The 56,267-nt window shown below is 69.4% G+C and carries 54 protein-coding genes and 1 tRNA gene (2 of these 55 cut by a window edge); 32 read left to right on the top strand and 23 right to left on the bottom strand.

The features are described 5' to 3' along the window. Both BHQ18_RS05790 and BHQ18_RS05785 read right to left on the bottom strand, forming a co-directional pair. Nucleotides 1-1,336, bottom strand: the 5' portion of a protein-coding gene (locus tag BHQ18_RS05790; protein ID WP_069412609.1) for an NCS2 family permease. 77 nt of this gene lie to the left of the window's left edge; only the first 1,336 of its 1,413 coding nucleotides appear in the window; it begins with the start codon at nucleotides 1,334-1,336; its stop codon lies beyond the left edge, outside the window. Between the two features lie 10 nt (nucleotides 1,337-1,346). Then, complete coding sequence (locus tag BHQ18_RS05785; RefSeq protein ID WP_069412727.1) at nucleotides 1,347-1,730, bottom strand: MarR family winged helix-turn-helix transcriptional regulator; 384 nt, start codon at nucleotides 1,728-1,730, stop codon at nucleotides 1,347-1,349. A gap of 99 nt (nucleotides 1,731-1,829) precedes the next feature. Between BHQ18_RS05785 and BHQ18_RS05780 the strand changes: the two genes are divergently transcribed. Then, on the top strand, nucleotides 1,830-2,453 hold the full coding sequence (locus tag BHQ18_RS05780; RefSeq protein WP_069412608.1) for a TIGR03086 family metal-binding protein: 624 nt from the start codon (nucleotides 1,830-1,832) through the stop codon (nucleotides 2,451-2,453). On the opposite strand, the gene BHQ18_RS05775 is transcribed toward BHQ18_RS05780, so the two are convergent. From BHQ18_RS05775 to BHQ18_RS05765, 3 genes are all read right to left on the bottom strand, one after another. After that, a complete protein-coding gene (locus tag BHQ18_RS05775) occupies nucleotides 2,443-2,808 on the bottom strand; it encodes an NYN domain-containing protein (RefSeq protein ID WP_069412607.1) in 366 nt (121 codons plus the stop codon). The two genes, BHQ18_RS05780 and BHQ18_RS05775, sit on opposite strands and share 11 nt — an antisense overlap. A gap of 119 nt (nucleotides 2,809-2,927) precedes the next feature. Beyond that, on the bottom strand, nucleotides 2,928-3,338 hold the full coding sequence (locus BHQ18_RS05770; protein WP_069412606.1) for an STAS domain-containing protein: 411 nt from the start codon (nucleotides 3,336-3,338) through the stop codon (nucleotides 2,928-2,930). A 123-nt stretch (nucleotides 3,339-3,461) separates the two neighbouring features. Next, the gene (locus BHQ18_RS05765) at nucleotides 3,462-4,724 is read right to left on the bottom strand and encodes a DNA polymerase domain-containing protein (RefSeq protein WP_069412605.1); all 1,263 of its coding nucleotides are present in this window, start codon (nucleotides 4,722-4,724) and stop codon (nucleotides 3,462-3,464) included. A 56-nt stretch (nucleotides 4,725-4,780) separates the two neighbouring features. On the opposite strand from BHQ18_RS05765, the gene fadD2 reads away from it, so the two are divergent. Beyond that, entirely contained in the window at nucleotides 4,781-6,460 is a 1,680-nt protein-coding gene (fadD2, locus tag BHQ18_RS05760) for a long-chain-fatty-acid--CoA ligase FadD2 (RefSeq protein WP_069412726.1), read from the top strand. A 12-nt stretch (nucleotides 6,461-6,472) separates the two neighbouring features. On the opposite strand, the gene BHQ18_RS05755 is transcribed toward fadD2, so the two are convergent. The 5 genes from BHQ18_RS05755 to BHQ18_RS05735 form a co-directional block, all read right to left on the bottom strand. Then, nucleotides 6,473-6,784 carry a hypothetical protein gene (locus tag BHQ18_RS05755; protein ID WP_069412604.1) on the bottom strand — a complete coding sequence of 104 codons (312 nt, stop codon included), beginning with the start codon at nucleotides 6,782-6,784 and terminating at the stop codon, nucleotides 6,473-6,475. A gap of 40 nt (nucleotides 6,785-6,824) precedes the next feature. After that, nucleotides 6,825-7,100 carry a hypothetical protein gene (locus BHQ18_RS05750; protein ID WP_069412603.1) on the bottom strand — a complete coding sequence of 92 codons (276 nt, stop codon included), beginning with the start codon at nucleotides 7,098-7,100 and terminating at the stop codon, nucleotides 6,825-6,827. A 76-nt stretch (nucleotides 7,101-7,176) separates the two neighbouring features. Next, a complete protein-coding gene (locus tag BHQ18_RS05745) occupies nucleotides 7,177-9,378 on the bottom strand; it encodes an acyl-CoA dehydrogenase family protein (protein ID WP_069412602.1) in 2,202 nt (733 codons plus the stop codon). Nucleotides 9,379-9,387: 9 nt separating this feature from the next. After that, nucleotides 9,388-10,371: an NAD(P)-dependent oxidoreductase gene (locus BHQ18_RS05740; protein ID WP_069412725.1), complete on the bottom strand. Its 984-nt coding sequence runs from the start codon at nucleotides 10,369-10,371 to the stop codon at nucleotides 9,388-9,390. Next, nucleotides 10,368-11,510 (bottom strand): alpha/beta hydrolase, encoded by a 1,143-nt coding sequence (locus BHQ18_RS05735; RefSeq protein WP_069412601.1) that lies wholly within the window; start codon nucleotides 11,508-11,510, stop codon nucleotides 10,368-10,370. The genes BHQ18_RS05740 and BHQ18_RS05735 overlap by 4 nt, the downstream gene beginning before the upstream one ends. Before the next feature lie 180 nt (nucleotides 11,511-11,690). Here BHQ18_RS05735 and BHQ18_RS05730 point away from each other — a divergent pair, with 180 nt between their 5' ends. Further along, nucleotides 11,691-12,266, top strand: coding sequence for a VOC family protein (locus tag BHQ18_RS05730; RefSeq protein ID WP_069412600.1), 576 nt, complete (start codon nucleotides 11,691-11,693; stop codon nucleotides 12,264-12,266). On the opposite strand, the gene BHQ18_RS05725 is transcribed toward BHQ18_RS05730, so the two are convergent. Next, entirely contained in the window at nucleotides 12,263-12,865 is a 603-nt protein-coding gene (locus tag BHQ18_RS05725; RefSeq protein WP_069412599.1) for a TetR/AcrR family transcriptional regulator, read from the bottom strand. The two genes, BHQ18_RS05730 and BHQ18_RS05725, sit on opposite strands and share 4 nt — an antisense overlap. 101 nt (nucleotides 12,866-12,966) lie before the next feature. On the opposite strand from BHQ18_RS05725, the gene BHQ18_RS05720 reads away from it, so the two are divergent. From BHQ18_RS05720 to eccE, 13 genes are all read left to right on the top strand, one after another. Further along, nucleotides 12,967-13,851, top strand: coding sequence for an oxygenase MpaB family protein (locus tag BHQ18_RS05720; protein WP_234794083.1), 885 nt, complete (start codon nucleotides 12,967-12,969; stop codon nucleotides 13,849-13,851). Between the two features lie 35 nt (nucleotides 13,852-13,886). Then, nucleotides 13,887-14,771, top strand: coding sequence for an SAM-dependent methyltransferase (locus BHQ18_RS05715; RefSeq protein WP_069412597.1), 885 nt, complete (start codon nucleotides 13,887-13,889; stop codon nucleotides 14,769-14,771). Between the two features lie 107 nt (nucleotides 14,772-14,878). After that, the gene (gene eccA / locus BHQ18_RS05710) at nucleotides 14,879-16,708 is read left to right on the top strand and encodes a type VII secretion AAA-ATPase EccA (protein WP_308204726.1); all 1,830 of its coding nucleotides are present in this window, start codon (nucleotides 14,879-14,881) and stop codon (nucleotides 16,706-16,708) included. Next, entirely contained in the window at nucleotides 16,705-18,267 is a 1,563-nt protein-coding gene (gene eccB / locus BHQ18_RS05705) for a type VII secretion protein EccB (RefSeq protein WP_069412595.1), read from the top strand. The genes eccA and eccB overlap by 4 nt, the downstream gene beginning before the upstream one ends. Further along, complete coding sequence (gene eccCa, locus BHQ18_RS05700) at nucleotides 18,267-22,238, top strand: type VII secretion protein EccCa (RefSeq protein ID WP_069412594.1); 3,972 nt, start codon at nucleotides 18,267-18,269, stop codon at nucleotides 22,236-22,238. The genes eccB and eccCa overlap by 1 nt, the downstream gene beginning before the upstream one ends. Further along, on the top strand, nucleotides 22,238-22,546 hold the full coding sequence (locus BHQ18_RS05695; protein WP_069412593.1) for a PE family protein: 309 nt from the start codon (nucleotides 22,238-22,240) through the stop codon (nucleotides 22,544-22,546). Before eccCa ends, BHQ18_RS05695 begins: the two co-directional genes overlap by 1 nt. 2 nt (nucleotides 22,547-22,548) lie before the next feature. Continuing rightward, nucleotides 22,549-24,099 (top strand): PPE family protein, encoded by a 1,551-nt coding sequence (locus tag BHQ18_RS05690; RefSeq protein ID WP_069412592.1) that lies wholly within the window; start codon nucleotides 22,549-22,551, stop codon nucleotides 24,097-24,099. A 59-nt stretch (nucleotides 24,100-24,158) separates the two neighbouring features. Next, nucleotides 24,159-24,452: a type VII secretion protein EsxS gene (locus tag BHQ18_RS05685; protein WP_069412591.1), complete on the top strand. Its 294-nt coding sequence runs from the start codon at nucleotides 24,159-24,161 to the stop codon at nucleotides 24,450-24,452. A gap of 27 nt (nucleotides 24,453-24,479) precedes the next feature. Next, nucleotides 24,480-24,770 carry a WXG100 family type VII secretion target gene (locus BHQ18_RS05680; protein ID WP_069412590.1) on the top strand — a complete coding sequence of 97 codons (291 nt, stop codon included), beginning with the start codon at nucleotides 24,480-24,482 and terminating at the stop codon, nucleotides 24,768-24,770. Between the two features lie 6 nt (nucleotides 24,771-24,776). Continuing rightward, nucleotides 24,777-25,643 (top strand): ESX secretion-associated protein EspG, encoded by an 867-nt coding sequence (locus BHQ18_RS05675; RefSeq protein WP_069412589.1) that lies wholly within the window; start codon nucleotides 24,777-24,779, stop codon nucleotides 25,641-25,643. Beyond that, complete coding sequence (gene eccD, locus BHQ18_RS05670; RefSeq protein ID WP_276045927.1) at nucleotides 25,625-27,058, top strand: type VII secretion integral membrane protein EccD; 1,434 nt, start codon at nucleotides 25,625-25,627, stop codon at nucleotides 27,056-27,058. Before BHQ18_RS05675 ends, eccD begins: the two co-directional genes overlap by 19 nt. Before the next feature lie 10 nt (nucleotides 27,059-27,068). After that, complete coding sequence (gene mycP / locus BHQ18_RS05665; RefSeq protein WP_084293911.1) at nucleotides 27,069-28,469, top strand: type VII secretion-associated serine protease mycosin; 1,401 nt, start codon at nucleotides 27,069-27,071, stop codon at nucleotides 28,467-28,469. Further along, the gene (gene eccE, locus BHQ18_RS05660) at nucleotides 28,466-29,383 is read left to right on the top strand and encodes a type VII secretion protein EccE (protein ID WP_069412588.1); all 918 of its coding nucleotides are present in this window, start codon (nucleotides 28,466-28,468) and stop codon (nucleotides 29,381-29,383) included. The genes mycP and eccE overlap by 4 nt, the downstream gene beginning before the upstream one ends. Here eccE and BHQ18_RS05655 read toward each other — a convergent pair. Then, nucleotides 29,370-30,557, bottom strand: a complete 1,188-nt coding sequence (locus BHQ18_RS05655) for an alpha/beta hydrolase family protein (protein WP_069412587.1) — start codon at nucleotides 30,555-30,557, stop codon at nucleotides 29,370-29,372. The genes eccE and BHQ18_RS05655 overlap by 14 nt on opposite strands. A gap of 54 nt (nucleotides 30,558-30,611) precedes the next feature. Between BHQ18_RS05655 and BHQ18_RS05650 the strand changes: the two genes are divergently transcribed. Next, nucleotides 30,612-31,373, top strand: coding sequence for a trans-aconitate 2-methyltransferase (locus tag BHQ18_RS05650; RefSeq protein ID WP_069412586.1), 762 nt, complete (start codon nucleotides 30,612-30,614; stop codon nucleotides 31,371-31,373). On the opposite strand, the gene stf0 is transcribed toward BHQ18_RS05650, so the two are convergent. Then, complete coding sequence (gene stf0 / locus BHQ18_RS05645; protein ID WP_069412585.1) at nucleotides 31,374-32,177, bottom strand: trehalose 2-sulfotransferase; 804 nt, start codon at nucleotides 32,175-32,177, stop codon at nucleotides 31,374-31,376. It abuts the gene before it with no gap. 65 nt (nucleotides 32,178-32,242) lie between these two features. Beyond that, nucleotides 32,243-33,607 (bottom strand): sulfatase family protein, encoded by a 1,365-nt coding sequence (locus tag BHQ18_RS05640; protein WP_069412584.1) that lies wholly within the window; start codon nucleotides 33,605-33,607, stop codon nucleotides 32,243-32,245. Between the two features lie 152 nt (nucleotides 33,608-33,759). On the opposite strand from BHQ18_RS05640, the gene BHQ18_RS05635 reads away from it, so the two are divergent. Further along, a complete protein-coding gene (locus BHQ18_RS05635; protein WP_411550514.1) occupies nucleotides 33,760-35,682 on the top strand; it encodes an HNH endonuclease signature motif containing protein in 1,923 nt (640 codons plus the stop codon). Between the two features lie 111 nt (nucleotides 35,683-35,793). Here BHQ18_RS05635 and BHQ18_RS05630 read toward each other — a convergent pair whose 3' ends face one another. Beyond that, nucleotides 35,794-36,276 (bottom strand): hypothetical protein, encoded by a 483-nt coding sequence (locus BHQ18_RS05630; protein WP_069412583.1) that lies wholly within the window; start codon nucleotides 36,274-36,276, stop codon nucleotides 35,794-35,796. 48 nt (nucleotides 36,277-36,324) lie between these two features. On the opposite strand from BHQ18_RS05630, the gene BHQ18_RS05625 reads away from it, so the two are divergent. Further along, nucleotides 36,325-36,996: a phosphatase PAP2 family protein gene (locus tag BHQ18_RS05625; protein ID WP_069412582.1), complete on the top strand. Its 672-nt coding sequence runs from the start codon at nucleotides 36,325-36,327 to the stop codon at nucleotides 36,994-36,996. Here the strand turns inward: BHQ18_RS05625 and BHQ18_RS05620 are convergent. Next, entirely contained in the window at nucleotides 36,950-38,440 is a 1,491-nt protein-coding gene (locus tag BHQ18_RS05620) for a bifunctional phosphatase PAP2/diacylglycerol kinase family protein (protein ID WP_069412581.1), read from the bottom strand. The genes BHQ18_RS05625 and BHQ18_RS05620 overlap by 47 nt on opposite strands. A 59-nt stretch (nucleotides 38,441-38,499) precedes the next feature. Between BHQ18_RS05620 and BHQ18_RS05615 the strand changes: the two genes are divergently transcribed. Genes BHQ18_RS05615 through BHQ18_RS05605 form a run of 3 tightly spaced genes read left to right on the top strand, consistent with a single transcriptional unit; the run spans nucleotide 38,500 to nucleotide 40,580 of the window. Further along, complete coding sequence (locus BHQ18_RS05615; RefSeq protein ID WP_069412722.1) at nucleotides 38,500-39,099, top strand: winged helix-turn-helix domain-containing protein; 600 nt, start codon at nucleotides 38,500-38,502, stop codon at nucleotides 39,097-39,099. Continuing rightward, on the top strand, nucleotides 39,090-39,917 hold the full coding sequence (locus tag BHQ18_RS05610) for an SRPBCC family protein (protein WP_069412580.1): 828 nt from the start codon (nucleotides 39,090-39,092) through the stop codon (nucleotides 39,915-39,917). The genes BHQ18_RS05615 and BHQ18_RS05610 overlap by 10 nt, the downstream gene beginning before the upstream one ends. Before the next feature lie 9 nt (nucleotides 39,918-39,926). After that, a complete protein-coding gene (locus BHQ18_RS05605; protein ID WP_069412579.1) occupies nucleotides 39,927-40,580 on the top strand; it encodes a L,D-transpeptidase family protein in 654 nt (217 codons plus the stop codon). A gap of 1 nt (nucleotide 40,581) precedes the next feature. Here BHQ18_RS05605 and BHQ18_RS05600 read toward each other — a convergent pair whose 3' ends face one another. Then, nucleotides 40,582-41,040: a nuclear transport factor 2 family protein gene (locus BHQ18_RS05600; RefSeq protein ID WP_069412578.1), complete on the bottom strand. Its 459-nt coding sequence runs from the start codon at nucleotides 41,038-41,040 to the stop codon at nucleotides 40,582-40,584. Nucleotides 41,041-41,146: 106 nt separating this feature from the next. Here BHQ18_RS05600 and BHQ18_RS05595 point away from each other — a divergent pair, with 106 nt between their 5' ends. Next, on the top strand, nucleotides 41,147-41,848 hold the full coding sequence (locus BHQ18_RS05595) for a DUF3159 domain-containing protein (RefSeq protein ID WP_069412721.1): 702 nt from the start codon (nucleotides 41,147-41,149) through the stop codon (nucleotides 41,846-41,848). Here the strand turns inward: BHQ18_RS05595 and BHQ18_RS05590 are convergent. Next, nucleotides 41,832-43,337: an FAD-dependent oxidoreductase gene (locus BHQ18_RS05590; RefSeq protein WP_069412577.1), complete on the bottom strand. Its 1,506-nt coding sequence runs from the start codon at nucleotides 43,335-43,337 to the stop codon at nucleotides 41,832-41,834. The genes BHQ18_RS05595 and BHQ18_RS05590 overlap by 17 nt on opposite strands. A 113-nt stretch (nucleotides 43,338-43,450) precedes the next feature. On the opposite strand from BHQ18_RS05590, the gene BHQ18_RS05585 reads away from it, so the two are divergent. Together BHQ18_RS05585 and BHQ18_RS05580 are read left to right on the top strand one after the other, a co-directional pair. Next, nucleotides 43,451-45,130, top strand: coding sequence for an Hsp70 family protein (locus BHQ18_RS05585; RefSeq protein ID WP_069412576.1), 1,680 nt, complete (start codon nucleotides 43,451-43,453; stop codon nucleotides 45,128-45,130). 66 nt (nucleotides 45,131-45,196) lie between these two features. After that, nucleotides 45,197-45,640 (top strand): cupin domain-containing protein, encoded by a 444-nt coding sequence (locus tag BHQ18_RS05580; RefSeq protein WP_069412575.1) that lies wholly within the window; start codon nucleotides 45,197-45,199, stop codon nucleotides 45,638-45,640. Here BHQ18_RS05580 and BHQ18_RS05575 read toward each other — a convergent pair. Further along, nucleotides 45,637-46,797, bottom strand: a complete 1,161-nt coding sequence (locus BHQ18_RS05575; protein ID WP_069412574.1) for a DUF7159 family protein — start codon at nucleotides 46,795-46,797, stop codon at nucleotides 45,637-45,639. The two genes, BHQ18_RS05580 and BHQ18_RS05575, sit on opposite strands and share 4 nt — an antisense overlap. 154 nt (nucleotides 46,798-46,951) lie before the next feature. Here BHQ18_RS05575 and BHQ18_RS30440 point away from each other — a divergent pair, with 154 nt between their 5' ends. Both BHQ18_RS30440 and BHQ18_RS30435 read left to right on the top strand, forming a co-directional pair. Next, a complete protein-coding gene (locus tag BHQ18_RS30440; RefSeq protein ID WP_234794081.1) occupies nucleotides 46,952-47,566 on the top strand; it encodes a glycosyl hydrolase in 615 nt (204 codons plus the stop codon). After that, a complete protein-coding gene (locus BHQ18_RS30435) occupies nucleotides 47,500-48,006 on the top strand; it encodes a glycoside hydrolase family 26 protein (RefSeq protein WP_234794094.1) in 507 nt (168 codons plus the stop codon). Before BHQ18_RS30440 ends, BHQ18_RS30435 begins: the two co-directional genes overlap by 67 nt. Here the strand turns inward: BHQ18_RS30435 and BHQ18_RS05565 are convergent. Then, the gene (locus BHQ18_RS05565; protein WP_234794080.1) at nucleotides 47,887-48,651 is read right to left on the bottom strand and encodes an SDR family NAD(P)-dependent oxidoreductase; all 765 of its coding nucleotides are present in this window, start codon (nucleotides 48,649-48,651) and stop codon (nucleotides 47,887-47,889) included. The two genes, BHQ18_RS30435 and BHQ18_RS05565, sit on opposite strands and share 120 nt — an antisense overlap. Before the next feature lie 90 nt (nucleotides 48,652-48,741). Between BHQ18_RS05565 and BHQ18_RS05560 the strand changes: the two genes are divergently transcribed. Continuing rightward, a complete protein-coding gene (locus BHQ18_RS05560; RefSeq protein ID WP_109789197.1) occupies nucleotides 48,742-49,398 on the top strand; it encodes a VldE C-terminal domain-containing protein in 657 nt (218 codons plus the stop codon). A 43-nt stretch (nucleotides 49,399-49,441) separates the two neighbouring features. Here BHQ18_RS05560 and BHQ18_RS05555 read toward each other — a convergent pair whose 3' ends face one another. The 3 genes from BHQ18_RS05555 to BHQ18_RS05545 all read right to left on the bottom strand — a co-directional run bounded on the left by BHQ18_RS05555 (nucleotide 49,442) and on the right by BHQ18_RS05545 (nucleotide 52,623). After that, the gene (locus BHQ18_RS05555) at nucleotides 49,442-51,709 is read right to left on the bottom strand and encodes an alpha/beta hydrolase family protein (RefSeq protein ID WP_131815653.1); all 2,268 of its coding nucleotides are present in this window, start codon (nucleotides 51,707-51,709) and stop codon (nucleotides 49,442-49,444) included. Between the two features lie 343 nt (nucleotides 51,710-52,052). Next, nucleotides 52,053-52,376 (bottom strand): hypothetical protein, encoded by a 324-nt coding sequence (locus BHQ18_RS05550; RefSeq protein ID WP_069412570.1) that lies wholly within the window; start codon nucleotides 52,374-52,376, stop codon nucleotides 52,053-52,055. 173 nt (nucleotides 52,377-52,549) lie between these two features. Then, a tRNA-Gly gene (locus BHQ18_RS05545) sits at nucleotides 52,550-52,623 on the bottom strand. Nucleotides 52,624-53,190: 567 nt separating this feature from the next. Here BHQ18_RS05545 and BHQ18_RS05540 point away from each other — a divergent pair. From BHQ18_RS05540 to BHQ18_RS05525, 4 genes are all read left to right on the top strand, one after another. Then, nucleotides 53,191-53,523 carry a hypothetical protein gene (locus tag BHQ18_RS05540; RefSeq protein WP_069412569.1) on the top strand — a complete coding sequence of 111 codons (333 nt, stop codon included), beginning with the start codon at nucleotides 53,191-53,193 and terminating at the stop codon, nucleotides 53,521-53,523. A 103-nt stretch (nucleotides 53,524-53,626) separates the two neighbouring features. Continuing rightward, on the top strand, nucleotides 53,627-54,196 hold the full coding sequence (dcd, locus tag BHQ18_RS05535) for a dCTP deaminase (RefSeq protein WP_069412568.1): 570 nt from the start codon (nucleotides 53,627-53,629) through the stop codon (nucleotides 54,194-54,196). A 202-nt stretch (nucleotides 54,197-54,398) separates the two neighbouring features. Then, complete coding sequence (locus tag BHQ18_RS05530) at nucleotides 54,399-55,997, top strand: DUF7159 family protein (protein WP_069412567.1); 1,599 nt, start codon at nucleotides 54,399-54,401, stop codon at nucleotides 55,995-55,997. Nucleotides 55,998-56,056: 59 nt separating this feature from the next. Next, a protein-coding gene (locus tag BHQ18_RS05525) for a cytochrome P450 (protein ID WP_069412719.1) crosses the window boundary here: on the top strand, nucleotides 56,057-56,267 show its 5' end (the start). Its footprint extends 1,097 nt past the window's final position; the window shows 211 of its 1,308 coding nt (coding positions 1-211); the start codon lies at nucleotides 56,057-56,059; its stop codon lies beyond the right edge, outside the window.

Raw genomic sequence — 56,267 nt, 5'->3', positions numbered from 1 at the left:
GGCTGATCTCGCGGGCTTTTCCTGCTGCCGAGCGCAGCACCACCCACGCGATGAAGCCGACGCCGATGCCGTTGGCGATCGAGTAGGAGAACGGCATCACCGCGACGGTCAGGACGACCGGCAGCGCGACCGAGAAGTCGGTGATGTCGATGTGGCGCAGGTGCGACACCATCATGGCGCCGACGACCACCAGGGCGGCGGCGGCCACCTCGGTCGGCACGATCGACGCCAGCGGCGAGATGAACATCGCCGCCAGGAACAGCGCGCCGGTCACCATGTTCGCCAGCCCGGTGCGGGCGCCCTCGCCGATGCCGGCGCCGGATTCGATGAACACGGTGTTCGACGACGCCGAGGACGCACCGCCGACGACCGCGCCCGCGCCCTCGACGATCAGCGCGGATTTCAGCCGCGGGAACGTGCCCTTCTCGTCGGACAGGCCGGCTTCGCGCGACAGCCCGGTGAACGTGCCCATCGCGTCGAAGAAGTTCGCGAACACCAGCGTGAACACGAACATCACCGCGGCGATCATCCCGATGCGGCCGAAACTGTCCATGCTGAACGCGCCGACGAGCGACAGGTCGGGCAGCGCGAACGGCGAACCGGTCAGCGTCGGCACCGACAGGCTCCAGCCGCCGGGTTTGTCGACGGCCGAACCGAGATGCCAGACGGCTTCGATGACCACCGCGACGACGGTGCCCGCGACCAGTCCGATCAGGATGCCGCCGCGCACCTTGCGGGCCACCAGGATGGCGGTCAGCAGCAGCGTGAACGCGAACACCACGGTCGGCACGGTGCTGATCGACCCGCCGCCGTCCCCGCCGAGCCCGACCGGTGGTGACGGTCGCCCGGTGGAGCCGATGAACCCGGCGTCGACCAGCCCGATGAACAGGATGAACAGCCCGATGCCCGAGGTGATCGCGAGTTTGAGCTGCATCGGTACCGCGTCGAACACCAGCCGGCGCAGACCGGTCGCGGCCAGGATCACGATGATCAGCCCGTTGATCACCACCAGGCCCATCGCCTCGGCCCATGTCAGATCCCCGACCAGGGTGGTGGCGACGAACGAGTTGATGCCGAGGCCGGCGGCGAACGCGAACGGCAACCGCGCGATCAACCCGAACAGGATCGTCATGACGCCGGCCGCCAGCGACGTGACCGCCGACACCTGGGCGAACTCCAGCCGTCCGCCGGAGACGTCCTCGGAGCTCGACAGGATGATCGGGTTCAGCACGATGATGTAGGCCATCGCGATGAACGTGACCAGGCCGCCGCGCAACTCGGCGGCGACTGTCGTTCCCCGCGCGGAGATCTCGAAGAAGCGGTCGAGGCGATTCATTCCTCAGACCTTATGGGGTGTCCTTGACACGCGTCATCTCGTGGAGTGCCCGAAAGAACACGTCCCGGTCGGCGGGGTCGAGCACCGACAGCCACCGCTCTTCACTGCGCTGGATCTCGGCCTGCGCCGTGTCCTTGAGCTCTCGGCCGGCGTCGGTGATCGCCAAAAGGCGCGCGCGGCGGTCGGCCGGGTCGGGGTGGCGCTCGATGAAGCCGGCCGCCTGGAGTTCGTCAAGCGTCGCGATGATGCGGGTCTTGTCGGCGCCGATGGCCTCGGCGAGCGCGGCCTGCGTGCGCACCGGCGACTCGTCGAGCGCGGTCAGCACGCTGTAGCCCCACATCGAGACCCCGTGCGCCTGCAGCACCGACCGCTCCGCCGCGATCAGGCGGCGCATCAGCGGAGCGAGCAGCGCAGCGAGGTCGGGGCGCTTCTGCGGTGGCACAGGGTGATGTTAAGCGTTGACAAATAATAAGCTTCTGCACATCATACGTACATGCATACTGATTCCGACATCCGCCCCCTGCACCGACAAGCCGTCACCGCCACCGTCGACGTCATCGCCACGGTCACCGCCCGCGACCTCGGCCGCCCCACCCCGTGTGCCGGGTGGGATCTGGCCGACCTGATCACGCACATGACGGTGCAGCACCGCGGCTTCGCCGCGTCCGCGCGCGGTGATGGGAAATCCTTGTCCATCTGGGACCCGGCGACGGTCACCGACGCCGTGCGCGCCGATCCCGGTGGTGCGTACGCGGCCGCAGCCGCCGATGTCCTCGACGCGTTCAGCGCGCCCGGGGTACTGGAGGCGACCTTCACGATGCCTGAATTCGGGCCCGGCGCAACGGTTCCCGGCACCCTGGCGATCGGATTCCACTTCGTCGACTACGTCGTGCACGGTTGGGATGTGGCGCGCAGCCTGGAGCGGCCCTTCGCGCCGGCGGGCGATGTCCTCGCGGCGGTGCTGCCGCTCGCGCTGGGGGTCCCCGACGGCGAGATCCGCGATGCGCCGAACTCACCGTTCGCGCACGCACTGGTTCAGCGCGACGGGGCGGGGGAGCTGGACCGGCTGTTGCGCCACCTCGGGCGCTCACCGGACTGGCGGCCGGTCAGTCGATGAGGTCGCGCAGCCGCTCGGCGGGGTGGACGGTGGCGCCGGCGGCGCGCACCCGCTTGGACAGGACGCGGTCCGATGTCACGACGGTGATGTCGGCGGGCCGGTCGTCGTTCTGCACCAGGCGCACGATCTCGTCGTCGGCGGAATTGGGTGCGGCCCGGGGCGCATGGGTCACATCGACGGTGGCGGACACGATCGGCGGCTCGGGTGGGCGTTCGAACACGACGGTGACCGAATCACCGTCGGGTCGCCAGCGTTCGAGCCGTTCGACGAGGATGGTCATGGCCCGGTGTCGGTCCCGCCACCAACCGTCGGGGCGGGAGCCGATCACGTTCATCGCGTCGACGATCCACCGCACGGTGTCGGTCGACGGGAGAGGTCAGTGAACGGCGTGGTCGACCCGCCTGGCCGTCGTGTGCCGACGGCCGAGCAGGTAACCGAGCCAACGAATATCGAGTAGCACGCTTTCGCCTTCCGCTATGCGGTCTTCTTGGTCAACAGCGGCAGCAGCCGGCGGCGCTGGTCGATGCTGTCAGCGAACTGGTTGAGCGCCTCGGGTACCGATTCGGCGACCGGGAAACCCACCCCGGAGGCCCGCAGCACCCGCGTCACCGCGTCGCTGGCGATCACCGACCACTCCACACCGGCGTGGAAGCAGCACTCGTCGACATCGAAGAGCATCGAAATGAGCTGTCCTGTAGCGGAATTGACGCCACTCAGGTCGAGAACATAGGACTTCTCGGCGAGCACGAACCGGCGTGCCAACGCGGATACCCGTTCAATGTTGGTGTCGTCGATGCTTCCATCGACAGTAACGACCGTCGCCAACTGGCGGCACACCGCATGAATCTGGGCGCCCGCGCAGTCGAATGTCGGATTGCCGTACATCACTGCCTCCCCTCGAAGCACCTCTTCAACGTGACTCCCAAGTTAGGGGGCCAAGTTAAGGCAACGGGGAGCAGCGGCTAATACTTTGTTAAGAAGCCCGAATACCGCGGTGCAGCAAATTCGTCAGCCGCCGCGCGAGCCCTGGGGCCCGGAATAGTTGGTCCACGGGCTGTAGTCGGCCAGCAACTCCTCCTGCGGCGGCCGCTGATCTTCGGGCACATGCTGCAGGTTGATCCGGATGCGGTACCAGATCGAACTGGGTCCGCGCATACCGTCGACGAGAACGTCTGCGGGAGCCAGTAATTCAGCTACCGACGGGTAACGTCGGCGCCATTCGTCGAGCGCGGCCAGCGCTTCGTCCTTGGTTTTGGTGCGGGCGATCTCGATGAGCGGCATGCTCGACGCGCGGCGGCCGTCCTTGCTGCGTTTGGTGCCGCGCGGCGCCTTCTCCGCCGGCCCGAGCCGGTCGGCCAGGTCGAGCAGCGCGTCGAGCGAACCCGCCGCGTCGTCGATGCCCTCCCAGGGGTCGCCGACTTCGGCGAACCGGTCCGGCACGGTGGCCACAGTGAACGCCTCCGGTCGGCAGCCGGGCACCTCGTCCCAGCGCAGCGGCGTCGACACCCGGGCGTCGGGGGTGGCGCGCACCGAGTACGCCGAGGCCACGGTCCGGTCGAACGCGTTCTGGTTGAAGTCGACGAACACCCCTTCGCGTTCCTCCTTCCACCAGCGCGCGGTCGCGATCTCGGGTGCCCGGCGCTCCACCTCGCGGGCCACCGCCTGGGCGGCGAGGCGGACGAACTTGAACGGCCAGCGCCGCTCGATGCGCGCGTAGATGTGGAAACCGCGCGAACCCGAGGTCTTGGGCCACGCGGTCAGCCCGTGCTCCTCGAGCACCTCCCGCGACAGCATCGCCACATCGAGGATCTGCGGCCAGGTGACGCCGGGCATCGGGTCCAGGTCGACCCGCAGCTCGTCGGGGTGGGCCAGGTCGTCGGCGCGCACCGGGTGCGGGTTCAGGTCGACGCAGCCGCTGTTGACCGCCCACACCAGACCGGCCGCGTCGTGCAGCACGGCCTCGGCCGCCGACGTCCCCGACGCGTACTTCAGCTCGGCGACGCTCACGAAGTCCGGCCGGTTCTTCGGGGCCCGCTTCTGGAACACCGCCTCCTCGCTGATGCCCTTGACGAACCGTTTGAGGATCATCGGACGGTCGCGCACCCCGCGCAGTGCGCCGTCGGCGACGCTGAGGTAGTAGTGCATGAGGTCGGACTTGGTGATCGCCTGCGAGGTCTCGGTCGCCGGGAAAACGACCTTGTCCGGACTGGTGATCGGCACCGACTGACCGTCGACCTCCAAGTGCTGCGCGTGCCGGCCGGAAGGCGCCATACCGTCATGCTAGTTTCCCGGCCGCGGTGCGACCGCGGTCACATATTGTGGGGTTCATGAAGCTCACCGACCTCCCGCTGCCGCTCGCCAAGGCGCAACAACTCCTCGAACGCGGATCGGCCGAGCTGCACTACGCGGCGAAGATGTTCGGCGCCGGCGCGTTGCGGATCGAGCCGCCGCAGAACGTCGCGGCCATGTTCGCCGACATCCGGCGCTGGGGGGAGTTCGGGATGATCCCCGCGCTCAACGCGCGTCGTCACCCGAACCGCACGGCGATCATCGACGACTTCGGCGAGATGACGTTCGGCGAACTCGACGAGGCCGCCCACGAGGTGGCCAACGGGCTGATCGAGAAGGGCATCAAGGGCGGCGACGGCGTGGCGATCCTCGCGCGCAACCACCGCTGGTTCCTGGTGGCGTTCTACGGCGCGGCCCGCACCGGCGCCCGCATCATCCTGCTTAACAGCGAGTTCTCCGGCCCACAGATCAAGGAGGTGTCCGAACGCGAGGGTGCCAAGCTGATCATCTACGACGACGAGTACCACCAGGCGGTCGCCAAGGCCGAACCACCGCTGGGCAAGCTGCGCGGGCTCGGGGTCAACCCCGACAAGGACGAACCGTCGGGCAGCACCGACGAGACGCTCGAGGACTTCGTCGCCCGCAGTTCCGGCAGGCGCGCGCCCAAGGCGACCAAACACTCGTCGGTGATCATCCTGACCAGCGGTACCACCGGAACTCCCAAGGGCGCCAACAGAAGTACGCCGCCGACACTGGCGCCGATCGGCGGGGTGCTCTCGCACGTGCCGTTCAAGGGCGGCGAGGTGACATCGCTGCCGGCGCCGATGTTCCACGCGTTGGGCTTCCTGCACGCGACGATCGCGATGATGCTCGGCAACACGCTGGTGCTGCGGCGCAAGTTCAAACCCGCCACCGTGTTCGCCGACATCGAGAAACACAAGGTGACGGGCATCGTGGTGGTGCCGGTGATGCTGTCGCGGATGCTCGACGCCTACGACGGGATGGACACCAAACCGGACACCTCCTCGCTGCGCATCGTGTTCGTCTCGGGCAGCCAGCTGGGCGCCGAACTGGCCACCCGGGCGCTTCAGACCCTGGGCCCGGTGGTCTACAACCTGTACGGGTCCACCGAGATCGCGTTCGCCACGATCGCGCGGCCCGAGGACCTCAAGAAGAACCCGGCCACCGTCGGACCCGTCGTCAAGGGCGTGAAGGTCAAGATCCTCGACGACAACGGCAACGAGCTGCCCCAGGGTGAGGTGGGCCGGATCTTCGTCGGCAACTTCTTCCCGTTCGAGGGCTACACCGGCGGCGGGCACAAACAGATCGTCGACGGGCTGATGTCTTCGGGCGACGTCGGCTACTTCGACGAGGACGGCCTGCTCTACGTCAGCGGCCGCGACGACGAGATGATCGTCTCCGGCGGCGAGAACGTGTTCCCCGCCGAGGTCGAGGATCTGATCAGCGGCCACCCCGACGTCGTCGAGGCCACCGCGCTCGGCGTCGAGGACAAGGAGTGGGGGCACCGGCTGCGGGCGTTCGTGGTCAAGGCCGACGGCGCCTCGATCGGCGAGGACGACATCAAGGGGTACGTCCGCGACCACCTGGCCCGCTACAAGGTGCCGCGCGAGGTGATCTTCATCGACGAGCTGCCGCGCAACCCGACCGGCAAGATCCTCAAGCGCGAACTGCGGGAGATGGAGCTGGACGAGAAATAGCCCCCGCCGGCCTCACTCCGCCATCGCGGCCGCGCCGGGGATCGACAGGCACACCAGCATCAGCGTGAGCAGGAACCAGCCCGCGCCCTGCCACTGCACCCAGGTGCCCTTGGCCTTCCACACCTGGTAGGTCTTCCCGAATGCGCCCAGCCCGCCGAGGAACAGCGCCGCGGGCACGGCCGACGCCGCCACGACCGAGGTCTTGGCGGTCAGCGCGTAGACGACGAACACCACCGCTGCGATCGCGACGACGACACCGACATAGCTCGCGGCGGCGCGGAACGCCGCGGGTCGGTCCCAGCGCTTCTCGACATCGTCGGTCATACGTACCGGGTTGCCACCGCAGGTGGCCCGCTAAACGCTCTCACCAGGGCCCGTTGACGTACCACGACAGGCAGCCGGGGATGTTGCGGCAGGCGATGATCGCGGTCTGGTCCGGAGCGCTGCCGCGGACCCGCGGCGGCCGGGGCCCGAAGTTGCACGACGTCGCCCACGGGTTGCCGACGACGATGCCGTTGTAGCAGGGCTGCGCCTGCGGCGTCACCGGCGCACCGGTGAGAAGCGTCGGGGCGGTCAGGATCCCCACCGCCGCGGCGGAGCCGACGGCAACCCGGATGACACGGTTCTTGAGGCTGCTCATACCTACCACCAAACGCCTTGACGCAACCGAATAATTCCAGGTTACGCCGGGTGGCAACCGCTTTTCGCGGATCGGTTTACGGGTCGCGCGGCAGCCCGAGCAGCCGTTCGGCGATGATGTTGAGCTGCACCTCGGTGGTGCCGCCGTAGATCGTGGTGGCCCGGCTGCCCAGCAGGTACTCCGACCACTGGCCCGGCGGCTGCGCGTTGTCGGCGACCGCGGCGGCGGTGCCGAACGAGTTCACCGCGAACTCGGCGTAGCCCTGCCCGGTCTTCATCGACAGCAGCTTGCTGATCGCGGCGGCGGGCATCGGGTCGCCGCCGGCGAGGGTCAGCAGCGTCGAGCGCATGTTGAGCACCTTGGCGGCGTGCCCCTCGGCGATCAGCCTGCCCGCGTGGTTCTGCTCGATCTGGTCGAACTGGCCGTCGCGGATGAACTCGACGAAACCGTTCAGGTTGGCCAGGAACGGCGGCTCGCTGCTGCCGATCGACACCCGCTCGTTGGTCAGCGTGTTGCGGCTGACCTCCCAGCCGCGGTTCACCTCGCCGAGCACCATCTCGTCGGGCACGAACACGTCGTCGATGAACACGGTGTTGAACATCGCGTTGCCGGTCAGCTCGCGCAGCGGTTTGACCTCCACGCCGTCGCTGGCCATGTCCAGCAGGAAGTACGTGATGCCATTGTGTTTCGGCGCGCTGGGATCGGTCCGGGCCAGCAGCGCGCCCCACTGCGAGAACTGGGCGCCGGTGGTCCAGATCTTCTGGCCGGTGATGCGCCACCCGCCGTCGACCTTGGTGGCCTTGGTGGTCAGGCTGGCCAGGTCCGAACCCGCCCCCGGCTCGGAAAACAGCTGGCACCAGATCATTTCGCCGCGGAACGTCGGCGGCAGGAAGCGCTGCTTCTGCTCGTCGGTGCCGAACGCGACGATCGACGGGATGATCCACGCCGCGATGCCCATCTGCGGGCGCTTGACGCGGCCGGTCTCGAACTCCTGGGCGATGATGATCTGCTCGACGGGCCCGGCGGCGCGGCCCCACGGCTTGGGCAGGTGCGGTTGCACCCACCCGCCCTCGGCGATCGCGGTGGTGCGCTCCTGACTCGGAATCGCCTTCAGCGCAGCCACTTCGGTGCGGATCTCGTCGCGCAGCTTCTCGGTGTCGGGATCGAGGTCGATGGTGAGCTTGCGCATCCCGGTGCTGGTCGCGACGTCGACGACCTGCTGCGGGTAGTCGGCGTGCCTGCCGAAGCCGGCGGCCAGCACCAGCGCGCGCCGGTAGTAGACGTTGGTGTCGTGCTCCCAGGTGAAGCCGATACCGCCGTGCACCTGGATGCAGTCCTGGGTGCCGTGCTGCGCGGCCTCGGGGGCCAGTGTCGCGGCGACCGCTGCGGCGAATTCGTATGCGCTGTCGTCGTTGTCGGCTCCCGAGGCGAGCGCGTCGTCGATGGCGCGGGCGGCGTCCCATACCGCCGCGGTGGCCCGCTCGGTCTCGGCGATCATGCCCGCGCACTTGTGCTTGATGGCCTGGAACTGGCCGATCGGCCTGCCGAACTGCTCGCGGATCTTGGCGTACTCGGCGGCGGTGTCGGTGGCCCACCGCGCGACGCCGATGCACTCGGCGGACAGCAGCGTCGAGATCAGCGCGCGCGCGAGCGGGCGGCTCACGCCCAGCACCCGGTCGTCGCCGACCTCGACGGCGTTGGCGCGCACGTGAGCGATCGGGCGGGCCGGGTCCAGGCTGGTGACCGGTTCGATCTCGAGTTGTTCGGCGTCGAAGACCACCCACTCCTCGCCGCTCTCGATCGCGACCGGCAGCACCAGCAGCGCCGCCTGCGCGGCAGCCGGCACGGCCTGGGCTTCACCGCGGATGACCAGTCCGCCGCCTTCGCCGTGCCGGGTCGCGGTCAGCCCCGACTCGATGGCGTAGGCCGCGATCTTCTCGCCGGAAGCCAGGTCCTCGAGCACCTTGGCGTTCGGGTCGTGCGCGGCGATCAGCGCGCTGGCGATCGCCGACGGGACGAACGGGCCGGGCACGGCGCCGTAGCCGAACTCGGCGAGCACGATCGCGAGTTCGAGGATGCCGAAGCCCTGCCCGCCGACGCTCTCGGCCAGGTGCACGCCCTGCAACCCCTGGTCGGCCGCGCCGCGCCAGTACGGCGGCGGGTTGCCGACGGGAGTCTCCAGCGCTTCGTGCAGCACCTCCGACGGCGCCACCCGCGCGACGAAGGACCGCACCGAATCGGCCAGGTCGTTGTGCTCAGGGGTGATTGCGATGGGCATTCGTGCACCTCACTGTGACGGAGTCTCCCTATTAACCGGTCGGTTGGGGGACACGATACCGTTCACGACGTTTTGCAACGCACGGCCGTCCCGCAGCCGGCGGCAGTTGTCGAGCGCACGGTCCAGATACCGCCGCATGGTGTCCGCGGTGTACCAGGTGACGTGCGGGGTGAGCACGACGTTGTCGAGCCGCAGCAGCGGGTTGTCGGGCTCGACCGGTTCGGTGGCGAACACGTCCAGACCCGCGGCGGCCAGCCGCCCGGCGCGCAGCGCATCGGTCAGCGCGGCCTCGTCGACGATCGCGCCCCGGCTGGTGTTCACCAGCACCGCGTCGTGACGCATCCGCGCCAGCGCCGCCCGGTCGATCATCCCGCGGGTGTGCTCGGTCAGCGGCAGGTGCAGCGAGACGATGTCGCTGCCCGCCAGCAGGTCCGGCAGCGGACGCCAGCCGGGATGGCCGTCGTCGCGGGTGCTGGTGTGCAGCACCCGCGCGCCCATCGCGCTGACGTAGCGCTCCACGGTCCTGGCGATGTTGCCGTAGCCGACCAGGCCGACCGTGCAGCCGCCGATGTCGCGCACGGTCTCGCCGAGGGTGGGGTCCGACGGCCAGCCGCGCCCGGCGCGGGTGGCGCTGTCGAGTTCGGGCAGCCGGCGCAGCGCGGCCAGCATCAACAGCACGGTGCCTTCGGCGACCGACGGGGCGTTGGCCCCGGGCATGTTCGCCACCGCGATGCCCAGCCCGGTCGCGGCTTCGACGTCGATCGTGTTGACCCCGGCACCCATCTTGTGCACCAGCACGCAGCGCCCGGCCGCGGCCAGGTCGGCGCCCGACAGCGGTCTGAGCACATGCCAGATCACCTGTGCCTCGGGCAGCTCCCGACCGAACGTGTCGTCGTCGTCTTCCGCGCAGTACCGAACGTCGAGCCAATCTGACTCTGGCGCAACGACATCGGTCGCCTTCGGTCCGGGCAGGTAGTGGGCGAGGACTCTTATCGGCACCGCTTGGTGATCCACTTGGCGATGGTATCGGCCTGCTCGCTGCGGGCGCCAGGCGTGGTGAAGTAGTGGTCGGTATCGATCGAGGTCTGCGTCTTCTCGGTGCTGGCGAGCGCGTCGAAGATCCGCTGCGCGTCCGACGGGAACACCCCGGTGTCCTGCTCGGCGTTGATCACCAGCGCAGGGCAGGTGATGCGGTTCAGGTGCGGTTCGGCGCGGGTCTGGGCGTGGCGCAGGCTCCACATCCCCATCCAGTTGCGCAGCGTGGTGGCCGCGGCGATTCCGCGCGCGGACCGGTTGGCCTGCACCGGAACCCCGGCATAGCACATGTTCGCGGGCCGTTTGGTGGGCTCCAGCGCGGCGTCGACCATCCGCGGGTCGGCCCACGTGCGCAGCACCGTGAACGGTCGGTCGGAGAAGCCCGCGGCGCGGACCCGGTCGAGTTCGGTCTCCGCCCAGTCGGTGATCGCGTGGTTGCGGGCCACCTGGGCGGCGCGGTAGCGCTCCACGAAGTCCGCGGAGTAGGGCGGGCCGTTGTGGCCGGCGAACAGATCGAGGTCGGGATCGGTTGCGACGGCGTCGGTCTCGTCGACGACGGCGGCGTCCATCCACGCGGTCAGCACATCGGGGCGGCCCGGGTGCGCGGCGGTGGCGACGTAGCCGTCGGCCGGCGGCAGGTCGTTGAGGCCGGCGGCCGGGCGCATGCCGGGCAGCGGAGTGACGTGCGGGTCGACGGCCTGGGCCTGATAGGCCGCCATCAACGATCCGCCACCGGAGTTGCCCAGCAGCACAACGGTTTCGATGTGCTGCACCTCGCGCAACCAGCGCACGCCAACACCGATGTCGACCAGTGCGTGGTCGAGCAGGAAGCTGCTCTCGAAGCCGCGGTAGCGAGTGTTCCAGCCGAGGAAGCCGATGCCGCGGGTGGCCATGTAGTCGGCGAGATAGTGCTCGGAGAAGTCGATCTGGTAGTGCGTGGCGATCATCGCCACCTTCGGCTTGCGGCCGACCCCGCGGTGGTAGAGCCCCTGGCACGGATGCCCGCCCGCACCGGCGCGCCTGGCGGTCGGCGAGTCCGCCCCGACGAACTCGCGCATCACCCCCGGTGTGCCCGACGAGGAGGAAGTTCTGGTCATGGGGGTGCCTGCTGGTCGACGGATTTATCCGAAACCTGCGCCGCTGCAGTGACTTTGACCAGCAGCGCGCGCGATGCGATCGTCATGGCAGTGCGAGGTCCGTTCCTCATTGCTCGAGAACTGGACCTGATGTTAGATTCAGTTGGCGTTCTTGGCCAGAGAATCGCCTAGGAGGCGCCGATGATCAGGCCCGACAACCCGAATTCCGAATTCGCACTCGGCGGAATCAACCATGTGGCGCTGGTGTGCTCGGACATGGCGCGGACCGTGGACTTCTACAGCAACATCCTCGGCATGCCGCTGATCAAATCGCTCGACCTGCCGGGCGGCATGGGGCAGCACTTCTTCTTCGACGCCGGAAACGGCGACTGTGTCGCGTTCTTCTGGTTCGCCGACGCCCCCGACCGGGTGCCCGGCATCTCCTCGCCGGAGGCCATACCCGGTATCGGTGACATCGTCAGCGCGGTGAGCACCATGAACCACCTGGCGTTCCATGTCCCCGCCGAGAAGTTCAACGAGTACCGCCAGCGGCTCAAGGACAAGGGTGTGCGCGTCGGCCCGGTGCTCAACCACGACGAGAGCCCCGCGCAGGTGTCCTCGACGCTGCATCCCGGCGTCTACGTGCGCTCGTTCTACTTCCTCGACCCCGACGGCATCACACTCGAATTCGCCTGCTGGACGAAGGAATTCACCGACAGTGACACCCGGACGGAGCCGAAGACCGCGGCCGACCGCAGGCCGCGGGTGACCGCCTAGTCCGCGAGCGCGTCGAGCATGGCCGTCAACCGGTCGACCAGCTGGTTGTCGTCGAACGCGAGCTGACCCGACAGCCACGCGGTCAGGGTCTGGGTGACACCGCCGACCACGAAGTGCGCCAGCGCCCTGGTGGCGTCGTTGGGTTCGGCGCCCAGGGCGCCGGCGTGCGCGAACGTCAACCCGACCATCAGCGAGAACGACTCGGCGCGTTTGCGCAGCACCACCGAGTTCGACAGGTGCGAGCTGAACACCAGCCGACCCACCCGCCGGTCGGCGGCGATGGTGCGCACGATGTTGGCCATCGCCGCGCGTGAACCCTCGCGCGGCGGTGCGGCGGCGACCGCGGCCTGCGTCGTGGTCGCGATGTCGGCGATCACCCAGTCGTACACCTGGCCGACGAAGTCGTCCTTGTCGGTGAAGCTCTCGTAGAAGTAGCGCACGCCCAACCCGGCCTCGGCGCAGATCGCGCGCACGGTCAGCTCGGCGGGGTCCTGGGCGCGGGCGCCGAGCAGGTCCAGACCGGCCTCCAGCAGCCGGCGCTTGCGTTGGGCCAGGCGGTCGGCCGCGTCGACACCGCGGTAGGGACGGACCTGTGCCATAGCGCCATCTTGACATCCGGGCCGGATCTTGACACCCGTCCACCGCGCGGAGCAGAATCAGGAAACAAGTGTTCTCACATTTGCGTGAAGGGGTGCCCATGATGGAACCGGTCGACCATGTCGGACGGGCGGTCAACGACGCGGTACTGCCCGACCGGCCGCTGAAGCGCAACGTGCCCGCCGGCGACGCCATGCTCGGCATCGGCCTGCTGTCGGGGCCCGCCAACGTGATCATGGAGCTGGCCCGGCCCGGCGTCGGCTACGGCGTCAAGGACAGCCGGGTCGAGTCCGGCCGCGCCGACCGCCACCCGATCAAGCGCGCCCGCACCACTTTCACCTACCTGGCCGTCGCGCTGGCCGGCAGCGAGGAGCAGAAGGCGACCTACCGGCGGGCGGTCAACCGCTCGCACGCGCAGGTGCACTCCCGGCCGGGCGACCCCGTGGAGTACAACGCGTTCGACAAGGAACTGCAGATGTGGGTGGCGGCGTGCCTGTACAAAGGCTTCGTCGACGTCTACCGGATCTTCGTCGGCGAGATGGACGACGAGTCGGCCGACCGGCACTTCGCCGAGGGCGCGGCGCTCGGCACGACGCTGCAGGTGCCCGCCGAGATGTGGCCCGCTGACCGCAAGGCGTTCGACGAGTACTGGCAGCAGTCGCTGGACAAGGTGCACATCGACGACGCGGTGCGCGAGTACCTGTGGCCGATCGCGGCCGGCCGCATCGGCAACCTCAAACCGCCGGCCTGGCTGCAGAAGCGCACCGACGCGGTGAACCTGTTCATCACCACCGGGTTCCTGCCGCAGCGGTTCCGCGACGAGATGGGCCTGCCCTGGGACGCGGACAAACAGCGCCGGTTCAACCGGATCATGTGGAACGTGGGCCGGGTCTACAACCGGATGCCGCGGTTCGTCCGGCAGTTCCCGTACAACGTGCTGCTCAAGGACCTCGACTGGCGCGTGCGCACCGGTCGCCCCCTTGTCTGAGCACCCGGCACAGGGACGCGGCGTACAAACGACGCATGCGTACCGATGACGACACCTGGGACATCACCACCAGCGTCGGCGCCACCGCCCTGTTCGTGGCGGCGGCCCGCGCGCTGGAGGCGCAGAAGCCCGACCCGGTAGCGGTGGACCCGCTGGCCGAGGTCTTCTGCCGCGCCGCCGGCGGCGAGTGGGCGGATTTGCTGGACGGTCGCGCGCCCGAGCACCCGCTGCGGTCGGAGTTCGGCGTCGATTTCGTCAACTTCCAGGCTGTGCGCACCCGGTATTTCGACGACTACTTCCGGGCCGCGTCGGCCGCCGGCGTGCGCCAGATCGTCCTGCTGGCCGCCGGCCTGGACTCGCGCGGATACCGGCTCGACTGGCCCGCCGGCACCGTGCTGTACGAGCTGGACCAGCCGCGGGTACTCGACTTCAAACGGCAGGCGCTGGCGGGCCGCCCGACGACCGCCGATCGCCGCGAGGTGGCCGTCGATCTGCGCGACGATTGGCCGAAGGCGTTGCGCGACAGCGGGTTCGACGCGACGGAGCCGTCGGCCTGGATCGCCGAGGGGCTGCTGATCTATCTGCCCGCCGCCGCGCAGCGGCAACTGTTCGCGGGCATCGACGCGCTGGCCGCGCCGGGCAGTCACGTCGCGGTCGAGGAGGCCGCGCCGATGGACGCCGCGACGTTCGCGGCCAAGCGGGCCGAGGAGCGGTCGGCCGGGGAGGACGGCTTCTTCACCCTGGTCTACAACGAGCAGCACGAGCCCGCCGCACAGTGGTTCGGTGCGCGCGGCTGGCACGCAGAGGCCACTGCGTTGCAGGACTGGCTACGCGGTAACGGCCGCCCGGTACCCGAGGCGGGGTCCGAGGCAGCGCTGATGACAGGAACAATTAGCCTGGTCAGCGCTATCAAAAGGTGAGGCGTATCACTCGTCGTTGATCCTCAGGTACGTCTGTACAGTTAGCTTAGTCAATGCTAACTTCGGGCGGAAAGTTAGCCTGCGAAACGACGGGGAGATCACGGCGCGTGCCGCTACCAACAGAATTTGCTGCGACTCCACGCGTCGACCACGACGTGGTGAGTCGGTTCGCCACGTGCTGCCGGGCCCTGGGCCTGTCCGTACATGACCGCAGGCGCCCGCCGGATCCGGCCGCGGCGCGTTCGGGCTTCGCCGAACTGACCCGGATCGCGCGCGAACAGTGCGACGCGTGGACCGGCCTGGCCGCCGCGGGCGACACCAGCCCCCGTGTACTCGAAGCCGTCTGGCAAACCGTTGCGACCGCCGGTGTGCTGCAACGCCACGTGCAACTGAACGACGGTGATCTGGCCTTCACCTACGACACCGGTCTCTACCTGCGGTTCGCCGCCTCCACCGCCGACGACTTCTGCCTGGCCTACGCGGTAACCCGCTGTGACGCAGGTGATTTCGCCGGGGCGGACCACCTGGTCGAACCGTTGATGACGCGTCGGCCACAGTGGCTGCAGGCCCGCTGGGTGCGCGCGGCCATCTACTACCGCACCGAACGCTGGTCCGACGTGGTGCGCCTGCTGACCCCGGTCGTCACCGACGACACGCTCGACGAAACCACCGCGCACGCGGTGCGGGTGGCGCTGGGCACCTCGCTGGCCCGCCTGGGCATGTTCGCCCCCGCCCTGTCGTACCTCGAGGAGCCGGCAGGCCCGATCGACGTCGCGACCGTCGACGGCACCCTGGTCAAGGCGCTGTCGCTGCGCGCCCAGGGCGAGGACCTCGACGCCGCCGACGTGCTGGCCGAGCTGTACGCGGCCAACCCGGAGAACAAAGAGGTCGAGCTCGCGCTTTCGGACAGCTCCTACGGGATCATCCCCACCAGCGCCGCGCGCATCGAGGGCCGCACCGACCCGTGGGATCCGGCCACCGAACCGACCGAGGCCGACTTCGTCGACCCGGGCGCCAAAGAGCGCAAGGCGCACCTGCTGGTCGAGGCGGAGGCCGAACTCGCCGAGTTCATCGGCCTCGAAGAGGTCAAGTACCAGGTGGCCCGGCTGAAGAGCTCGGTGGCGATGGCGCTGCGCCGCCAGGAACGCGGGCTGACCGTCGCGCAGCGCACCAACCACCTGGTGTTCGCGGGCCCGCCCGGTACCGGTAAGACCACGATCGCGCGCGTCGTCGCCAAGATCTACTGCGGCCTGGGCATCCTGCGCAAGGAGACGGTCCGCGAGGTGCACCGCGCCGACCTGATCGGCCAGCACATCGGTGAGACCGAGGCCAAGACCAACGCGATCATCGACAGCGCGCTCGACGGCGTGCTGTTCCTCGACGAGGCCTACGCGCTGGTGTCCACCGGCGCCAAGAACGACTTCGGGCTGGTCGCCATCGACACGCTGCTGGCGCGGATGGAGAACGACCGCGAGCGCCTCGTGGTGATCATCGCCGGCTACCGCAAGGACCTCGACGCGTTCCTCGACACCAACGAGGGCCTGCGCTCGCGGTTCACCCGCAGCATCGACTTCCCGTCCTACACCCCGCACGAACTCGTCGAGATCGCGGTGCGGATGGCCGAAAAGCGCGACAGCGTCTTCGAACCGGCCGCGCTGGCGCACATGGAGGCGCTGTTCGGCCAGCTCGCCGCGGCCACCACCGCCGACGCCGCCGGGGTGCAGCGGCGCAACCTCGACATCGCCGGTAACGGCCGTTTCGTCCGTAACCTCGTCGAGCGCTCCGAGGAGGAGCGCGAGTACCGCCTCGACCACGCCCCACAACTGGGCCAGGACCACGATTTCACCGATGAAGAGCTGATGACCATCACCGACGAGGACGTCACCAAGTCCGCCATCCCGCTGCTGCGCGGGCTCGGCCTGACGGTGTCCGAATGACCAGCCAGGACGAGAACGACCGCCGCGCGTTCACCTCCCGCACCCCGACCAACCACAACCCCGACCGGGTCGTGTACCGCCGCGGGTTCGTCACCCGCCACCAGGTGTCGGGGTGGCGGTTCGTCATGCGCCGCATCGCCTCCGGGGTCGCGCTGCACGACACCCGGATGCTGGTCGACCCGCTGCGCACCCAGACCCGCTCCGTGCTCGTCGGCGCGCTGGTGCTGATCACCGGGCTGGCCGCGTGCTTCGTGTTCTCGCTGATCCGCCCGGGCGGGGTCGCGGGCAACGACGCGATCCTGGCCGACCGCACCACCTCCGCGCTGTACGTCCGCCTCGGCGACGCCGTGCACCCGGTGCTGAACCTGACCTCGGCGCGGTTGATCGCGGGCCGCCCCGACAACCCCACCCAGGTCAAGACCAGTGAGATCGACCAGTTCCCGCGCGGGAACCTGGTCGGGATCCCCGGTGCGCCGGAACGCATGGTGCAGAACACGACTCGCGACGCCGAGTGGACCGTGTGCGACGGCGTGTCCGGCCCCGCGTCGGGGGTGACGCTGATCGCCGGTTCGGTCACTGACGGCGGCGAGCGCGCGAAACCGTTGGCCGACAACGGCGCCGTGCTCGTCAGCAACCCGAGCGGACCCAACGCCGGCACCTGGCTGCTGTGGGACGGCAGGCGCAGCCCGATCGACCTGGCCGACCGCGCGGTCACCAGCGCGCTCGGGCTGGGCACCGCGCCCGACGTCCGCCCGATCGCGCCCGGACTGTTCAACGCGGTGCCCGAGGCGCCCGCCCTGAGCCCGCCCGCGATCCCCGGTGCCGGTGAGCCGCCGGCCTTCCCGCTGCCGGCGGCCGCACCCGTCGGTTCCGTAGTCGCGTCGTACGCCGCGGACAACACGCTGCGCCACTACGCGGTGCTCCGCGACGGGTTGCAGCCGATCTCACCGGTGCTGGCGACGATCATGCGCAACACCAACTCGTTCGGCCTCGACCAGCCGCCGCGGCTGGGCGCCGACGACGTCGCCCGGTTGCCGGTGGCGACCGACATCGACACGAACGCCTATCCGGCCGAACCGCTTTCGCTCGTCGACGCCACCGACGCACCGTTGACGTGCGCACAGTGGTCGCGGCCCGCCGACGCCACCAGCGCGACCGTGAACCTGCGCTCCGGTGTCACGCTGCCGATCGCCGAGGGCCTGCGCACCGTCGCGCTGGTCAGCGCCGGCTCGGGCGCCACCGCCGACCACGTCGTGCTCACCCCCGGGCAGGGCTACCTGGTGCAGAGCGTCGGCCAGGACGGCGGCGGTGCGGCGAGCCCGCAGGCCGGCGGAGCCTACTTCTGGCTCAGCGACACCGGCGTGCGCTACGGCCTCGACGAGGACGCCGACGACAAGGCGATCTCCGCGCTCGGACTCACCGAGCCCGCAGTCCCGATTCCGTGGTCGCTGCTGAGCCAGTTCGCGCCCGGCCCGACGCTGTCGCGTTCCGACGCGTTGCTGGCGCACGACGGGCTCGCCGCCGACCCACGCCCCGCTGTCATAAGGGAGACCCCGTAGTGAGCCGGCTGATTTTCCAGGCGCGTCGCCGCATTCCGGCGCCGACGACGCGCAAGGGCACCATCACCATCGAACCGCCGCCCGAACTGCCGCGGATCGTGCCGCCGTCGCTGCTGCGCCGGGTGCTGCCCTATCTGATCGTCATCCTGATCGTCGGCATGATCGTGGCCCTGGTGGCCACCGGCATGCGGATGATCTCGCCGACGACGCTGTTCTTCCCGTTCGTGCTGCTGCTGGCTGCCACCGCGCTGTACCGCGGCACCGACAACAAGATGCGCACCGAGGAGGTCGACGCCGAACGCGCCGACTACCTGCGCTACCTGTCGGTGGTGCGCGACAACATCCGCGCCCACGCCGCCGAGCAGCGCACTGCGCTGGAGTGGTCGCACCCGGATCCCGAGCTGCTGATCGACGTGCCCGACACCCGCAGACAGTGGGAGCGTGACCCGCACGACGCCGACTTCCTGGTGGTCCGCACCGGACTGCACGACGCCCCGCTGAACGCCACCCTGCGGGTCAAGGACAGTGCGGACGAGGTCGACCTGGAACCCGTGTCGCACAGCACGTTACGTGGACTGCTCGACGTCCAGCGCACGGTGCGCGCGGTACCGGCCGGGCTGGATCTGGGCAAGGTCTCGCGGGTCACCGTGCTCGGGGACGCCGACGACGTCCGGGGCGCGGTGCGCGCCTGGCTGGCGCAGGCGGTCACGTGGCACGACCCCGCGGTGCTCGGCGTCGCGCTGCTCGCGCCGGACATCGAGAGCGACGACTGGTCCTGGCTGAAGTGGTTGCCGCACAACGACGTTCCCGGGGCCGTCGACGGTGCCGGGCCGGCGCGCTACCTGGCAAGCGATGTCGGTGAGCTGCGGACACTGCTGGCGGCGGCGCTCGACGACCGGCCCCCGTTCGGCGGTGACGCCGAGGCCGGGCTCAAGCACCTGATCATCGTCGTGGACGACCCCGACGTCGACCCCGCGGCGCTGGTGCCGCGCGGCGGCCTGGCCGGTGTCACGGTGATCCACCGCGCCGCCGAAGAACCGCACCGCGAGCAGTACCCAGACCCCGAGCGGCCGATCCTGCGGGTGGGCGACGGCAAGCTGGAGCGCTGGCAGACCGGCGGCTGGCAGCCGTATGTCGACGACGCCGACCACCTCGACGTGGGCACGGCCCGCCACATCGCACGGCGGCTGTCGCGGTGGGACTCCAACCCCAGCCATGCGCGGACCAGCAGCGCGGGAGTGGCGACGTTCACGACGCTGCTCGGTATTCCGGACGCCGCCGCGCTCGACGTGGCGAGCCTGTGGGCGCCGCGTGCGCGGACCGACGAACTGCGGGTGCCGATCGGCATCACCGCGACCGGCGAACCGCTGGTCTTCGACCTCAAGGACGAGGCCGAGGGCGGGATGGGTCCGCACGGCCTGATGATCGGTATGACCGGTTCGGGCAAGTCGCAGACCCTGATGTCGATCCTGTTGTCGCTGTTGACCACCCACTCCGCCGACCGGCTGATCGTGATCTACGCCGACTTCAAGGGCGAGGCAGGCGCCGACATCTTCCGCGACTTCCCGCAGGTGGTCGCGGTCATCTCGAACATGGCCGAGAAGCGGTCGCTGGCCGACCGGTTCGCCGACACCCTGCGCGGTGAGGTGGCCCGCCGTGAGCAGCTTCTGATGGAGGCCGGCCGCCGCGTGCAGGGCAGCGCCTTCAGCTCGGTGCGCGAGTACGAGGCCGCCATCGCCGACGGCCACGACCTGCCGCCGATGCCCACGCTGCTGGTGGTCGCCGACGAGTTCTCGTTGATGCTCGCCGACCATCCCGAGTACGCCGACCTGTTCGATTACGTTGCGCGCAAGGGTCGTTCGTTCCGGATCCACATCCTGTTCGCGTCCCAGACCCTGGACGTCGGCCGGATCAAGGACATCGACAAGAACACCTCGTACCGCATCGGGCTCAAGGTCGCCAGCCCCGCAGTCAGCCGCCAGATCATCGGCGTCGAGGACGCGTTCCACATCGAGGCCGGACCCGAGCACAAGGGTGAGGGATACCTGGTGCCGACCCCGGGCGCGATGCCGGTCAAGTTCCGCAGCACCTACGTCGACGGCATCTACGACCCGCCGCGGGCCGAGAAAACCGTTGTCGTGCAGTCGGTCCCGGTGCCGCAGCCGTTCACCGCCGGGCACGTCGAGGCACCCGCCGACACGGTGATCGTCTCGGATCCGGCCGCGCACGAGGACCGTCCGCCGCGCAAGCTGATCGCCACCATCGGCAGCCAGTTGGCCCACTACGGGCCCAAGGCGCCGCGGCTGTGGCTGCCGCCGCTGGAGGAGCCGATCCCGCTCGACGAGCTGCTGGCCCGCACCGGTGTGCCCGAGCGTCAGTGGCGCTGGCCGCTCGGTGAGATCGACCGGCCCTTCGCGATGCGGCGTGACCCGTTGATCTTCGACGCCACGTCCGCGGCGGCGAACCTGCTGATCCACGGCGGCCCGAAATCCGGTAAGACCACGGCGCTGCAGACGTTCATCCTGTCGGCGGCCGCGCTGCACTCGCCGCGCGACGTGACGTTCTACTGCCTGGACTACGGCGGCGGTCAACTGCGTCCGCTGGCCGACCTCGCGCACGTCGGCAGCGTGGCCTCACCGCTGGAGCCCGAACGCATCCGGCGCACCTTCGGCGAGCTCGAACAGCTGCTGCGGGCGCGTCAGGCGCGCGGTCACAACGGCAACAACGGCGACCGGCGCGACGAGTACGGCGAGGTGTTCCTCGTCATCGACAACCTGTACGCGTTCAGCCGCGACAACACCGACACGTTCAACACGCGGAACCCGTTGCTGGCCAAGGTGACCGAGCTGGTGAACACCGGCATGTCGTACGGCATCCACGTGGTGGTCACGACGCCGAACTGGCTCGAGGTGCCGCTGGCGATGCGCGACGGACTCGGCCTGCGGCTCGAACTCAAGCTGTCCGATGCGCGCGACAGCAACGTGCGGATCACCGGCGCGCTGCGCAGGCCCGCCGAGGCGGTCCCGGCCGACCAGCCGGGCCGCGGCCTGACCATGGCCGCCGAGCACTTCCTGTTCGCCGAACCGTCGCTGTCCGACATCGCGGTGATCAACGCCCGCCATCAGGGTGTCACCGCACCGCCGGTGCGGCTGCTGCCCAGCGAACTGGCACCCTCCGCGGTGGCCCCGCTCTATCCCGCTCCCGAGCGGGTGGTCATCGGTCAGCGCGAGGAGGACCTGGCCGCGGTGCCGGTGGCGTTCGACGAGAACCCGCTGCTGATGGTGTTCGGCGACGCCAAGTCCGGAAAGACCACGCTGCTGCGCCATCTCATCCGCACCATCCGCGAACACTCCACGCCCGATCAGGTCGCGTTCACGGTGATCGACCGCCGGCTGCACCTGGTCGACGAACCGCTGTTCGAGGACAACGAGTACACCCCGAACATCGACCGGATCACCCCGGCGATGCTCGGCCTGTCCGCGTTGCTCGAAAAGCGCCGTCCGCCCGCGGGTCTGAGCCCGCAGGAGTTGGCGAACTGGAACTACCGCACCGCCGACGGCGGCCAGATCCACTACCTGATCATCGACGACGTCGACCAGATCCCGGATGCGCCCGCAGTCAGCGGCCCCTTCGTCGGACAGCGTCCCTGGACCGGGATCATCGGGCTGCTCTCGCAGGCCAGCGAGCTCGGCATGCGGGTGATAGTGACCGCGCGCGCAACAGGTTCGGCGCACGCGTTGATGACCGCACCACTGTTGCGCCGCCTCAACGAGCTGCAAGCCGCCATACTGATGCTGTCGGGCAATCCGCAGGACAGCGGGAAGATCAGGGGACACCGGTTCCGCCGATTGCCACCCGGTCGCGCGATGCTGCTCGATGACGGTGACACCCCCACGTTCCTGCAACTGGTCAACCCCGTCGCCGATGCTGTTCCCGGTGGTCCGGGCAACAGAGGAAGGGAGTACAACTGATGACTCTGCGCGTCGTTCCGGAGGGGCTGGCAGCGGCCAGCGCCGCCGTGGAGGCACTGACCGCGCGGCTGGCGGCCGCCCACGCCGCCGCCGCACCCGCGGTGAGCGCTGTGGTGCCGCCCGCCGCGGACGCGGTGTCGCTGCAGACCGCGGCGAGCCTGAGCGCCCACGGCATGCAGCACAACGCGGTGGCCGCCCTGGGCGTCGAAGAACTCGGCCGCTCCGGTGTGGGGGTCGGCGAATCCGGCACCAGCTACGCCGTCGGCGATGCCACCGCGGCGGCGACCTACCTGGTGGCCGGTAGCTGATCATGACGGCTCCCGTCTGGATGGCGTTACCGCCCGAGGTGCACTCGGCGATGCTGAGCAGTGGACCCGGGCCGGGTTCGCTGCTGGCCGCCGCCGCCTCGTGGCAGTCGCTGGCGACGGAATACTCCTCTGCCGCCGCCGAGTTGACGGCCATCATGGGGGCGGTGCAGGGCGGTGCCTGGGAGGGGCCCAGCGCCGAGCAGTACGTGGCCGCGCACACGCCGTACCTGGCGTGGCTGGCGCAGGCCAGCGCCAACAGCGCCGCGGCCGCGGTGCAGCACGAGACCGCCGCCGCCGCATACACGACGGCGCTGGCGACGATGCCGACGCTCGGCGAGTTGGCGGCCAACCACGCCACCCACGCGGTGCTGCTGGCGACGAACTTCCTCGGCATCAACACGATTCCGATCGCGCTGAACGAAGCCGACTACGTGCGGATGTGGATTCAGGCGGCCACCACGATGAGCACGTATCAGGCGGTGTCAGGTGCGGCGGTCGCGGCGACCCCGATGACGACGCCTGCGCCGATGCTGCTGACTCCCGGTGTCGGAGAGGCCGGTTCGGCCGGCGCCGATGTCCAGCAGATGTTCGCCCAGGCCACCGCGGCGGACTCCGGGTCGGGTCTGAACGCCTCGAACGCGATCACCGACCTGCTCGAGCAGTACATCCGGTCGCTGGTCGGCGGCGACCTGATCCTGGACTTCCTGCAGGACCCGATCGGCAACCTGGAACAGATGCTGGTCGCGTTCGCGACGAATCCCTCTGCGGCCCTTGTCACATACGGCCCGCTGCTGTTCGCGGTCGGCTACCAGGCGTTCTTCCAGCCGGTCGGCTGGACCTTCTGGACCGTGGTGGCGACGTCGCCGGCGTGGGCGCCGTCGCTGCTCGCGCTCGGGCTGATCGCGCTGGGGTTCATCAACCAGGCGCCGCCGCCGGAGCCCGCCGCCGAACCGGCACCCGAACCGGCCGCCGCGCCCGCGCAGGCCCAGCGCGCCGACCCGATGCCGCTGGCCACCACCGTCGCCCCGACGGTGCCGACCGCGCCCGGCGCACCCGGCGGCATGTCCGTCGGCGCCGGTGCCGCCCCGGCCCCGGCGCCGGCCGCGCCCGGTGTCGCCGCCGTGGTTCCGTACGCGGTCGCGGGCCCGGACCCCGGCGAGGGCTTCACCCCGACGCTGCGCGACAGCACCAGCGCCAAGGCGCCGGCCAGCGACATCGCGGCCTCGTCGGCTGCAGCGGCGGTGGCCTCGTCGCTGGCCAAGCGCAAGGCGCGGCGCCGGCGCACCCAGCCGATCCACGAACGTCAGTACGCCGACGCGTACCTCGACTACGAACCCGAAGAGGACGACACCCCGCCGGAACCGGCGCGCAAACCCTCGGTCGCGGCGTCCGAACGCGGGGCGGGCACCGTCGGGTTCACCGGCGCCGCAACGAAATCCGACACCGAACAGGCGGCGGGGCTCACCGAGCTCGCCGGCGACCCGTTCGGCGGCGGACCCACCGAACCCCTGTTGCCGGGCGATTGGGACGACAAGGGGGGAGAGCGCGACTGAGCACCCGACCATCAAGACCGAATCCGTAACTCACGAACCACTATCCGAAAGGAATCCAGATGAGCCTTCTCGACGCTCACATCCCCCAACTCGTCTCGTCGGAGGCGGCGTTCGCGGCCAAGGCGGCGCTGATGCGCAGCACCATGGCCCAGGCCGAGCAGGCCGCGCAGTCCTCGCAGGCGTTCCACATCGGCGAGTCGTCGGCCGCGTTCCAGGCCGCACACGCCCGGTTCCTCGAGGTGTCGGCGAAGATCAACTCGCTGCTCGACGTCGCGCAGATCAACCTCGGTGACGCCGCGGGCACCTACGTCGCGCAGGACGCCGCCGCCGCGAGCACCTACACCGCCATCTGATTTCCGAACTGACTCAGGGGAGTACCGATGTCTCAGATCATGTACAACTACCCGGCGATGCTGGCGCACGCGGGTGAGATGGCCGGCTACGCGGGAGCGATGCACGCCGTGGGCGCCGACATCGCCAGCGAGCAGGCCGCGTTGGCCGGCGCGTGGCAGGGCGACACCGGCATGACGTACCAGGCCTGGCAGGCGCAGTGGAACACCGCGCTCGAGGAACTGGTGCGCGCGTACCGGTCGATGGCCGCCACCCACGAACAGAACACGATGGCGATGAGCGCCCGCGATGCGGCCGAAGGCGCCAAATGGGGCGCCTGAGCCACGGTGGCCGCTAACGCAGTCGAGCTGACCGCGGAGCAGGCCTGGTTCGTCGCCGACCGCACGGGCGTCGGGGGTTATCCCTGGGTCCTTGCCGTCACCCCGCCGTACAGCGACCTCGCGGCGCGCGGGCGCGTCGAGACCAGGTTGACTGCGGAGCTGGTCGAGCTTGGGGTGATGTCCGCGGACGGCACCGTCAACAATGCTGTGCGCCAATGGGTCACGACGACATGCCGGGCACGGCGCTGGCTGGAGCTGCGCTTCGTCCGGGGCGCCGGCAGCATGCTGCGCGGCCACGTCGGACGCCGCGACGACGCGACCGTCGTCGCGCTGCGCAGCGGCGGGCTGGTCACGCTGACCGCGCTCGATCTGCACCATCCGCAGGCGCTGGTGCCGGTGCTGACCGCCGGGCTGTCCGGCCGGGCACCGGCGCGGTTCGACGAGTTCGCGATCCCCGCGCGGATCGGGGCCCGCGCCGACGAGCAGCTGCGCAACGGTGCGGAACTGGCCGAGGTCATCGAGTTCCTCGGCGTTCCGCCCAGCGCGCGCGCCGTCGTGGAGGCCGCGTACTCGACCGACCGCAGCTACGTCGAGGTGGTGGCAGGCGACCACCGCGACGGCCACCGCATCAGCACCGATGTCGGCGTCAGCGTCGTCGACACCCGGGAAGGTCGCGTGCTGGTGCACCCGTCGAAGGCGTTCGACGGGGAGTGGGTGTCGACGTTCACCCCCGGCACGCCGCACGCGATCGCCACCGCGGTCGAGCGGCTCACCGCAACACTTCCCGACGGGGTGTGGTTCCCCGACGTGACTTTGACCCGAGACTTCGACTCTCAACACAGAACGGAACATCAATGGCAGACAGTCCAATGACGGGCGCAACACTGGCGGCGTCGCCGTCGATGCCCATCGTCAGGGTCGCGGTGCTCGCCGCCGGTGAACCCGGCGGCCGGATCACGGACATGGCGTTGCCCACCGAACTCCCGCTGCGCGAGATCCTGCCCGCCGTGCGGCGCATGGCGATGCCGTCGGACGAGGAGTACGACGACACCGCCCCGGTTGCGCTGTCGCTCGCCCCGATCGGTGGTGCGCCGTTCAGCCTCGACGCCACCCTGGACACCGTCGGCGTGGTCGACGGCGACCTGCTCGCGCTGCAGACGCTGCCGGCAGGTCCGCCCGCCCCGCGGATCGTCGAGGACATCGGCGACGCCGCGGTGATCTTCTCGACGGCACGCGAAAAGCCCTGGAGCGCAGCACACATCCAGCGTGGCGCGACCGTCGCGGTGATCGCGCTGATCCTGATCGCCACCGCGTTCGGCACCGTGCACCGTGCGGTCACCGGCGGCTTCGCCGGGCTGATCGCCACCACGGCCGTCGCTCTGCTGACCGTGCTGGCGGCGCTGCTGACGTGGGGCCGGTCCGCGCGCCTGGGAACGGTGCTCGCGGTGACCGCCCTGGTGCCGATCGCCGCGGCGCTCGCGCTCGCGGTACCGGGTGACTTCGGGCCCTCGCAGGTCCTGCTCGCCGGCGCCGGTGTGACCGCCTGGTCGATCATGAGCATCGTTGTCGCGCAACGCGCCATCGCCTTGTTCACCGCGGCGACAGTGGTCGGGTTCGGCGCGGTGGTGACCGCGGGCGCGGCCACGATCTGGACGCTGAACGCGACGATCGTCGGGTCGCTGCTGATCGTGCTGGCGCTGATCGTCACGGTGCAGGCCGCGCAGTTCTCCGCGATGTGGTCGCGGCTACCGGTGCCCGTCATCCCCGCACCCGGTGACCCGACACCGGCCCCGCCGTCGCTCAAGGTGCTGCAGGACCTGCCGCGCCGGGTCCGCATCAGCGACTCGCACCAGACCGGCTTCATCGCCGGTGGCGTTGCGCTCTCCACCGCCGGTGTGACGATTCTGGCTGCCCCGCAGGGCGTTTCGAACTGGGTTTGGTATGTGGTGGCCGCGGTGGCGTTGGGCTCTGTGCTGCGCGCCCGGGTGTGGGACGCCGCGCTGTGCAAGGCGTGGCTGCTCGCGGCGCCGTTCCTGATCGCGACCGCACTTCTGGTCGCGTTCGCGGTGGACGGCCGCTACACCGAGGCGTGGTGGGCGCTGCTGGCGATCGCCGTGCTGACCGTGGTGTTCGTGTTGGCCGCGGCGTTCCCGCGGCTCGCCGAGCCCGACACCTACTCGCTGCCGATGCGCCGTCTGGTCGGGTTCCTGGCCTCGGCGGTCGACGCGTCGGTGATCCCGGTGCTGGCGTACCTGGTCGGGCTGTTCGCGTGGGTGCTCAATCGATGAGGCAAAGGTGATCGGCGTCCGACTGCGCAGCGCGGTCGCGACGACGGCCGTGACGCTGATCGTCGCCGGTTTGAACGTCCCTGCGGCGCAGGCGATGACGCCGCCACAGGTGGATCCCGCGGTGCCGCCGCCCTCGGGCGCGGCGGGCCCCGTCGAAGCGATGGCCCAGCGGGGGCAGTGCGTGACGACCGGGGTGCTGCCCGGCACCGATCCCGGTGCGCCGTCGGCGAACCAGAGGCTGCTCAACCTCGACGGCGCCTGGAAATACAGCCGTGGCGCCGGTCAACTCGTCGCGGTCATCGACACCGGCGTCCAGCCGGGACCGCGGTTGCCCGATGTGGATCCGGGCGGCGACTTCGTCGAGTCGACCGACGGCCTGACCGACTGCGACGGACACGGCACGCTGGTGGCCGGCCTCATCGCCGGCAAGCCCGGACCCGACGGGTTCTCCGGCGTGGCGCCCGACGCGCGGATCTTGTCGATCCGGTCGACGTCGGCGCATTACGCGCCGCGGGTGACGCAGGAGAACCCGGCCAGGGCCAGGGTGGTGCTCGACGTTGCGACGTTGGCGCGCGCCGTGGTTCGCGCGGCCGACCTCGGGGCGCGGGTGATCAACATCTCGGCGGTCACCTGTCTGCCCGCGACCGAAGACGTCAACCAGGCCGAGCTCGGCGCCGCGCTGCGCTACGCCGCGGTCGACAAGGACGCGGTGATCGTCGCCGCGGCCGGCAACAACAAGGCGGGCCTGAACCCGGGATCGGCGTGTCCGTCGAACCCGCTGTCGGATCCCGGACGTCCCGAGGATCCGCGCAACTGGGCCAGCGTGACGTCGGTGTCGATCCCGTCGGCGTGGCAGCCGTACGTGCTCTCGGTCGGCTCGTTGGGCCCGACCGGACGCGCGTCGGACTTCACGATGGCCGGTCCCTGGGTGGGCATCGCCGCGCCCGGGCAGAACATCGCCTCGGTGGGCAACGCCGACGGTGGCGGCCTGGCCAACGCGGTGCCCGACGCGCAGGGCCGGCTGTACCCGCTGAACAGCTCGAGCTTCGCGGCGGCCTATGTGTCCGGCGTTGCGGCGCTGGTGCGCAGCAGGTTTCCGGATCTGACCGCCGAACAGGTCAGGGACCGTCTCGTCGCGGGTGCGCAGGGCGCGGCCCGGGCACCGTCGAACCTGACCGGCGCCGGACTGGTCGATCCCGTGGCATCGTTGACGTGGGATGTCAGCGCCGCTGTCGGAGAAGACGGTGACACCGGACCGCAGCCGATCGCCGCACCCGAAGCACCCGCCCCGCAGGACGCCACGCCGCGCATCGTCGCGTTCGTCGGCACCGGCGTGCTCGCAATACTCGCCGTGTTAGCGATTGTGGTGGCCAGGCGGAAGAACTCAGACCCTCAGACGGAGGCATCGTGACCCTACGACTTGCAGTGGCCGCGTTGGCGATTGTGCTGACCGCCATGGCGTATCCGTGGCAGACGACGGTCGACTGGTGGATCCTCGGCGTGGGTGCCGCGGTCGTCATCGTGGCGCTTGCCTGGTGGCGCGGCCAGTTCCTGACCACGATGGTCGCGCGGTGGTTCGCGCTGTGGCGGCGCAACCGCGGTCGTCTGCCGGCACCGAACCCCGAGCAGACCACGGTGGTGCTGCGGGTGGACGACCCGGCCGGTCGCGGGGTCGCGCTTGCCGTGCTGGCCGGCTACGTCGAGCGGTTCGGCCTGCGCAGCGAGAAGGTACGTGTGACCAACCGCGCCAGCGCCGGTGTCAGCGACACGTGGGTGAGCCTGACGCTGGACGCCCGCACCAATCTCAGTGCGCTGCAGGCACGCTCGAAAGATCTGCCGTTGCACGACACGGCGGCGATCGCGGCCCGTCGGCTCGCCGACCACCTGCGCGAGACCGGGCTCGATGCGACGATCGTCGATTCGGTTCCCGCGCCCCTCGAAGGGTGGGAGCGGGAGACGTGGCGCGGTGTGCACGACGAACGCGGCTTCATCTCGGTCTACGCCCTCGCCGTCGACGAACGTCTCGGCGAACGGCTGGCGCAGGCCTGGTCTGATCTGGCCGAAACCTGGACGGCCATCGAATTCAGCGGCACCGCAACGCGACCCACCGTCGCCGCGGTGTGTGCCGTCCGGACACCAGAACCCGGCGGTGATGCACCGCTGCCGGGGCTGATCGACCAGCGTGGCGCGCAGGGTCCGCTGCTGACCGCGCTCGATCCTGCTGCGACCGGCCGGCTGGGTGTGCCCGGTGCGCCGCTGCGCGCCGAGCTGCTGGACACGTTGGGGTGGCCGGCAGGGACGGCGGCGCAGGTCAGTCGAACATGAAATCGCGCATGAACCGGGTCATCCGGCGCAGGTAGTCCGGCTGGCTGACGTGCAGGATGTGGTTGCCGGGAAACCAGTGGAACGCGCACCGGTCCCAGTGTTCCCACAGCATCTCCGCCTGATGCGGAGGGGCGAGCCGGTCACCGAGCCCGGTGATGATCAGCCGGCGGTCCTTCGGAACCAGCGGGACGTAGTTCAGCGGTGACGAGTACAAGGTCGCTGCACCGGTGAGGTCGGAATCCGTGTTGGACAGCAGGTTTCGTAACGCCACCACCTTGTTGGCGGGAAACCATTCGTCGACGGTCTGGTCGGGGGCCACCACCGGGACATTCGGGATGACGGCCTGGATGCGGTCGTCGACGCTGGCGATCAGCGCCGACGTGTAGCCGCCCAGCGACATCCCGGTCAGCGCGATGCGGTCGACCCCGGTAAATTCGAGATAGTCGATGATCGAGCGGAAGTCGTGCACCGCCTGGGCCATCGCCTCGGCGAATCCGGAGAACCCGTTGGCGAAGAAGCCGTGACCGCTGAACGGCGAACCCTTCTCGGCTCGGCGACCGTGAAACGGCATGGTGTACAACAGCACGTCGTAGCCGGACCGGAAGAACCAGGGCAGCGAGAAGAACAACCCGTTGAACAGGTACGGCGAACCCATGAATCCGTGGATCAGGCACAGCGTCGGGTGCGGGCCGTCGTCGTGGCGCCAGTGCTGGGCGTGCACAACATTGTTGCGGGTGAAGGAGCGGCACTGGGCGCGCAGCGCCGGGTTGACCGCGGTGAAGCTGCTGTTGAAGCGGATGTTGTGGACGCGGCCCTTGGCGATCCACTCGGCGACCGGGTTGGCGGTGCGCGACGACACCCGCGGGACGTCCGACGGCGCCGGGAACGACCGGGTTGGGTCCTTGGCCTCGGCCAGGTCGGCGTAGAACTCCAGTTGTTCGCGTTCGGCACGCGACTGTGAGCGGCTCAGACCACCGGCCAGGGTGGGCAGCATCGTGGTCGCGAGCAACGAGGCGATCGCCGTGCGCAGGCCGAGGTCGGCGACGGCCGAGGCGTCGACGATGAAGCGTTGGCGCGCGGTGAGGTCGATCCGGCGGGGCAGCCCGCGGGCGGTGGCGTCGGCGCCGGGGACGTCGGGCACCGGGATCGGCGGATCAACCGGGTTCACGTCCACGTGCGAATGGTAACCCGCAGTGACCTGACGCAGTAACGGTGCAGACTGAGGCGTATGTGGAACCCTGACGCGTATCTGGCCTTCGCCGATCAGCGCGGACGCCCGTTCTTCGACCTGATGGCGTGTGTCAACGCCGACGACCCGCGGCGGGTGGTCGATCTCGGCTGCGGACCGGGCAATCTGACCGCGACGCTCGCGCAGCGGTGGCCGCGCGCGGTGATCGAGGCGTGGGACAGTTCACCGGAGATGGTGGCCGCGGCGCGGGACCGGGGTCTGGACGCGCGGGTGGGCGATGTCCGCGAGTGGAGCCCGGCGCCGGACACCGCGGTCGTGGTCAGCAACGCGACGCTGCATTGGGTGCCCGATCATCAGGCGCTGATGGTCCGGTGGGCACGGGAGTTGGCGACCGGGTCGTGGATCGCGGTGCAGGTGCCGGGGAATTTCGATGCGCCGTCACACCGGGCGGTGCGCGAACTCGCGCGCAGTGACCGATGGGCAGAGCCGTTGCACGATTTCCCGTTTCGTGAAGGACAGGTGGAGGATGCGGTCGGATACGCGGGGCTGCTCGTCGACGCCGGCTGTGCCGTCGACGCCTGGGAGACCACGTACGTCCACGAGCTCAGCGGGGAGAACCCGGTGCTCGAGTGGATCACCGGAACCGCGCTGCGACCGCTGAACAGTCGTCTCACGGATCTCGAATGGGAGCAGTTCCGCGCGGAGCTGATCCCGCTGCTGGCCGCGGCGTACCCTAGGCGTCCGGACGGTCGGACGTTGTTCCCGTTCCGGCGGATCTTCGTGGTGGCGCAGGTCGGTTGATCACGTTGGTAGGCAGTGACGTTCGGCTTCTTTTCGGTAGCGGTCTACCCATTCGTCGGAGCGTTGGTCAGCCTGCCGCTCGAGTACCGGCGCCGGTGCCAACCGCCGGTCGAGGCCGAGCGCTTCGAGGACGTCGCCCACAACCTGGGTGAGGTTGCGCCACAGCACCGGATACGGGACCTCCATCGGCGCGACCCCTTCCTCGGCGAACCAGTTCCGCCAGCCTTCCTCTTGTGCCCGCAGCATGGTGACCACATGGGCGATCGCGCCGGCGTGGTACTCGGCGCGTGCATCGCGCACCGGGTCGGGCCGGCCGCGCCACACCCGGGTCTGGACTGCGCGCCAGAACGAGACCGCCTGTGACACGACGTCGGGGCGGTAGACGTGCACCAGGAGCGGGTCGCTGCCGATCACGTCGCGGATTGCCGACAACAGCCCGGTGCCGGAGCGGTCGGGGAGCCCTTCGGCGCGCTCGAGCAGCAGCGACGTCTGGTTCCACATCAGCTTGCCGCCCCAGACGCCGTTGGGGGTGCGGCCGACCGTGCGGACGTAGTCGCGCCAGATCTCCGGCGGCGCGAGGTCGGGTTTACCGTCGTCGAGTGGATCGAGCAGGCGCAGGATGGATGCGTCGTCGACGCCCTCGAACCACTGCCGCGGCTGAGGGGACTGGCTGGTGGTCGGCAAGTACTGGAAGAACTCTGCGGGCTCCCCGGCGACACCTGTCGCGCGCAGCGACTCCACGAGCAGGGTGCTGCCGCTGCGCTGTGAGGCCAGGACGAGATACGCCGTCGGGTGAGTCGACATCGGCGCAGCTTAGCGGTACGTCGATCATATTGCGCGCCAGCTAGTTTCGATCATTGTGAGGGAAATTATCGGTTGTGTTCGTCCTCTATGCCGCGCTCCGCTGCGATGCCCGAGCGGCTGGTGACGGTGGGACCGTGGATACGTAGATAGGTTTCGGTGTAGCGCTCGGAAATCCGCGTGCCTGCGAACTCGGACGGGATGACGTCGTTGGTCCTGACCCGCCAGTCGTTGAGTAGCAGCGCGAGTTCGTCGGCGACCGCTTCGATCCGGGCCGCACGCTCGCCGACGAGCAGGTTGTGCGCTTCGGTGGGGTCGACGGTCAGGTCGTAGAGTTCCCGGGCCGGCCGCGGTGAGCCCACCCGCGGCGCCACGGCGCGGCCGGGGGCGCTGTCGGCGATGTCCCAGGGCAGATCCAACAGTGGACGGGCCGCGTAGTTTTCGATGTAGCTGTAGTCCTTCGTGCGCACGGCGCGGATGGGATCGAACGAGTCGTGGTAGGTCTTGCCGGTATAGACGGCCGTGCGGACCGGCGGTGTCGCAGCGATGAGGGCATCGGCGTGCGAGAGCCCCTCGACTTCGGCCGGGATGTCGACGCCGAGAAGATCAAGGAGCGTGGGCACCAGGTCGACACCGCTGAACAATTCGTCGTAGACGCGTGCGGGGATATCGGCGTCGCGCGGCGGCCGCAGGATCATCGCGATCCCGGTTCCGGCGTCGTAGAGCGTGGATTTGGCGCGGGGGAGGGCGGGGCCGTGGTCGGTCAGGAAGACCACCCAGGTGCTGCGGTCGAGGCCGGTCTCGGCCAGTGTGTCGAGCAGCCGGCCGACCGCGGCGTCGGCGAACGTGATCGCTCCGTAAAAGTCCGCGAGGTCCTGGCGGACGTCGTCGGTCTCGGGCAGGTAGTCCGGTACGGCGACGGTGTCCGCGTCGGCGGGTTCGTAACGCTCACGCGGATACGGTCGGTGTGTCTCGAAGAAGCCTGCGGTGAGCAGGAAGGGTTTGTCCGGCGGCGTGGTGAGCCAGTTGGAGGCTCGTTCGACGACGTAGTCGCAGTAGGAATTGGACACGTCGAACTCGTCGAAGCCGAGCTTGGCCGGGTACGACGATTCGTGTTGCATACCGAATAATGCGGTGTACCAACCACTCTCGGAAAGTATTGCGGGCAGCGTGCGGACGCCGCTGCGGTACTCCCAGCCGTGGTGTGCGAGCCCGAGCAGCCCGTTGCTCTGTGGGTAGCGGCCGGTGAACAGCGAGCCCCGCGATGGCGAGCACAGTGGAGCGGTGGCGTGCGCGCGGGTAAATAGGATGCCCTCGGCGGCCAATTGGTCGAGGTGCGGGCTGGACACGTCGGTGTGGCCGTAGACGCCGAGATGCCGGCCCAGGTCGTGCCAGTGCACGATCAGCACGTTGTCTCGCCGCCTGTCCGTCACACCGGCATCCTTTCGTTGTCGTGCGTCTACCTCACTGGGGTCGGGGCGGATCCGCAACCGTTCAAATCACCCGTTTATCCCCAAGTGGGAATTGATCCCCAGCTGTGAGGTTTTGGCCTCTACTTGTCGGTGGTCGAATGTATGTTCGAAGTATGTCGGGGACGGAGTCGCAGGACGCGTTGGCCGGGTTGCGCGCCGCGGTTGATCGGTTGGCGGCCTGCGAGTTCGACCTGTCGACCGCCCCGGAACTGATCGCCGTCCTCGACGAACTGGAAACGGTGAAGTGCCGCCTGCCCGCGGTCGAGCACCGCGCGTTGGCGCGCCTGCAGACCGAGACCACTCCGGCGGCGTTGGGCGCCAAATCGTGGCGAGAAGCCTTGAGTGTGCGGTGGCGCATCTCGACCAGTGAGGCCAACCGGCGCCTGGCCGAGGCTGAGCTGTTGGCCCCGCGCCAAGCATTCACCGGAGAGGTGTTGCCGCCGCGGTTGCCGGCCACCGCGGCGGCTCAGGCGCATGGGTTGATCACCGCCGAGCATGTGCAGGTCATCCGCAAAGCGATGAACAAGGTGCCCGGCTTCGTCGACACCGCGACCCGCGAGAGCTTGGAACTGGATCTGGTGCGTTGTGCGGCCACCGCCGGACCCAGCGCGGTGCAAGACACCGCCACGTTGCGGTTGTTTCTGATCGATCAGGACGGCCCGGCCCCGGATGAGGCCGAACGCGCCCGCAAACGCAGCGTGACCAAATCCAAACAAGGCGCCGACGGCATGGTCGAACTACGCGCCACCATGACCCCGGAAGCGTGGGCGGTTTGGGAGGTGTTGTTCGCCAAGTTCGCCGCTCCCGGTATGTGCAACCCCGCCGACGAGGAGCCCTGCATCTCGGGTACACCGACCCAGGCGCAGATCGACAACGATCACCGCAGCCTGTCCCAACGCCAGCATGACGCGATCCTGGCCGTCGGGCGGATCGCCTTGATGAGTGGGGATCTGGGCCAACTCAACGGGCTACCGGTCTCCGTCATCATCCGCACCACCCTGCAGGACCTGGAATCGCGGGCCGGGATCGGGACCACCGGCGGGGGCACCGTGGTCCCGATCGATGATGTGGTGCGCATGGCCGCTCACGCCCGCCACTATCTGGCGGTGTTCGACCGGGCCACCGGCTCAGCGTTGAACCTGTACCGCGCCAAGCGCACCGCCAGCCGCGCGCAGCGGATCATGCTGATCGCCCGCGACGGGGGCTGCACCAAACCCGGCTGCACCGTCGGCGCGTATGGATGTCAAGCTCATCACGTCACCGACGACTGGACCGACGGGGGTCAGACCAACGTCGATGAGCTCGGCCTGGCGTGTGGGCCCGATAACCGCAGCGTCAACAATGACGGCGGCTGGACCACCCGGATGAGCCAACGCCACGACGTGGAATGGCTACCCCCACCCCCGCTGGACACCGGCCAGGCCCGCCTGAACTACCACCACCGCCCCGAACTGCTCCTACGCCCCGACGACGAGGAACCCTTCGACCCGGCCGCCGAAGCGGCCAAACGCAACCGCCACCTCCAAACCGACACCACCACACCCCCGGCAGGCGCCGCCGACCACGACGATGAGCCGTTCGAGCACACCGCGGCCATAAAGGCGGCCGATGCAGACCGCGCTGCGCCACCGGCAGACGCTGAACCATTCGAGCCCACCGAACCGGGCGATACAGACCACGCCGAAGCTGACGCCACCGCGTCACCGGTAGACGTCTACGACGACGGTGAACCGTTCGAGCACTCCGAGGCCACGGAGCCGGCCTATGCGGACCGCGCTGCGTCACCGGCAGACCCGATCGACGAGAGCGGCCTAGAGCTGGATGGTCCGCAACCGGCCAACCAAGACCACTACACAGAAGCCAGCGCCGACCCGCCACCGCCGGACCCCGGCGACGACGATGAACAATCCGAGCCGGCCGGGACCACAGAACCCGCGGGCCAAGACCACCACACCGAGGCCGGTGCCGACCCCCCACCGCCGGACCCCGCCGACCATCCCGGCGGACCCTCACCACCCGGCGGCCACGCGGCCTGACGGGTCCACGCCTCGAACCCGGTGACCAGAGAAAGGGTCATCCGGGCTAGAGGCATGCGCCGAGCCTTGCGCTCGACCAGATACTGCGCTGTGGCGCAATATGATTCGAACTTACGGGTCGTACGGGACCCCGACGGTGCGGAACACGTACTCGGGCGGCACGTCGAATGCCAGCGTCCGACGCGGGAGCCGCATCAGCACATCCTCGGGTATGGCGACTTTATAGTGCATTGAAAGTTCGCCGCTGAAACGCGAATCCACCGCGGGCAGATCCACGTCGAGAGTCAAGCCTGTCGCCGACAGCTCCGCGGTCACCGCGCCCTGCTGCGTCGCGTCCCACCGCTGATCGATCGTCCGGCCGGCCAGCTTCGGCACCGTCGACAGCGTGCCCAGCACCCGCCGGTTGGTCAGCGCCAGCGATCCCGCGTAGCTCGTCACGTTGCCCTTCGCGCGTCGGCCCGGGATCTTGCCGCTGAACCGCCGCGTCACCGGCAGATACTCGGCGACGAACAGCACTCCCTCGGCTTCCACCTCCGCGCGGACCTCATCGGTGAGCCCGCCGATGCGGAACAACTTGCGCAGGAACACGGGCATGGGCAGTCACCCTAACCGCACGGCCGGCGAGGTGGTAGAGCTGAGACCGTGGCATCGAAGCGGACGTGGCTTGTCGGATCGGCATTGGCCGCGCTCGCGCTGTACGCGCTGCTGTGGATCGCCGTCGCCCAACAATGGAACTGGGTGACGACCGTGGACTCCGCCGCGCTGAACCCCTTCCACCGCTACGGCTCCGACCATCCCGGCTGGGTCCTCGGCTGGGACATCTTCTGCACGCTGCTGGGACCCGGTGCGTTCCGCCTCGCCACCGCCGTGCTGATCATCGTCGCGCTGATCCGCCGCAGCTTCCGCCTTGCGCTGTTCCTGTTCCTCACCGTTGAACTCGCCGGCCTTGTCACCGAGCTCGCCAAGGCCGCCGCCGACCGACCGCGGCCCGACACCGCGTTCGTCACCGCGCTGGGCACCTCGTTCCCCTCCGGTCACGCGCTCGGCGTCCTGGTCGCCGTCGCCGCACTGCTCACCGTCGCGCTCCCCACCGTCCGAAAGCCGTTGCGCGGATACCTGATCGGCGCCGGCGCCCTCATCGTCATCGCGATCGGCGTCGGTCGCGTCGTGCTCAACGTCCACCATCCCTCCGACGTCCTCGCCGGCTGGGCCCTGGGCTACGCATACTTCGTCACCTGCCTACTCCTCGCGCCTCCGAACCGCCCGGTCACGCAGCGGGACGAAACACCGCAAGCGCCCGGTACCGCACGCTGAAACTCGCCTCGGTCACCTCGGCGCCGACCTCACCGTCATGTGCGAGAACGGTCGGCCCGTCGACCGCCGTGAACCGGAACTCGGGCACCCGCATCTCGTGGTACAGCGGGCTCCGCTCCAGCCGTCCCAACGCCAGGTCGAGCAGGATCCGCAACCTGCTGAACCGGCGACCTGTCTCCAGGATCCGCACATCGATCAGCCCGTCGTCCATCCGTGTCCGCCGCGACGGCGCAAAACCCGACGGCAGATACGTCGAGTTGCCGAGGAAGAACAACGACGTCTGAAGTGTCTTGTTGTCGTAGCTGATTCGCACCGGCTCACCGTGCCGCAGCGTATGAAACATCGCGTACATCCCCGCCAGCGGCTTGCCGATCCGATGCTCGTTCTTCTCGCGGGTCTGCACGAACATCGGATACGCGCCGATGCTCGCGGTGTTCAGCAGCATCTGCTTCTCGTTGAGGCACACCAGATCCACGCAGCTGACCTTGCCTTCGCGGATCGCCTGCACGGTCTTCTCGACGGTGTCACACCCGATGTCCTTCGCGAAGTGGTTGAACGTCCCGCCGGGAAACACCGCCAGCGGGATACCGGCGTCGACCGCGGCCGCCGCCGCACACGACACCGTCCCGTCGCCGCCGCCGATCGCCAGCACCTCGGCACGCTGCGTCGCGGACCGCAATTTCTCGTCGATGTCGTCGTCATCGGACAACTCCACGATCTCCGCCCGCGGCAAGGCTTCTCGCACTTCGTCGAGAATGCGTGCGCCCGTACCGCTGCCCGATGCGGGATTGACCACCAGCACCACGCCCTCGCCGTCGGGGCGTTGCGGCGTCTCCACCCACAGCGGGTCCGCGGCCGGAATCCGCGTCGGCACCGCGGTCGGCACCACCCGACCACCAAACACCGCCACCGCCGCGCCGAGCCCGAAGCCCGCCAACACATCGCCCGGATAGTGCGCACCCGTCGCGACCCTCGACATCCCGACCAGACCCGCCAGCAGCGCCAAACCCAGTCCGACCGCCGGGCTCTCCAACCCAACCCCCACGGCGAACGCCGCCGCACTCGCCGAGTGCCCCGACGGCAGCGAGTTCGACGTCGGCATCCGACGCACCTGCCGGGTCAACGGCACCAGCACCCAGTTCGGCCGCTGCCGCCGCCAGATCCGCTTGGCGCCCTGGTTGGTGACCAGGCTGGTCACCGCCAGGCTCACCACCCCGCGGTTGGCGCCGCGCTTGACCGACGGGGTCCCGAACGCCGCCAACGCCGCCGCGATCGCGAACCACAACTTCGAATGGTCCGCGGCGCGGGTCAGCGGCGGCATCACCGAGTCCAGCAGCGGGCTCGGGGACTCGGCGATGGCCTCGAACACCTCGCGGTCGAGCGTGCCGAGACCTTCGCCGATCTGCCGGAAACCGCGCCGGCGCCGAGTGGGCAGCAGATTCATTCCCTCAACGTAGCCAGACCTATTGACAAATAATCTTGTCAAAGGCGAGCATGGCAGTCATGCTCGACGTCGAGGTGATCGCCGACCCCGCTGCGGCGGTGATCGCCCTGGATCCGATCCGCAACCGCCTGCTCGCCGAACTGACCGAGCCGGCTTCGGCGGCCACCCTGGCCTCCCGAACCGGCATCTCGCGCCAGAAGGTCAACTACCACCTGCGCGCCCTCGAACAGCACCGGCTCGTCGCCGAGGCCGGTGAACGCCAGTGGGGCGGGCTGCGCGAGCGACTCCTGCTCGCGACCGCCACGTCCTACGTCGTCTCACCGGGCGCGATGGGCGCCGTCGCCGCCGACCCCGGCCGCACCAACGACCGGCTCTCCGCGAGCTACCTCATCGCGCTGGCCGCCCGCGCGGTGCGCGAGGTCGGCGACCTGTGGGCGGCTGCACGCGCTCGGAACAAGCGGCTGGCCACGCTGTCGATCGACACCGCGATCCGGTTCCGCTCACCCGCCGACCGGGCCGCGTTCACCCGCGACCTCTCCGAGGCCGTCACCACTCTGGCGGCGAAATACCACGACGAATCCGATCCGAACGCCCGCGGCTACCGCCTACTCGTGGCCGCCTATCCGCAACCGCAGGAGGAGGACACGAAATGCCCTTGAACAAGGACGAATCCGGCCGGCGCTGGGTCGCGACGGAAGTCCTCGTGCCCGGCACGCCGGAACAGGTCTGGCAGGCGATCGCCACCGGCGCCGGGATGAGTTCCTGGTTCACGACGACGTCGGTCGAGGAACACGTCGGCGGCGCCGTCCAGTTCAACTTCGGCGACGTGAACTGCGGTGAGGCCATCCAGACCGGCCGCGTCACCGGCTGGGACCCGCCGAACCGGTTCGCCTACGAGGAGTACGGCTGGAGCGGCGACGCGCCGCCGGTGGCCACCGAGGTGACCGTCACCAGCCGCTCGGGTGACCGGTGCGTGGTCCGCATGGTGCACAGCCTGTTCACCGACCGCGACGACTGGGACGACGAACTCGAGAGCTTCGAGGGTGGGTGGCCCGGCTTCTACGAGGTGCTCAAGGTCTATCTCGCCGATTTTCCCGGCGCCCGATCGGCTTTGGTGCACTCCGCGGGCCAGGGGCCGGTCAGCGAGCTGCAGGCGTGGAGGAGGCTCACCGAGGCGCTCGGCCTGGCCGGCGCCGACGTCGGCGAGCGTCGCGAAACACCGGCGGATGCGCCCCGGCTCGCCGGTGTGGTCCGCCGCGTCCACCAGGACGGCCATAACCGGGACCTGATGATGCGCCTGGAACAACCCGCGCCCGGTGTCGCGATCATCGGCGCCTGCACGGTCGGTGAGGAGGCGCTCGCCATGGTCACCATCTACTTCTACGGCGACGACGCCCAACAGATCGCGGACGCCGAACAACCCGGATGGTCGACATGGCTGCGTGGCCTACTCCAACCGGAGCCCGCCGGCACTTAGCATGAGCCGGTGCGCCGGCTGCTGACGTTGCTCTGTGTGGCGGTGCTGTCCGTGCTGGCGGCACCCGTCGCCGGCGCTCAGATGACGCCGTGGTTCGCTCAGTCCGTCGGCCGGGCGACACAGGTGATTTCCGTTGTCGGCGTTGGCGGTTCGAAGGCCAAGATGGACGTCTACCAACGCACCGCCGCGGGGTGGCAGCCCGTCGCCGCCGGGATCCCGGCCTGGATCGGTGCGAACGGGATGGCGCCGCAGACCCACGACGGCCAGATGAAGACTCCGATGGGGGTTTTCACGCTCGACTTCGCGTTCGGCACCGCGCCCAATCCCGGCGGCGGCCTGCAGTACGTCCAGGTCGGGCCCAACCACTGGTGGGACGGCGACATGAAAAGCCCGACCTACAACACCATGCAGATCTGCGAGAAGTCGAAGTGCCCGTTCGACACCGACCCCGCCAGCGGCACCGAGAACCTGCAGATCCCGCAGTACGTGCACGCGGTCGTCATGGGTGTCAACAAGGCGCGGGTGCCCGGCAACGGTGGCGCGTTCTTCCTGCACGCCACCGACGGCGGACCGACCGCGGGATGCGTGGCGATCGACGACAAGACGCTGGTCGACATCATGCGCTGGCTGCGGCCGGGCGCAGTGATCGCGATCTCGCAGTAGCTCAGATATTCAGCGCGCGACCGGGTTTCACCTTGAAGTTGAGCGCGTCCAGCGACATCGACGCGTCGTAGGTGCGGTCATAACCCGTCTCGCAGATCTTCCAGCCCTCAGCGGTCCTGCGGTACCGGTCGTGGTAGAAACCCGCGCCGATCAGCATGAAGTTGAAGTCGGCCGCGATCACCCGGTCCTGCAGGTACCACGTGCCGGTCGCCTCGTCACCGTCGACGGTGATCTCGGGGTGGGTCACCCGGTGCTCGGTGATGATCTCGGGCCCCAGCGAATTGCGCATGAAGGTGACCAACTCGTCGCGGTCGGTGAAGTGGTGCTCCTCCCCGATCGACTCGCCGTACTTGCCGACCACGTCCTCGGTCAGCGTCGCGGCGAAGTCATCCCAGTGCTTGGTGTCGAGTGCCCGCAGATAGCGGAACTTCACTTGCTGGATCTCATCGATGTCACCCATCCCGACATTGCAGCACAACCCCGCACCAGCGCGTACGATCCGGACCGTGAAACTGCTTGACGGCTACGTCAGATCTCCGTTCTCGGGGCTGGCACCGTGGATTCTGATGGCGGTGATCGCCGGCCCGGGCCGGTTCGAGGAGTCCGCAGCGGCAGCCCTCGGCCTGGCGCTGCTGACACTCTGGGTCGGCACGCGCCGCGGTGTCGCCGTGCATTCGCTCGAGGCGCTGACGGTCGGGTACTTCGGAGTCCTGGCCGTGCTCGGACTGCTCGCACCGGACACCGTGATCGACTGGCTGCAGCTGTGGGCCGGCGAACTGAGCAACATCGTGCTGGCCGTCTTCGCCGTCGGCACGCTGATCGCCCGTCGCCCGTTCACCATGGCCTACGCCAAGGACACCACACCGCCCGAGCACTGGGACACCGACGCGTTCCGGCGCATCAACTTCGCGATCACCGGCGCCTGGGCCGGCGCGTTCGTGGTCTCGGCGGTCGCGGGCGGCATCGGGGACGCGGTGCTGGGCGACAACGACAACTTCTGGACCGCCTGGATCATCCCGATCGGCGCGGTCGTGTTCGCCGCGTCGTTCACCGAGTTCTACCCCGATTACGCGATGGCGGAGACGAATTCGTGGGCGGGCACCATCGACTGGCTGCCGCCGTTCGTCACGATCACCGGCATCGTCGGCTGGGTGTCGGATGAAGTGTCCGACACCGTCGGCATCGCGCTGATCGTGGTCGGCGTCCTCGGGTCGATCGCCGTGCGGCGGTTCCTGCCCGAACCGGTGAAAGCTACCGAGCCGCGGTGAGATTGCGCGTCGCCGGGCCTTCGAGCAGAGTGCCGTCGGGCGCGAAGCGCGACCCGTGCAGCGGGCACTCCCACGATTCGTCGGCGTCGTTCCAGTTGACGATGCCACCCAGGTGCGGGCACACCGGTGACACCCGGTACTCGCAACCGTCGACCACGCTGCGCGCCTCCAGATCCCACGGCGGACCGCTGACCACGCCGCCCTCCTCGGGAGTGCGGTTGCCGATCCGGGTGACCGGGGTGATCCAGCCCCGCGCCAGATAGAGCCCGACCTGGGCGTTGGTCTGCAGCGCTTTCGGGATGCCGGAGAGCTCATGGGGACTCCAGCTGTCGAACGCCTCGGCCCAGTCCATCCGCCCGCCCAGGATCCGGCTCGACAGCGCCAGCGCGGCGGCGGTCCCGTTGGTCATGCCCCACTTGTCGAAACCCGTTGCGACGAAGATCTTCTCGTTACCGGGAAGGATCGGGCCGACGTAGGGTAGCTCGTCGATCGGCGAATAGTCCTGTGCCGACCAGTAATGCGTCTGCATGGCGCCGGGGTAGTGCAGTTTGGTCCACTGGTCGAGCTCCTGCACCGACGACGACGGGCTCTTCTCGTGGCCGACGGGATGGCCCGCGCCGCCGGCGATGAGTCGATCGCCGTCGGGGGTCGGCGCGTACCGCAGTGAGCGGGTCGGCGAGTCGGCGGAGATGTACATGCCGCGGGTGATGGTGCCGGGCACCTTGTAGGCCATGCAGTACGAGCGTTGCGGTTTGAGGCGGGCGAAGAAACCGCCGCGGTCGAGGATCGGAATCCCGGTGGCCAGCACGCACTGCTTGCCGCGGATCTCGAACTCGCTGCCCGCCTGGGTCCGCACGTCGAGCGTCAACCCTTCGCCGTCGGTCGAAACCTTCTGCACCCGAACGCCTTGCACCAACCGCCCGCCGCGTTCCTCGAGCTCGACGACCAGGCTGTCGAGCAGCGGCATCGGGTCGAACTGAGCCTGCTCGGGCAGGCGGACCGCGCCGTGGAACGGGAACGGCACATCGGCGTCGTCGACCCAGTCGACGTCGAGCCCCGCCGCCTCGCAGGCCTCAAGTTCGTCGCGCACCATCGCCACGCCCTGCTCGGACTGCGCATAGGTGAAGGCGTCCTCCCGCTGCACCGACAACCCGTGCGCTTCGCAGTGCCCCACCAGCCACTCCAAGCCCTCGCGGTTGCCCTCCACGTACTGGCGGGCGGTCTTGGCGCCGTGCTTGGACACGATCTTGGACAGCTTCGTGCTCTGCAGCAGGCTGATCTTGGCCGTCGTGTTTCCCGTGGCACCCGCACCCACCCGGAACGCCTCGACCACCATGACGTCCTTGCCGGCGCGTGCCAGAAGGACCGCGGTGATCAACCCGGTGATCCCCGCGCCGACCACCACGACGTCGGCGGATCGTTCGGATTCGGGCGGCGGGTCGACCGGTGCCGCTTGCTCGACGCGGTTTGCCAGCCACAGGGAAGTCATGGACTTGCAGGTACCCGTTTGCCGACGCCCAAAACGGCCGCCGCCGAACGCGGTTCGCCACCCGGAGTGTCGGGGCGATCCGGGTGCGCCGGACGGCTAGGGTGTGGTCCGTTATGAGCGACCCCCTGGGGTTGTCGATCGGGACGACGAATCTGGTCGCGGTACGCGTCGGCAATCAACCCGTGATCCGTCGTTCGGTGCTCACCCTGCCGGGCGGCGAGACCCTCACCGGCTTCGTCGAGCGGATCGGCGACCCGGTGCCTCTGGTTGCCGCCGACGGCTCGGCGTATCCGGCCGAACAGCTGCTGGTCGAAGCGCTGGCCGCGCTGGTCGGTGCCGCCGGTGACGCGCCGAGCACGCTGACGCTCGCGGTCCCCTCGCACTGGGCAGCCGCGCCGCTCCGCGCGCTGCGCACCGCGCTGCGGGCGCACCCGATGCTGGCGTCCGCGCGGCTGGTGCCCGACGCCGCCGCGTCGCTGACCGCACTGCAGAGTGACCCCGCGCTGCCCGCGGCCGGTGTGGTGGCGCTGCTCGACTTCGGCGGCGGGGGCACCAGCATCACGCTCGCCGACGCCGGCGCGGCGTTCGAGGCGATCGACGAGACCACCCGCGACACCGAACTCTCCGGGGCCTCGATCGACCAGATGCTGCTGGCCCGCATCGTCGACGGGCTGTCGTCTCACGTCGACCCGGCCGCCACCGCGTCGGTGGGATCGCTGACCAAGCTGCGCGAAGAGTGCCGCGCCGCCAAGGAACGGCTGTCCGCCGTGACGGCCACCGACCTCGTCGCGGAGTTGCCGGGACACCGTGCCGACGTCCATGTGACGCGTGCGGATGTGGAGGCGGTGCTCGCCGGCCCGCTCGACGGCGTGCTGGCTGCGTTGGATACGACGTTGCAGCGCAACGGGATCGGGCACCGTGACCTCGCTGCGGTGGTGGCGGTCGGCGGCGGCGCGAGCATCCCCGCCGTCGTACCGCGGCTTGCGGCGCACACCGGTGTGCCGGTGATCGTCACGACACAACCGGGACTCGACGCGGCCATGGGGGCCGTGGCGTGGGGTGCGCAGGCGACGGCCGCGGAGGCCGCCACCGGTCTGGCGCCGGTGTCGGCGCCCGAGGCCGAAACCGGCGTCGCGCCTGCGGCCCCGGCGTTGGCGTGGTCGCAGGACGAGGCCCCGGCCGACGAGCCGGTGCCGTACACGGAGTCTTACGCGCCGGCGTACGACACTGGGTCGCTGCGTCCGCCGGTGCAGTACGTCCCCGCCACCGGGCCGATCGACCAACCGCGCGCGTGGCAACGCCTTCCGGGCCTGGTGTTCGGTGCGGCGGCGGCGATCGCGCTGGTCGCCGTCGGCGGGGTGGCGATCGCGCTGACCAGTTCGACCGGCAGCACCGGTGTCAGCGAGGTACCGCGCACGACGGCGTCACCACCCGCGCCGGTGCCCGCGTCCGCCGAACCGCCGCTTCCGGTGCAGGCGCCCCCGCCGCTGGAAACCGTCACGGTGACCAGCGCGCCGCCCCCGCCACCGCCGCCGCCGGTCACCGAGACCACGATCATCACGACCGCGGCCCCGGCGACCACCACCACGACAACCACGACCACGACAACCACAACGACTACGACAACGACGCCAAGTACCACCACCACGACCACGACGACTACGACCACCACCCCGACAACCACTACCCCGACAACCACTACGACGACCCCGGCGACAACGCCGATGACGACCACCTATCTGACGGTCCCGTTCGTGCCCGTCCCGATACCGATCCCGGTTCCCGCGCCCTAGGTGCGGCGGGAACGACGCGGGTACGCTTCGGCAATCGCGACACCGGGTGGGCAATCGGGAGGGCAGATGAAGCGCGTGATTCTGGCAGTCAGTGGTGCGGCCATCGTCGCCGGGTTGGGTCCGGCGGCAGCCCACGCCACGCCCGCCGAGGGCGACATCGAACGCACCGACATCGCCAAGGGCACCACCGACGCGCCGATCGCGATCGTCGCGGTGGGCCACCCGACCACGCTCCACGTGCAGAACCTGGTGCTCGGGCCGGCATCGAGCAGTGGGTGGCACACACATCCGGGCCCGGAGTACTCGGTGGTCAACGAAGGCGCCGTCCATCTGCAGACCGCGAACGCCTGTGCGCCAGCCATTTTCGGAGCCGGTCAGGCGATCTTCATCCCCGCCGGCGTCCCGCACGTGGTGGCCAACAAGGGCGTCGAACACGCCGAGGCGACGGTCACCTACACCGTGCCCGCCGACCGCGCGGTCCGCGACGACGCGGCGGCGGCCTGCCCTTAGCGGCCGTACGAATAGTCCGGTTCGTGGAACCGGTTGATGATCGGGATCCGCTCGATGATCCGGTCGCGCAGGCGCGGCTGCGGCGCCGGCGGCACATAGGCCGGGGCCGGAGGCGGCGGAGCGTAAACCGGTGCCGGTGGGCTGTAGGCCGGAGCCGGGGCCGGCGGGACGTATGCCGGGGGCTCGTAGGCCGGCGCCTGATACGCGGGCGGTTCGTAGACCGGCGGGGCGGCGGGCGGCGGGGGAGGTGCGGCGATCGCGATGGTCTGCGCGACGACCGGGCGCGCCTCGGCGGGGGTGAGGGTCTTCTTCTCCGGGGCCGGCGCCGGCGCTTCGGCGACCGCGACGGGCTCTTCTTCGGCGGCGGCGTGCACCTCGGTGTCGCGGTCACCGGAGAGGCTCATACCGACCGCCGCCGAGACGGACACCACGAACGCGACGACCGCGGCCGCCAGCACCGCGGCCAGCGCGCTGACCCGCGACCGCTGCCGGGTGCCGGGGGCGTCGAGGGTGGTGATCGCGCGCGCCGACGCCAGCGCGGCACCGCGAGCCATCGCGAGGTCGGCCTCGGCCGCGGAGAACACCGGCGCCTCGGTGACGTCGCCGAGCGTCGAGCAGACCAGTTCGACGTCGGTGGCCGAGCCGACGACGAAGATCGCCTGCGGCTGCCATTCGTTGAGCTCGAGCATCGCGATCACACCGCTGGTCAGCTCGATCGCGTCGGCGCCGTCGAGCGGCCGCGCGATGCGGTCCACGGAAACGCCCGCGGCGGTGACCATCGCGATCACCGCGGCGTCGGGCTCCACGATGCAGACCGCGACGTCGTCGTAGTCGGCGATGTCGGCGATACCGGTGGCCAGCATGTCGCCGGCCTCGAGCTCGGAGACCGCGATCGCGTTGCCGTAGCCGCGCGCCTGCAACGCCGCCAGCACCCCGGAGGCGATCTCTTCGGCCTCGTTGGTCCAGGTGACGCCGACGGAGTGGATGGCGGCGCCGGCCGCGTCGGCGAGCACGACGTTGAGCAGCTCATCGGGGTCCACGTCGGCGTCGAAGTCGAACTTTCCGCGGTCGATGGTGGCGCCTTCACCGGTGGTGCCCTCGACGAGCACCCACCGGACGGTGCGCGACGTCATGGACAGCCCGAGCACGAGGTCCATAGGTGTGCGTCCCCGATCTAACGACGATTTGCAGGTTCCGAGGTTACCCTTCCCGCTCCGGGCCGCAGCAATCCTTTCGTCTTCGTCAAATCCCCCGCTACCGCCGCGTTCGTTTGCGACCATCACGAGCAGGGGATCGGCACTGGGGGGATCGGTGGAGCAACAGGTAAAGACTCGGGCGGCGACGACGGTGGAGACGCGGCGGCCGCGCACCGCCGCGCTGCGCTTCGGGTTGAGCACGCACGGCGGGTTCACCGCGGCGCGGGAGTGGCAGGTGGTCGCCGACGCGGTGGGGCGGCGCGCGGAACTGGTGCTGGCGTTCGAGGACTTCTTCGCGCCGCCGCCGGTCGCCGAGATGGCCGTCGTGTCCTACTGCGGCGCCGACCCGCTGGTGTCGTGGGAGCCGTGGTGCTGGACCGACGACCGGTCACCCGCGGTGATGCAGTCACTTCAAGCCGGCGCGCTCGACGAATACGTGTACCGGTGGGCCGACGAGATCGGCGAGTGGGGCGGACGCACCATGATCCGGTTCGCGCACGAGTTCAACGGCGACTGGTATCCGTGGACGCCCGCGTGCGGCACATCCCCGTCGGCGTACACGGCGGTGTGGCGCCACGTGCACGACATCTTCACCTCTCGCGGAGTGGGCAACGTCAAGTGGGTGTGGGCCCCGACCGCCGGTGCGCTGGGTTCGCTGGCGCAGTGGTACCCGGCGACGACTACGTCGATGTGCTCGGCGTCGACGGCTACAACTGGGGCGTGCGGCTGACGTCGACGCGGTGGACCGAACCGGAGGAGCTGTTCGGGGCCGCGCTCGAAGAACTTCGTGCCCTCGCCCCGGCCAAGCCGATCCTGGTGACCGAGGTGGGGTGCGCGGAAAGCGGTGGCAGCAAGGCGAATTGGGTCCGACGGTTGATCGAGTACCTCGACCGTCAGCACGACGTCATCGGGTTCGTCTGGTTCGAGCACGACAAGGAAACAGACTGGCGGATCACCAGCAGCCCGTCGTCGGCGCGTGCGATGGCCGACGCGCTGGCGCGATCACGGGGTGGGCGGGCGGGAGGATCACGGGGTGGGCGGGCGGGAGGATCACGCCCGGAACGTGACTCCGCCGTCGACGGCGATGGTCTGCGCGGTGATGAAGCTGCCGTCGTCCGACAACAGCAGTGCGGCGAGCGCGGCCACGTCGTCCGGCGTGCCGAAGCGTGACTTGATCATCTGCCGGGCCCGGGCCTGTTCGACCACGCCGTCGGGCATCGGCTGCCCGTCGAACTTGTAGTGCCAGATCAGTCCCGGCGCGATCGCGTTGCAGCGGATGCCGCGCGGACCGTAGCGCCGGGCGATGTGGCGCATCAGCGCCAGTTCGGCGGCCTTGCTCATCGCGTACGACACCCGGGTGCCCGCCCCGTTGTAGGCGTCGATCGAGGCGGTGAACACGATCGCGCCGCCGCCGCTGTCGAGCATCGCGGGGATGGCGTGCTTGGCGCAGATGACGAAGCCGCGGGTGTTGACCCGCATCACCTCGTCGAACGCGTCCAGCGGTAGCTCGACCACCCCGCCGGGCAGATAGGCGTCGTCGGCGTTGGTGAAGTTGACGTGCATACCGTCGAGCCGGCCGAACGCCTCGACGGCGACATGCACGGCGTCGATCACCGACTGCTCGTCGGCGCCGTCGAGCGCGACCGCCCGCACCCGCTCGCCACCGAGCTCCGCAGCGACGCGTTGTGCCAGGTCAGCGTCCAGATCACCGATGACCAGGGAGGCGCCCTCGTCGGCGTACCGGCGCGCCAGTCCGTTGCCGATGCCGCCGAGTCCGGCGAGCAGGATGACCTTGTCCGCAAGCAGTCCTGTCACGGACCAGATGATTCCCGCTGGTTGGGCGGCCACCGAGCAGTTCGGGCCAAAATGCGGCAAATGTAACGATTTGATATACGATCCGTTTTCGTGGGACGGCATTCCTTAGCCAAGAAGCGACGCACGTCGCCGATGGGTGTGGCTGCAGTCATCGCACCGGCCGCGGCCTTCTTCGCGATCGGCGGAGATGTGCACATGACCGCACGGCCCGCACCCGAGAGCGAACCCGTCGTCGTCGGAGACACCATGCCCTGCTGCATGGAGATCGTGGCCGCAGCCGCCATGACTCCGTCGATCGGTCAAGCCGGCTTCAACGCGGCGCCCGACCGCATGATCGCCGCCTCGCGGTACCGGACCGTCGACCGGTCACTGCCGGTCGGTATCGCCCCGGAGCGCGGCCTGCAGGTCAAGACTATCCTGGCCTCGCGGGCGATCAGCGAGGCGTTCCCGCAAATCCCGAGCATCGGCGGCGTGCGGTCCGACGCGTTGCGCTGGCATCCCAACGGCTTGGCGCTGGACGTGATGATCCCGAACCCGGGTTCAGCCGAGGGCATCGCGCTGGGCAACGAGATCGTCGCGTTCGCGCTGCGCAACGCCAAGCGGTTCGGGTTGCAGGACGCCATCTGGCGCGGGGTCTACTACACCCCGGGTGGCGCTCAGCGCGGCGGCTACGGCCACTACGACCACGTGCACATCACGACGACTGGCGGCGGCTACCCGGACGGCGACGAGATCTACTTCCGTTAGACAGCAGACAGCCCCGACACCTGAAGGTGTCGGGGCTGCTGTTCTAGGCGGCGGCGCCGGACGACTGCGAGTCGCCCGTGTCGTCCTTGCTGTCGTTGTCATCGCCCTGGTCACCGGCGCCCTGCCCGGCGGGGTCGGCGGGCGCGGTGACGGGGTCGTCGGCAGCGTCGGTCGATTCCTCGTCGGCATCCGACGACTTTTCGTCGTCGACCAGCGTCAGCGTCTCCTTCTTCTTGTTCAGTTCCGGACGCTTCTTCGGTGTCGGCGTCTGCGCTTCCGATGCACCGGTATCGGCTGCCGGGGTGGGATTCGGTTGCGGCTGGGTGTCCACGGCCGAGGCCTGTGTCCGCTGCTGCGCCGAGGTCGTCGACACCGTGAAGGACTCCGCAGCGTCATTCGGCAGCGCGTTGGCCGCCTGCAGGTCCGACTCAGCCTCAGGCTCCGGCTCAGGTGCCGGTGCCGGTGCGGTCGCGAGACCCAGCAGACGCATCAACGCGGCGATCGGATTGGCCTGCGGGTCCGACGGTGCATTCACACCCGGGATCGCGCCGTTGAAGAACTCCTGCTGGATGCCGGTCACCAGGGCCGACAGCACATCGGCGGGCACCCGGCTCCAGTCGACGTTCGTGGGCAGGGTGCCGAACGGCACGCCGCCGCTGTTGGCTCCCGTGCCTGCGTCGGTCAGCGTCCGCTCGTATCCGTTGCTCTGGTCCACATCGGTATAGCCGAGATTCGTCAGGATCCGCAGCGCGGGTTCGAGCGCATCGGCGAACGGGTTGCTGAAGTTCTGCCCGGTCGCGAGGTTGAGGAAATCGACCGGCAGGCGCAGCGGTTCGAGCAGAGGCAGCGCGTTCGACCGGAACGTGAGGTACCGGTTGAGGGCCGCATAGCCCTCGGCGGGGATCTCGATGCCATCGGGCAGCAGGCCGCCGGCCAGGTCGAGCAGCGTGGCCCGGGACAATGTGATCGGGACCGACAGGCCCTCGAAGTCGACGTCGACCGTGATGCCGTCGCCGATGGCGGCCGACAGGACGTTGCCGAGCACCGCGTTCAACACGGGGTCGAGCACCGGTCCGAGAGTGCCGGCCAGATCCTCGAAGTTGAGGTCGGTGCCACGCAGGATGTAGGTGGGAAAGGCGAAGGCGGCCAACGAGTTCGCCAGCGAGAACGGGTTCGGCCAGGCCGGGAAGTCCGACATCGGGTCGTACTCGACCGTCGCGTCGAGCTTGATCGGCACCAGCACCGCACCACCGTCTTGTTCCACCTGTCCGTCCGGGGTGACGGTGTCGAGCCCGACGAGGTCGAAGAACGACGCGAACCGCGCGGCGAGGCCGCCGTTGGCCCGGCCCGGATTACGCAGCAGGATCATCGGCAGGATCGTGAGGCTCGAGCCGGCTTCGGCGCCTTCTCCGGTGCCGCCGGGCTGGTTGGGCAGGTCGGCCACCAGCTGTGAGTACGCCGACCCGGCCGAGAGCGCGCCCGTCCCGAACGCGACGACGACGGGGATGCGCAGGTTCTCGAGGTCTACCGGGACGGTCGCGGTGGCGTTCAGGGTCACCGTGGGCGAGATATTGCGAACGGCGTTGAGCGCGAACGCGGTACGGCACGCGGTATTCGACGAGGCGCACCCGCCCCCGCCGGCCCATGTCGGCCACGTGGCCATCGAGTACGCGAGGTCGTAGGCCGGTTGGTAAAGCGGATTGTCGATCGTGTGCGACACCGGCGCGCTGATCTCGGTGTTGATGTTGCCGTACGGGGTGCTGTTGATCGCCTCGGCGATGGTGCCGGGGAAGGCCGGGGCCCAGTAGGGGTTCAGACCGAGCATCGCGAGGGCGCCGAACGGTTCGCCGGTGGTAATCACCTTGAGCGGCAGAGGGATTTCCTGGCCGCCGAACTCGAAGCTGGTCGGGATCGGGAGCAGCGAGTCGAGGCTCGGAATGTTGAGCCCGAGGCCGGCGAGCGCACCGCTGAAGTCCAGGGACCGCAGGAAGGCGACGTTGTCGTCGCTGCCGAGTGCGGCCAGCAGCTGCGGGCCCAACTGCTCGAGGCCCGGGACGAGCGCCTTGATCTCCTCGGGAAATTGGGTCGGCGGCGTGCCCTGTGCGTAGGCCTCAAGCAGTTCGACCAACGCGGTGGACAGCGCGGCGAGATCGACCTCCGCGGACGCCGTGTGGGCCGCCGCGGCTTGGAACGGAATCGCCGCGGCGGTGGCCGACGGCGCGGCCAATCCGATGGTCAGCGCTGTCGCGGCGGAGGCGGCACTGCCGACCATCGCCGCCTTCTTCATCTGCCTGCGCATCTTCTTCGACACGTTTGCCTCCCCCGGGCCCCGAAATGGAGCGCCTTGTCGCTACCGTTAATTTTCAGCAATGGAAAGCGTCTTCACCAAGAAGCTGTGCGGCTGTCGCATGACCGGTTGCTGAGTGTGCTTGTGTAGGCAAGTAATAGCAACTGGACAGGGATTTGTCCACAGGCCCGGCCGAATCTAGTTTGCCTGGTCCGCGTTGCGTGTCGGGTCGCCAGCTCCTGCCTCGGCAAATAAGCAAATCTTGGTAGCGTCCCTGCAGAACAGGTCCACAAGGCGGAACGGAGTTCGCTAGAGAGCAGTCAGCCCCGACACCATCGGGTGTCGGGGCTGACCGTCAGAGCTGCACTCAGCAGGCGAGCGTCACGTGCGCGGTCTTGTTCATCACCGTCGTGGCGATGTTGGGGCCGGGCGTGCCGAGGATGTGTCCGGGCACACCGGAGTCAGTCCGTGAGTAGGTCTGTCCGGGTCGCACGTCGGTCACCGAACACTTGTCGATCGTTCCGGTGCCGGTGCGGCTGACGATGACGTTGTAGCCGTCGGCGCGCAGTTCGGTCAGGGTCTGGTCGGCCGAGCTGACCCCGCTGGGGGCGGCGACCGCGGTGGCGGCAGTACCCAGCCCGAGCGCGGTGGCGGCCATGATCGTCCCGACTGTGGTGGCAAGCTTCTTCATATTCAATCTCCCTCTTTCCGTAGCCTTTCGCGACTCCCCGGGATCGGCCGGCACGCACAAAAGAAGACCCGACGATCGGATCGTCGGGCCTGGAGCAAGTGTTCGGGTTCTCGACCAGGAGAGTCACTCAGTGCAACGCTGGGTCGCCGGATTTATTCCCGGGATGCATGTGGTGGAGCCGGTGACGGGAATCGAACCCGCGTATTCAGCTTGGGAAGCTGATGTTCTGCCATTGAACTACACCGGCCTGTTCGACCACGAAGGCTAACATCCGCGCGGCCGGTCCTGTTCCAGAGCACGGACAGCCGCGGCCGTCGATATAGCGAGCACGATCGATAGCAATTTGCTGACACCAATAAATTAGCGTCACCGTAAATTGAGCAGCAATGCGCACTGAGTGACGGACGCCACACCCGCGCGGCATATCCTGCGAGCTTTACCGACTGAGCTGCGAACTGTAACGCTTCGCCGGCGAATATCGATAGCGCCGACAGGTCCGAGATGCGGGCGGTGTGACCGCGGACCGGGTGGTGCCCCACAGCTATGTCTGATATCAGACTCGCCTGGTGCTTATCGCTGTAAAGCAACGCCTGACCTGGAATGGACGCGGTCTCGGCCCGGTGTGCGGCGACATCTCAGAGACGTCCCGTACGCTCCGGCGTCGCAATTCCTCAGCTAACGCTTGCCGCCGCTACCCGCCGCTTGCCTCAATAAACATTTCGCAAAGTTAAAAATGCCACAGGCAACCAACTTCACATTCGCCAGATGGCAGGCTATCTTTTTGCTGTCGGGACCATTGATTTTGGAGGACCTCATGAAATTCACACTCCCCGCAGCCCTCGCCGGCGGCGTGGCCATCGCCGGCGCCGCTCTGATCGGTGTGCTCTCGCCCGCCGCTCACGCCGATGAAGGCGATGCAGGCGACTTCGGCAAGTGGGTCGTCGGCAGCACCGGCGACCTGGTGCAGTTCGGTGTCGGAGGCACCGGTGACCTGACCAAGTTCGGCATCGGCGGCACCGGCGACCTCGGCAAGTTCGGCATCGGCGGCCTGGGCGACCTGGGCAAGTTCGGCCTCGGTCAGACCGGCAAGGCCGTCCAGGGTGGGCTCGGCGCCATCGGCGGCGGCCTGAGCGGCCTGGGCAAGTAACAGGGCACATAACAGCCAGACCCGTAAGTCCCCCAGCGCACCAGCAGGTGCTCTGGGGGACTTCGGCGTTCCGGGGTGGTTCAGCGACCGTTACGCTCGTCGCGTGCTGCTCTCCGACCGCGACATCCGCGCCGAGATCGCCGCCGAACGCCTGAGCCTCGAACCGTTCGACGACACCCTGGTCCAGCCGTCGAGCATCGACGTCCGCCTGGACAATCTGTTCCGCGTCTTCAACAACACGCGCTACACCCACATCGACCCGGCCCAGCAGCAGGACGAGCTGACCACGCTGGTCCAGCCGGCCGCCGGTGAACCGTTCGTGCTGCATCCGGGTGAGTTCGTGCTCGGCTCGACCCTCGAGCTGTGCACGCTGCCCGACGACCTGGCGGGCCGTCTGGAAGGCAAGTCCTCGCTCGGCCGGCTCGGGCTGCTGACCCACTCCACCGCCGGGTTCATCGACCCCGGGTTCTCCGGCCACATCACCCTCGAGCTGTCCAATGTGGCCAACCTGCCGATCACCCTGTGGCCGGGCATGAAGATCGGCCAACTGTGCCTGCTGCGGCTGACCAGTCCCGCCGAGTATCCGTACGGCAGCAGCCGGGCCGGGTCGAAATACCAGGGCCAGCGCGGACCGACCCCGTCGCGCTCGTACCAGAACTTCATCAAATCCTGAACTGAACCGACGGCCGCGGCCGATCGTTGACGCGGGTAGGGTCGAAACTGCCGGCGCGGTCACGGCCGATCGTCCTCCAGCAAATTCGGCTCGCGGTGTAACGCCGGTGCAGCTCGAGACGATAAATGACTAGTCCCCGGCTTGTGTGGAGCGCGGTGCGACACGACGAATAAGACGAATAGCAAACACTTTGGAGGGGTCAGTGGACATCGTTCTTGGTGTGTCGATGACACCGACGACGGTCCGCATGGTGCTGGTCGAGGGTGAGAAAGCCGACGGGGCGACGGTCGACCACGACGTCTTCGACGTCAGCGGCGCCGATTCCTCGGCAACCTCGGTCGCCGCTCAGGTCGTCGACGCGGTCCTGGGCACCAAGGAGAGCGCCGACGCCGGCGGGCACGACCTCAAGGCCATCGGTGTCACGTGGAGCGATCACGCCGAAGCCGCCCAGCTACGCGACATGCTCGCCGCGCGCGGTGTCGACGACGTCATGCTGGTCTCCGACGGGCACGCCGCCGCCGCGCTCGCGCAGGCCGTGGGCCGTGCGGTCGGCTACGCGGCCACCGCGTTGTTGTTCATCGACCGGGACACCGCGACGCTGTCGGTGGTGCAGACCGACGACGGTTCGGTCACCAAGGTGCTCAGCCGCTCCCTGCACAGCCAGGACGCGATGGCCGTGCTGGCCGACATGGCCGCGGCCGTCGCCGCCCAGGACGCCCCGCCCGACGGCATGTTCGTCGTCGGTTCCGGCGTCGACGTCAGCTCGGTCAAGAGCTATCTCGCCGACCTGGTGAGCCTGCCGGTGCAGGCGCCCGACGAACCCGAGATGGCGCTCGCGCGCGGAGCGGCGCTGGCCGCAGCGCACGCCCCGGCGTTCGAGGCGTCGACTGTCGGGCTGGCGTACTCGCAGGATCCGGACGGGACCACGGCGGGCTCGGCCTACGCCGGGATGGCCGCCGCCGAGACCCAGCTCGCGCCGGTCGGCGGGGACGGTGCCTACCTGGATCCGCCGCCGGGTGCCGACGACCGCAAGCCGTTCCTGCTCGTCGGCAGCGCGCTGACGTCGATCTTCGTCGTCGGCGTTGTGGCGCTGGTGATTTCGCTGGCGGTCAGCATCCGGCCGACCGCCGATCAGCGTCCCAGCCCCGGCCAGAGCGCGATCGTGCCGAGCACCATCGTGCCGGCGCCGCCGGCACCGAAGCCTGCGCCCGTCGAGCAGGCCCAACCTGTGCAGGCGCCGCCGCCGGTGGCCGAAACCATCAAGCCGCCGGTGCCCGTGGTGCAACAGCAACCCGCGCCGCAGGCGCCGCGCACCGTCTACGTCGAGGCGCCCCCGCCGGCGGCACCTCCGCCCCCGCCTGCCGCTCCGCCGCCACCGGCCGCACCGGCGCCCGCTCCGGTGGCCCCCGCCCCGGTGCCGGTGTTCGTGCCGCCGGTCGTGTCGCCGCCGCCCTACCTGTACCCGCGGCCTCAGAACCCGTGGAACCCCTGGTCGCCGCGGCCCACGTGGACCCCGCCGAAACCGCCGTGGACCCCGCCGAAACCTACGTGGACGCCGCCGAAGCCGCCGTGGACGCCGCCCTGGCAGCAGGAACCCGAGGCGCCCGAACCCGAAGCTCCGCAGGTACCGCCGTGGCAGGACGGATCCGGCAGCCGCTCCGGGGGTTATCCCGGTTCGGGCGGCTACCCGGGCAGCGGTGACGGCCGCCGGTCCGGTGGGGGCGACGACCGCTCGCCCGGACGAAGCGGCTCGGGTGGTTCCGGGGGCGCGCCGAACTGCTTCCTGATCTTCTGCAGCTAGCGGCCCGCTTCCGAGGAGGTCACGTGGACGACACCCGCGCGGTCCGGCGCGCCGGTCCCATCCGGCACCGGATCCGGTGGCTCGCGGTACACGGATTCGTGCGCGGCGCCTCGAAGCTGCTGGCCCGCCGCGGCGACCCGCAGGGCCGGTTGATCGCCGATCCGGCGGTCCGCGCCGACCCCGTCGCGTTCACCGAGGAACTGCGGGCACGCGGCCCGATCGTGCGGGCCGCCGCGGTGCACATGACCGTCGACCACCAGATCGCCAACG

The organism is Mycolicibacterium flavescens (assembly GCF_001722335.1).
GTDB classification, from domain to species: Bacteria; Actinomycetota; Actinomycetes; order Mycobacteriales; family Mycobacteriaceae; genus Mycobacterium; species Mycobacterium flavescens.
Note: the sequence above shows the minus strand (reverse complement) of the source record. Positions and strands in the feature narration are given on the sequence as shown.

What these genes read in the sequence shown, in the direction of transcription:
- BHQ18_RS05585 (WP_069412576.1), top strand. Translation starts at nt 43,451, where the DNA reads ATGAGCGACCCCCTGGGGTTGTCGATCGGGACGACGAATCTGGTCGCG.
- BHQ18_RS05715 (WP_069412597.1), top strand. Translation starts at nt 13,887, where the DNA reads ATGCGTACCGATGACGACACCTGGGACATCACCACCAGCGTCGGCGCC.
- BHQ18_RS05620 (WP_069412581.1), bottom strand. Translation starts at nt 38,440, where the DNA reads ATGAATCTGCTGCCCACTCGGCGCCGGCGCGGTTTCCGGCAGATCGGC.
- BHQ18_RS05770 (WP_069412606.1), bottom strand. Translation starts at nt 3,338, where the DNA reads ATGTACGGCAATCCGACATTCGACTGCGCGGGCGCCCAGATTCATGCG.
- BHQ18_RS05595 (WP_069412721.1), top strand. Translation starts at nt 41,147, where the DNA reads ATGGCGGTGATCGCCGGCCCGGGCCGGTTCGAGGAGTCCGCAGCGGCA.
- BHQ18_RS05755 (WP_069412604.1), bottom strand. Translation starts at nt 6,784, where the DNA reads ATGACCGACGATGTCGAGAAGCGCTGGGACCGACCCGCGGCGTTCCGC.
- BHQ18_RS05725 (WP_069412599.1), bottom strand. Translation starts at nt 12,865, where the DNA reads ATGGCACAGGTCCGTCCCTACCGCGGTGTCGACGCGGCCGACCGCCTG.
- BHQ18_RS05730 (WP_069412600.1), top strand. Translation starts at nt 11,691, where the DNA reads ATGATCAGGCCCGACAACCCGAATTCCGAATTCGCACTCGGCGGAATC.
- BHQ18_RS05695 (WP_069412593.1), top strand. Translation starts at nt 22,238, where the DNA reads ATGACTCTGCGCGTCGTTCCGGAGGGGCTGGCAGCGGCCAGCGCCGCC.
- BHQ18_RS05720 (WP_234794083.1), top strand. Translation starts at nt 12,967, where the DNA reads ATGGAACCGGTCGACCATGTCGGACGGGCGGTCAACGACGCGGTACTG.
- BHQ18_RS05630 (WP_069412583.1), bottom strand. Translation starts at nt 36,276, where the DNA reads ATGCCCGTGTTCCTGCGCAAGTTGTTCCGCATCGGCGGGCTCACCGAT.
- eccB (WP_069412595.1), top strand. Translation starts at nt 16,705, where the DNA reads ATGACCAGCCAGGACGAGAACGACCGCCGCGCGTTCACCTCCCGCACC.
- BHQ18_RS05785 (WP_069412727.1), bottom strand. Translation starts at nt 1,730, where the DNA reads ATGCGCCGCCTGATCGCGGCGGAGCGGTCGGTGCTGCAGGCGCACGGG.
- BHQ18_RS05735 (WP_069412601.1), bottom strand. Translation starts at nt 11,510, where the DNA reads ATGACCAGAACTTCCTCCTCGTCGGGCACACCGGGGGTGATGCGCGAG.
- fadD2 (WP_069412726.1), top strand. Translation starts at nt 4,781, where the DNA reads ATGAAGCTCACCGACCTCCCGCTGCCGCTCGCCAAGGCGCAACAACTC.
- BHQ18_RS05765 (WP_069412605.1), bottom strand. Translation starts at nt 4,724, where the DNA reads ATGGCGCCTTCCGGCCGGCACGCGCAGCACTTGGAGGTCGACGGTCAG.
- BHQ18_RS05610 (WP_069412580.1), top strand. Translation starts at nt 39,090, where the DNA reads ATGCCCTTGAACAAGGACGAATCCGGCCGGCGCTGGGTCGCGACGGAA.
- BHQ18_RS05750 (WP_069412603.1), bottom strand. Translation starts at nt 7,100, where the DNA reads ATGAGCAGCCTCAAGAACCGTGTCATCCGGGTTGCCGTCGGCTCCGCC.
- BHQ18_RS05600 (WP_069412578.1), bottom strand. Translation starts at nt 41,040, where the DNA reads ATGGGTGACATCGATGAGATCCAGCAAGTGAAGTTCCGCTATCTGCGG.
- BHQ18_RS05580 (WP_069412575.1), top strand. Translation starts at nt 45,197, where the DNA reads ATGAAGCGCGTGATTCTGGCAGTCAGTGGTGCGGCCATCGTCGCCGGG.
- BHQ18_RS05575 (WP_069412574.1), bottom strand. Translation starts at nt 46,797, where the DNA reads ATGGACCTCGTGCTCGGGCTGTCCATGACGTCGCGCACCGTCCGGTGG.
- BHQ18_RS05690 (WP_069412592.1), top strand. Translation starts at nt 22,549, where the DNA reads ATGACGGCTCCCGTCTGGATGGCGTTACCGCCCGAGGTGCACTCGGCG.
- BHQ18_RS05615 (WP_069412722.1), top strand. Translation starts at nt 38,500, where the DNA reads ATGCTCGACGTCGAGGTGATCGCCGACCCCGCTGCGGCGGTGATCGCC.
- BHQ18_RS05590 (WP_069412577.1), bottom strand. Translation starts at nt 43,337, where the DNA reads ATGACTTCCCTGTGGCTGGCAAACCGCGTCGAGCAAGCGGCACCGGTC.
- BHQ18_RS05550 (WP_069412570.1), bottom strand. Translation starts at nt 52,376, where the DNA reads ATGAAGAAGCTTGCCACCACAGTCGGGACGATCATGGCCGCCACCGCG.
- BHQ18_RS05685 (WP_069412591.1), top strand. Translation starts at nt 24,159, where the DNA reads ATGAGCCTTCTCGACGCTCACATCCCCCAACTCGTCTCGTCGGAGGCG.
- BHQ18_RS05540 (WP_069412569.1), top strand. Translation starts at nt 53,191, where the DNA reads ATGAAATTCACACTCCCCGCAGCCCTCGCCGGCGGCGTGGCCATCGCC.
- BHQ18_RS05635 (WP_411550514.1), top strand. Translation starts at nt 33,760, where the DNA reads ATGTCGGGGACGGAGTCGCAGGACGCGTTGGCCGGGTTGCGCGCCGCG.
- BHQ18_RS05780 (WP_069412608.1), top strand. Translation starts at nt 1,830, where the DNA reads ATGCATACTGATTCCGACATCCGCCCCCTGCACCGACAAGCCGTCACC.
- stf0 (WP_069412585.1), bottom strand. Translation starts at nt 32,177, where the DNA reads ATGTCGACTCACCCGACGGCGTATCTCGTCCTGGCCTCACAGCGCAGC.
- BHQ18_RS05680 (WP_069412590.1), top strand. Translation starts at nt 24,480, where the DNA reads ATGTCTCAGATCATGTACAACTACCCGGCGATGCTGGCGCACGCGGGT.
- eccD (WP_276045927.1), top strand. Translation starts at nt 25,625, where the DNA reads ATGGCAGACAGTCCAATGACGGGCGCAACACTGGCGGCGTCGCCGTCG.
- BHQ18_RS05650 (WP_069412586.1), top strand. Translation starts at nt 30,612, where the DNA reads ATGTGGAACCCTGACGCGTATCTGGCCTTCGCCGATCAGCGCGGACGC.
- BHQ18_RS05745 (WP_069412602.1), bottom strand. Translation starts at nt 9,378, where the DNA reads ATGCCCATCGCAATCACCCCTGAGCACAACGACCTGGCCGATTCGGTG.